The sequence below is a fragment of the Stenotrophomonas sp. 109824_Sma genome (assembly GCF_056480025.1).
This window is the reverse complement of the sequence record NZ_CM151078.1, coordinates 575,829-633,499: the sequence shown is the minus strand read 5'-3', so window position 1 is coordinate 633,499 and position 57,671 is coordinate 575,829. Positions and strand designations below refer to the sequence as shown.

At 65.8% G+C, this 57,671-nt stretch carries 48 protein-coding genes (1 of these 48 only partly in view); 29 read left to right on the top strand and 19 right to left on the bottom strand.

From position 1 onward, the window contains the following. The 13 genes from ACZK1G_RS02925 to ACZK1G_RS02865 all read left to right on the top strand — a co-directional run. Positions 1 to 239, top strand: the 3' portion of a protein-coding gene (locus tag ACZK1G_RS02925) for a lysylphosphatidylglycerol synthase transmembrane domain-containing protein (RefSeq protein ID WP_101764915.1). It extends 742 nt beyond the left edge of the window; 239 of the gene's 981 nt are visible here — the last part of the coding sequence; its start codon lies beyond the left edge, outside the window; it ends in the stop codon at positions 237 to 239. Between the two features lie 112 nt (positions 240 to 351). Then, positions 352 to 1,767, top strand: a complete 1,416-nt coding sequence (locus ACZK1G_RS02920) for a UbiA family prenyltransferase (RefSeq protein WP_049443072.1) — start codon at positions 352 to 354, stop codon at positions 1,765 to 1,767. Beyond that, a complete protein-coding gene (locus ACZK1G_RS02915) occupies positions 1,764 to 3,077 on the top strand; it encodes an FAD-binding oxidoreductase (RefSeq protein ID WP_049443071.1) in 1,314 nt (437 codons plus the stop codon). The genes ACZK1G_RS02920 and ACZK1G_RS02915 overlap by 4 nt, the downstream gene beginning before the upstream one ends. 2 nt (positions 3,078 to 3,079) lie before the next feature. Then, entirely contained in the window at positions 3,080 to 3,811 is a 732-nt protein-coding gene (locus tag ACZK1G_RS02910; protein WP_049443070.1) for an SDR family oxidoreductase, read from the top strand. 1 nt (position 3,812) lies between these two features. After that, positions 3,813 to 4,757, top strand: coding sequence for an NAD-dependent epimerase/dehydratase family protein (locus ACZK1G_RS02905; protein WP_101764914.1), 945 nt, complete (start codon positions 3,813 to 3,815; stop codon positions 4,755 to 4,757). Positions 4,758 to 4,760: 3 nt separating this feature from the next. Continuing rightward, positions 4,761 to 6,917, top strand: coding sequence for a hypothetical protein (locus ACZK1G_RS02900; protein WP_158297979.1), 2,157 nt, complete (start codon positions 4,761 to 4,763; stop codon positions 6,915 to 6,917). Between the two features lie 10 nt (positions 6,918 to 6,927). Beyond that, positions 6,928 to 8,229 (top strand): NAD(P)/FAD-dependent oxidoreductase, encoded by a 1,302-nt coding sequence (locus ACZK1G_RS02895; protein WP_101764912.1) that lies wholly within the window; start codon positions 6,928 to 6,930, stop codon positions 8,227 to 8,229. A 17-nt stretch (positions 8,230 to 8,246) separates the two neighbouring features. Next, positions 8,247 to 10,112, top strand: a complete 1,866-nt coding sequence (locus ACZK1G_RS02890) for a hypothetical protein (RefSeq protein WP_158297978.1) — start codon at positions 8,247 to 8,249, stop codon at positions 10,110 to 10,112. Continuing rightward, positions 10,109 to 10,510 carry a GtrA family protein gene (locus tag ACZK1G_RS02885; protein WP_101764910.1) on the top strand — a complete coding sequence of 134 codons (402 nt, stop codon included), beginning with the start codon at positions 10,109 to 10,111 and terminating at the stop codon, positions 10,508 to 10,510. The genes ACZK1G_RS02890 and ACZK1G_RS02885 overlap by 4 nt, the downstream gene beginning before the upstream one ends. A 72-nt stretch (positions 10,511 to 10,582) precedes the next feature. Next, positions 10,583 to 11,401: an ABC transporter permease gene (locus tag ACZK1G_RS02880; RefSeq protein WP_101764909.1), complete on the top strand. Its 819-nt coding sequence runs from the start codon at positions 10,583 to 10,585 to the stop codon at positions 11,399 to 11,401. Next, positions 11,391 to 12,707 carry an ABC transporter ATP-binding protein gene (locus ACZK1G_RS02875; protein WP_101764908.1) on the top strand — a complete coding sequence of 439 codons (1,317 nt, stop codon included), beginning with the start codon at positions 11,391 to 11,393 and terminating at the stop codon, positions 12,705 to 12,707. The genes ACZK1G_RS02880 and ACZK1G_RS02875 overlap by 11 nt, the downstream gene beginning before the upstream one ends. Next, positions 12,704 to 15,649, top strand: coding sequence for an FkbM family methyltransferase (locus tag ACZK1G_RS02870; RefSeq protein WP_101764907.1), 2,946 nt, complete (start codon positions 12,704 to 12,706; stop codon positions 15,647 to 15,649). Before ACZK1G_RS02875 ends, ACZK1G_RS02870 begins: the two co-directional genes overlap by 4 nt. A gap of 142 nt (positions 15,650 to 15,791) precedes the next feature. Continuing rightward, positions 15,792 to 17,084 carry an acyltransferase family protein gene (locus tag ACZK1G_RS02865; RefSeq protein ID WP_101764906.1) on the top strand — a complete coding sequence of 431 codons (1,293 nt, stop codon included), beginning with the start codon at positions 15,792 to 15,794 and terminating at the stop codon, positions 17,082 to 17,084. A 26-nt stretch (positions 17,085 to 17,110) separates the two neighbouring features. Here the strand turns inward: ACZK1G_RS02865 and ACZK1G_RS02860 are convergent, their stop codons facing one another. The 10 genes from ACZK1G_RS02860 to ACZK1G_RS02815 form a co-directional block, all read right to left on the bottom strand. Beyond that, positions 17,111 to 18,265: a glycosyltransferase family 2 protein gene (locus tag ACZK1G_RS02860; RefSeq protein ID WP_197621927.1), complete on the bottom strand. Its 1,155-nt coding sequence runs from the start codon at positions 18,263 to 18,265 to the stop codon at positions 17,111 to 17,113. Continuing rightward, a complete protein-coding gene (locus ACZK1G_RS02855; protein WP_101764904.1) occupies positions 18,265 to 18,567 on the bottom strand; it encodes a hypothetical protein in 303 nt (100 codons plus the stop codon). The genes ACZK1G_RS02860 and ACZK1G_RS02855 overlap by 1 nt, the downstream gene beginning before the upstream one ends. 15 nt (positions 18,568 to 18,582) lie before the next feature. After that, positions 18,583 to 20,538: a glycosyltransferase gene (locus tag ACZK1G_RS02850; protein ID WP_233490830.1), complete on the bottom strand. Its 1,956-nt coding sequence runs from the start codon at positions 20,536 to 20,538 to the stop codon at positions 18,583 to 18,585. Continuing rightward, positions 20,535 to 21,650, bottom strand: a complete 1,116-nt coding sequence (locus ACZK1G_RS02845; RefSeq protein ID WP_478448037.1) for an SDR family oxidoreductase — start codon at positions 21,648 to 21,650, stop codon at positions 20,535 to 20,537. Before ACZK1G_RS02845 ends, ACZK1G_RS02850 begins: the two co-directional genes overlap by 4 nt. Positions 21,651 to 21,660: 10 nt before the next feature. Then, on the bottom strand, positions 21,661 to 22,341 hold the full coding sequence (locus ACZK1G_RS02840; RefSeq protein ID WP_236251837.1) for an FkbM family methyltransferase: 681 nt from the start codon (positions 22,339 to 22,341) through the stop codon (positions 21,661 to 21,663). 177 nt (positions 22,342 to 22,518) lie between these two features. Next, the gene (locus ACZK1G_RS02835) at positions 22,519 to 23,694 is read right to left on the bottom strand and encodes a cystathionine gamma-synthase (RefSeq protein WP_101764900.1); all 1,176 of its coding nucleotides are present in this window, start codon (positions 23,692 to 23,694) and stop codon (positions 22,519 to 22,521) included. A gap of 123 nt (positions 23,695 to 23,817) precedes the next feature. Further along, positions 23,818 to 25,188, bottom strand: coding sequence for a pyridoxal-phosphate dependent enzyme (locus ACZK1G_RS02830; protein ID WP_101764899.1), 1,371 nt, complete (start codon positions 25,186 to 25,188; stop codon positions 23,818 to 23,820). 301 nt (positions 25,189 to 25,489) lie between these two features. Then, positions 25,490 to 25,726, bottom strand: a complete 237-nt coding sequence (locus tag ACZK1G_RS02825; RefSeq protein WP_005407964.1) for an HP1242/YdcH family protein — start codon at positions 25,724 to 25,726, stop codon at positions 25,490 to 25,492. 324 nt (positions 25,727 to 26,050) lie between these two features. After that, a complete protein-coding gene (locus tag ACZK1G_RS02820) occupies positions 26,051 to 26,935 on the bottom strand; it encodes an OmpA family protein (RefSeq protein ID WP_101764898.1) in 885 nt (294 codons plus the stop codon). Next, positions 26,932 to 27,297 (bottom strand): DUF4398 domain-containing protein, encoded by a 366-nt coding sequence (locus ACZK1G_RS02815; protein WP_053497944.1) that lies wholly within the window; start codon positions 27,295 to 27,297, stop codon positions 26,932 to 26,934. Before ACZK1G_RS02815 ends, ACZK1G_RS02820 begins: the two co-directional genes overlap by 4 nt. A gap of 121 nt (positions 27,298 to 27,418) precedes the next feature. On the opposite strand from ACZK1G_RS02815, the gene ACZK1G_RS02810 reads away from it, so the two are divergent. From ACZK1G_RS02810 to ACZK1G_RS02800, 3 genes are all read left to right on the top strand, one after another. Then, positions 27,419 to 28,546 carry a PilT/PilU family type 4a pilus ATPase gene (locus ACZK1G_RS02810; protein ID WP_014645840.1) on the top strand — a complete coding sequence of 376 codons (1,128 nt, stop codon included), beginning with the start codon at positions 27,419 to 27,421 and terminating at the stop codon, positions 28,544 to 28,546. 129 nt (positions 28,547 to 28,675) lie between these two features. After that, complete coding sequence (locus ACZK1G_RS02805) at positions 28,676 to 29,959, top strand: putative DNA modification/repair radical SAM protein (RefSeq protein WP_101764897.1); 1,284 nt, start codon at positions 28,676 to 28,678, stop codon at positions 29,957 to 29,959. Then, on the top strand, positions 29,940 to 31,400 hold the full coding sequence (locus ACZK1G_RS02800) for a UdgX family uracil-DNA binding protein (RefSeq protein ID WP_101764896.1): 1,461 nt from the start codon (positions 29,940 to 29,942) through the stop codon (positions 31,398 to 31,400). The genes ACZK1G_RS02805 and ACZK1G_RS02800 overlap by 20 nt, the downstream gene beginning before the upstream one ends. A 45-nt stretch (positions 31,401 to 31,445) precedes the next feature. Here ACZK1G_RS02800 and maiA read toward each other — a convergent pair whose 3' ends face one another. Together maiA and ACZK1G_RS02790 are read right to left on the bottom strand one after the other, a co-directional pair. Further along, a complete protein-coding gene (maiA, locus tag ACZK1G_RS02795; protein ID WP_101764895.1) occupies positions 31,446 to 32,114 on the bottom strand; it encodes a maleylacetoacetate isomerase in 669 nt (222 codons plus the stop codon). A gap of 14 nt (positions 32,115 to 32,128) precedes the next feature. After that, the gene (locus ACZK1G_RS02790; protein WP_101764894.1) at positions 32,129 to 33,118 is read right to left on the bottom strand and encodes a fumarylacetoacetate hydrolase family protein; all 990 of its coding nucleotides are present in this window, start codon (positions 33,116 to 33,118) and stop codon (positions 32,129 to 32,131) included. 906 nt (positions 33,119 to 34,024) lie between these two features. On the opposite strand from ACZK1G_RS02790, the gene ACZK1G_RS02785 reads away from it, so the two are divergent. The 3 genes from ACZK1G_RS02785 (at position 34,025) to ACZK1G_RS02775 (ending at position 37,017) form a co-directional block, all read left to right on the top strand. Further along, the gene (locus tag ACZK1G_RS02785) at positions 34,025 to 35,446 is read left to right on the top strand and encodes a DEAD/DEAH box helicase (RefSeq protein WP_101764893.1); all 1,422 of its coding nucleotides are present in this window, start codon (positions 34,025 to 34,027) and stop codon (positions 35,444 to 35,446) included. Between the two features lie 229 nt (positions 35,447 to 35,675). Continuing rightward, positions 35,676 to 36,299: a hypothetical protein gene (locus ACZK1G_RS02780; RefSeq protein WP_101764892.1), complete on the top strand. Its 624-nt coding sequence runs from the start codon at positions 35,676 to 35,678 to the stop codon at positions 36,297 to 36,299. 94 nt (positions 36,300 to 36,393) lie between these two features. Beyond that, positions 36,394 to 37,017 (top strand): outer membrane beta-barrel protein, encoded by a 624-nt coding sequence (locus ACZK1G_RS02775; protein WP_101764891.1) that lies wholly within the window; start codon positions 36,394 to 36,396, stop codon positions 37,015 to 37,017. A gap of 137 nt (positions 37,018 to 37,154) precedes the next feature. Here ACZK1G_RS02775 and ACZK1G_RS02770 read toward each other — a convergent pair whose 3' ends face one another. Together ACZK1G_RS02770 and ACZK1G_RS02765 are read right to left on the bottom strand one after the other, a co-directional pair. Beyond that, positions 37,155 to 39,749, bottom strand: coding sequence for a M14 family zinc carboxypeptidase (locus tag ACZK1G_RS02770; protein WP_101764890.1), 2,595 nt, complete (start codon positions 39,747 to 39,749; stop codon positions 37,155 to 37,157). Between the two features lie 74 nt (positions 39,750 to 39,823). Then, positions 39,824 to 42,463, bottom strand: a complete 2,640-nt coding sequence (locus ACZK1G_RS02765) for a TonB-dependent receptor plug domain-containing protein (protein WP_478448036.1) — start codon at positions 42,461 to 42,463, stop codon at positions 39,824 to 39,826. Between the two features lie 192 nt (positions 42,464 to 42,655). Here ACZK1G_RS02765 and queD point away from each other — a divergent pair, with 192 nt between their 5' ends. Together queD and ACZK1G_RS02755 are read left to right on the top strand one after the other, a co-directional pair. Then, positions 42,656 to 43,018, top strand: a complete 363-nt coding sequence (queD, locus tag ACZK1G_RS02760; protein WP_049444904.1) for a 6-carboxytetrahydropterin synthase QueD — start codon at positions 42,656 to 42,658, stop codon at positions 43,016 to 43,018. Between the two features lie 116 nt (positions 43,019 to 43,134). Next, a complete protein-coding gene (locus ACZK1G_RS02755) occupies positions 43,135 to 43,482 on the top strand; it encodes a phasin family protein (protein WP_014035870.1) in 348 nt (115 codons plus the stop codon). A gap of 448 nt (positions 43,483 to 43,930) precedes the next feature. On the opposite strand, the gene asnB is transcribed toward ACZK1G_RS02755, so the two are convergent. Continuing rightward, the gene (gene asnB, locus ACZK1G_RS02750) at positions 43,931 to 45,832 is read right to left on the bottom strand and encodes an asparagine synthase (glutamine-hydrolyzing) (RefSeq protein WP_101764888.1); all 1,902 of its coding nucleotides are present in this window, start codon (positions 45,830 to 45,832) and stop codon (positions 43,931 to 43,933) included. A 349-nt stretch (positions 45,833 to 46,181) separates the two neighbouring features. Here asnB and ACZK1G_RS02745 point away from each other — a divergent pair, with 349 nt between their 5' ends. Together ACZK1G_RS02745 and ACZK1G_RS02740 are read left to right on the top strand one after the other, a co-directional pair. Beyond that, entirely contained in the window at positions 46,182 to 46,871 is a 690-nt protein-coding gene (locus ACZK1G_RS02745) for a winged helix-turn-helix domain-containing protein (protein ID WP_010484092.1), read from the top strand. Continuing rightward, a complete protein-coding gene (locus ACZK1G_RS02740; RefSeq protein WP_101764887.1) occupies positions 46,868 to 48,214 on the top strand; it encodes an ATP-binding protein in 1,347 nt (448 codons plus the stop codon). The genes ACZK1G_RS02745 and ACZK1G_RS02740 overlap by 4 nt, the downstream gene beginning before the upstream one ends. On the opposite strand, the gene ACZK1G_RS02735 is transcribed toward ACZK1G_RS02740, so the two are convergent. Both ACZK1G_RS02735 and ACZK1G_RS02730 read right to left on the bottom strand, forming a co-directional pair. Continuing rightward, positions 48,211 to 49,680, bottom strand: coding sequence for a sensor histidine kinase (locus ACZK1G_RS02735; RefSeq protein WP_101764886.1), 1,470 nt, complete (start codon positions 49,678 to 49,680; stop codon positions 48,211 to 48,213). The genes ACZK1G_RS02740 and ACZK1G_RS02735 overlap by 4 nt on opposite strands. After that, complete coding sequence (locus tag ACZK1G_RS02730; protein ID WP_014035866.1) at positions 49,677 to 50,396, bottom strand: response regulator transcription factor; 720 nt, start codon at positions 50,394 to 50,396, stop codon at positions 49,677 to 49,679. The genes ACZK1G_RS02735 and ACZK1G_RS02730 overlap by 4 nt, the downstream gene beginning before the upstream one ends. A gap of 144 nt (positions 50,397 to 50,540) precedes the next feature. Here ACZK1G_RS02730 and msrB point away from each other — a divergent pair, with 144 nt between their 5' ends. From msrB to ACZK1G_RS02710, 4 genes are all read left to right on the top strand, one after another. After that, positions 50,541 to 51,113: a peptide-methionine (R)-S-oxide reductase MsrB gene (gene msrB, locus ACZK1G_RS02725; RefSeq protein WP_014035865.1), complete on the top strand. Its 573-nt coding sequence runs from the start codon at positions 50,541 to 50,543 to the stop codon at positions 51,111 to 51,113. A 2-nt stretch (positions 51,114 to 51,115) separates the two neighbouring features. Continuing rightward, on the top strand, positions 51,116 to 52,885 hold the full coding sequence (locus ACZK1G_RS02720; protein WP_101764885.1) for a cytochrome c biogenesis protein DipZ: 1,770 nt from the start codon (positions 51,116 to 51,118) through the stop codon (positions 52,883 to 52,885). A gap of 14 nt (positions 52,886 to 52,899) precedes the next feature. Beyond that, positions 52,900 to 53,637: a peptide-methionine (S)-S-oxide reductase MsrA gene (gene msrA / locus ACZK1G_RS02715; protein WP_101766372.1), complete on the top strand. Its 738-nt coding sequence runs from the start codon at positions 52,900 to 52,902 to the stop codon at positions 53,635 to 53,637. A gap of 210 nt (positions 53,638 to 53,847) precedes the next feature. After that, positions 53,848 to 55,296: an aminotransferase-like domain-containing protein gene (locus tag ACZK1G_RS02710; protein ID WP_101764884.1), complete on the top strand. Its 1,449-nt coding sequence runs from the start codon at positions 53,848 to 53,850 to the stop codon at positions 55,294 to 55,296. Positions 55,297 to 55,371: 75 nt separating this feature from the next. Here ACZK1G_RS02710 and bioD read toward each other — a convergent pair whose 3' ends face one another. Then, positions 55,372 to 56,055, bottom strand: coding sequence for a dethiobiotin synthase (gene bioD / locus ACZK1G_RS02705; RefSeq protein ID WP_101764883.1), 684 nt, complete (start codon positions 56,053 to 56,055; stop codon positions 55,372 to 55,374). A gap of 68 nt (positions 56,056 to 56,123) precedes the next feature. Between bioD and ACZK1G_RS02700 the strand changes: the two genes are divergently transcribed. Beyond that, on the top strand, positions 56,124 to 56,606 hold the full coding sequence (locus ACZK1G_RS02700) for a GAF domain-containing protein (protein ID WP_004140850.1): 483 nt from the start codon (positions 56,124 to 56,126) through the stop codon (positions 56,604 to 56,606). Continuing rightward, complete coding sequence (locus ACZK1G_RS02695) at positions 56,603 to 56,965, top strand: TfoX/Sxy family protein (RefSeq protein WP_101764882.1); 363 nt, start codon at positions 56,603 to 56,605, stop codon at positions 56,963 to 56,965. The genes ACZK1G_RS02700 and ACZK1G_RS02695 overlap by 4 nt, the downstream gene beginning before the upstream one ends. Before the next feature lie 50 nt (positions 56,966 to 57,015). Here ACZK1G_RS02695 and ACZK1G_RS02690 read toward each other — a convergent pair whose 3' ends face one another. Next, entirely contained in the window at positions 57,016 to 57,594 is a 579-nt protein-coding gene (locus ACZK1G_RS02690) for a histidine phosphatase family protein (protein ID WP_032128728.1), read from the bottom strand. Between the last annotated feature and the right edge of the window lie 77 nt (positions 57,595 to 57,671).

The window sequence follows — 57,671 nt, the reverse complement described above, 5'->3', positions numbered from 1 at the left end:
TGATGCTGAGCATCTATCCGCTGGCCATGCTGATCGGCGCACTGTCCCTCGTCCCCGGTGGCGTAGGGACCACCGAGGCGGCCATCGTGCTGATGCTCGGTGCTTCCGGGGTCGAGGTGGATGCTGCATTGACCGTGGCCATCGGCATCCGACTGGTCAGCCTGTGGCTGGCGGTCATTGTCGGCATGCTGGCCATGGCACGCCTGGAGCTGGCGGCCAGACCACGTCCCGCGCCCTGATCCATGGCTGCGCGCTCAACATGGTTCCCTTATCATTCAGGATGATTTCATCCGTGCGAAAAAGTACCTACATGCAGAACCATGCCGCCTTCTGCGACGAGGCACCTCGGCTGTGACCTCTTCTCGTGCCCTATGCGTCGATCTGGATGGCACCCTGCTCCGCTCGGACATCCTGTACGAATCGTTGCTGGCCCTGCTGGCCCACAACCCGCTGTACCTGTTCCTGGTGCCGTTCTGGCTGCTGCGGGGCAAAGCCTACGTAAAGCGCCAGCTGGCCTCGCGCGTGCAACTGCCCGCCGAGACCCTGCCCTATGACGAGCGGGTGCTGGACATACTGCGCACCACCACCCAACGCCCCCGCGTGCTGTGCACCGCCTCCGACCGCCTGCTGGTCCAGCCCATCGCCGACCATCTGGGACTGTTCGAGGAAGTGATGGCCAGCGATGGCCAGACCAACCTGTCCGGCAGCAACAAGGGGCAGGCACTGGCAGCGCGCTTTGGCGAACGAGGCTTCGACTACATGGGCAACGGCACGGTCGACCTGAAGGTCTGGGCCCATGCTGGCGGCGCGATCGTGGTCAACAACGGGGCCGGGCTGGCCAGTGCTGCGGCAAAGCAGACCGAAGTGCTTGCCCACCTGCCCTCTCAGAATGGCGGTCTGATCACCTGGATCAAGGCGTTACGCGTCTACCAGTGGCTGAAGAACCTGCTGGTGCTGGTACCGCTGCTGACTGCCCACCGCTTCTTCGATCTCACCTCGATCATCGATGCAGGCACGGCCTTCCTGGCCTTCGGTCTGTGCGCGTCAGGCGTCTATCTGCTCAACGATCTGCTGGACCTGACTCCAGACCGGATGCATCCGCGCAAGCGCAAGCGCCCATTTGCCGCGGGCACGCTGCCGCTGCTGCATGGCCTGCTGGTGGCGCCGTTGATCACCCTGGCCGGCTTCGCCCTGGCGCTGGCCTGCAGCCCGGCCTTCGCGGGCGTGCTGCTGTGCTACTACGTGATGACCCTGAGCTACTCGCTCAAGCTCAAGCGCATTGTAATGATCGACGTGGTGATGCTGGCAGCGCTGTACACGGTGCGCATCATCGGCGGCGCGGTGGCGATCAACTCTGAACTGTCGTTCTGGCTGCTGGCGTTCTCGATGTTCGTGTTCCTCAGCCTGGCCATGCTCAAGCGCTACACCGAACTGGCCTCGGCACTGGCCAGCGGCAAGGAAATGGCGATCGGCCGCGGCTACTCGGTGTCCGACCTGCCGCTGGTGCAGTCGCTGGGCGCGGCCGCCGGCTACATTGGCGTCGCGGTTTTCGCGCTGTACATCAACAGCCCGGAAAGCCTGGAGCTGTATACCAGTCCCAAGCTGCTGTGGCTGCTGTGCCCGATCCTGCTGTACTGGATCAGCCGCATGTGGATCGTCTCGCACCGGGGCGACATGCATGACGACCCGATCGTGTTCGCGGCGATGGACCGCGGCAGCCAGATCGTCATCGCACTGTGCGTGCTGATCGTCCTGATCGCCATATGAGTGCAGCGGTTGGCCAGTCCTGGGGGCGCTACCCGCGGGTAGAGCAGCGGATCCTTCCGGTGCTCGACCGCGCTGCTGCCCTGCCGCTGCCCGCAGAGGGCGGCACGGTGCTGCCCCACGGCAATGGGCGCAGTTACGGCGACAGCTGCCTGAACCCAGGCGCGACCCTGCTGACCAGCCGCGCTCTTGACCGTTTCATCGATTTCGATCCGGCCACGGGCATCGTGCGCTGCGAGGCAGGGGTAACCCTGGCCGACATCCTGGACATCGCGCTGCCGCGCGGCTGGTTCCTGCCGGTCACCCCCGGCACCCGTTACGCCACCGTGGGCGGCGCAATCGGCAACGACGTGCACGGCAAGAACCACCATCGCGCAGGTACGTTCTGCCACCACGTGCTGCGCCTTGAACTGCTGCGCAGCGATGGTTCGCGCCAGCAACTCACGCCGGACGACAGCAGCGGCCTGTTCGCCGCCACCGCAGGTGGGCTGGGCCTGACCGGCTTCATCACCTGGGCCGAGCTGCAGCTTCGTCGGGTACCAGGCCCATGGATCGAAACCGAGTCGATCCGTTTCGACAACCTGGACGAGTTCTTCGCGCTGTCGCGCGAGTCGGCCAATGATTTCGAATACACCGTTGCCTGGATCGACTGCCTGGCCAAGGGCCGCGCGCTTGGTCGTGGGCATTTCCTGCGCGGCGACCATGCACCCGGCGACGCCCACGCGGCCACGCCCAGTTCGGCCCCTCGCCGCAGCATGCCCATCGTGCCGCCGGTTTCGCTGGTCAATCCGCTGACCCTGCGTCCGTTCAACACGCTGTACTACTGGCGCCAGCCGGCTCGCCGGGCCCGCCACGTATCGCACTACCAGAGCTATTTCTATCCGCTGGACGGCATCAACCACTGGAACCGCATGTACGGCCCGCGCGGCTTCCTGCAGCACCAGTGCGTGCTGCCGCCGGCCACCGCGCGCGACGCCACCGCGGCACTGCTGGGCGAAATTGCCCGCAGCGGGCGCGGTTCGTTCCTGGCGGTGCTGAAGGAATTCGGCGACCGGCCCTCGCCGGGCCTGCTCTCCTTCCCGCGCCCGGGCACCACTCTGGCGCTGGATTTCCCCAACGACGGTCCCGAGCTGTTGAAGATGCTCGACCGCCTGGACCACATCGTCAGCGAAGCGGGCGGTGCCGTATACGCGGCCAAGGACGCGCGCATGTCCGGCGCGTTGTTCCGCCAGGCCAACCCGGCCTGGGAAGCCTTCTCCCGCTTCATCGACCCTCGATTCTCATCCGGCTTCTGGCGCCGGGTGATGGAGTAACCATGCAGAAGATCCTGATCATCGGCGCGACCTCGGCCATCGCCGAATCGGTTGCGCGCCTATACGCCGCACGTGGCGCCGCGCTCTACCTGGTGGGTCGCAGCGCCGGCAAACTGGACGCCATTGCCGCCGACCTGCGCGTGCGCGGTGCCCCGCACGTGCACAGCGGCGTGCTGGACGTGAACGATGTGGCCGCCCATGGCGCCCTCCTGGACAACGCATGGGCCGCGCTGGGCGGCGTCGATACCGTCCTGATCGCCCACGGCACCCTGCCCGACCAGGCTGCCTGCGATGCCTCCGTGGAGCTGTCGCTGCGCGAGTTTGCCACCAACGGTACGTCCACCATCGCCCTTGCAGCGGCCCTGGCACAGCGCCTGCAGTCCGGTGCGAGCCTGGCCGTCATTTCTTCGGTAGCCGGTGATCGTGGCCGCGCCAGCAATTATCTGTACGGCAGCGCCAAGGCAGCGGTCACCGCCTACCTGAGCGGCCTGGGCCAGCGCCTGCGTCCGGCTGGCATCAACGTGCTGGTCATCAAGCCCGGCTTCGTCGATACGCCGATGACCGCCGCGTTCAAGAAGGGCGCCCTGTGGGCGACACCGGACAAGGTCGCCGCCGGCATCCTCAAGGCGATCGGCAAGCACAAGGCCGTTGCCTACCTGCCCGGCTTCTGGTGGGCCATCATGATGATCATCAAGAACATCCCCGAATTCGTCTTCCGCAGGATCAAGCTCTGACATGACCGACAAGCACGCCAAGATCGTCATCACCGGTGCTGCCGGCCTGGTGGGGCAGAACCTGATCGTCGAGTTGAAGCAGCAGGGTTACACCCAGCTGGTCGCCATCGACAAGCATGCCCACAACCTGGATATCCTGCACGGCCTGCACCCGGATGTCCGCGTGGTGAAAGCCGACCTGGCTGAACCTGGCGCGTGGGCCGGTGAATTCAACGGTGCCGCCTGCGTGGTGCAGCTGCACGCGCAGATCACCGGCAAGACCACCGACCTGTTCGTGCGCAACAACATCACCGCCACCGGCCACGTACTGAAGGCCACCCAGGACGCCTCAGTGCCCTACATGGTGCACATCAGCTCCTCGGTGGTGAACTCGGTGGCCAAGGATGACTACACCAACACCAAGCGCGAGCAGGAAGAGATGGTGGTCGCCAGCGGCCAGCGCCACTGCGTGCTGCGCCCGACGCTGATGTTCGGCTGGTTCGACCCCAAACACCTGGGTTGGTTGTCGCGTTTCATGGCACGCACGCCAGTATTCCCGATCCCGGGCGATGGCAGGTTCATGCGCCAGCCCCTGTACGAACGCGACTTCTGCCGCTGCATCGCCAAGTGCATCGAAACCGAACCGGACGGCGAGGTCTTCGACATCGTCGGCGATACCCGCGTGGATTACGTGGACATCATCCGCACCATCAAACGGGTCAAGAAGCTGCATACGGTGATCGTGCACATCCCGATCGGCTTCTTTGGCTTCCTGCTGAAGGTCTACAGCCTGTTCAGCAGCAAACCGCCCTTCACCGCCGACCAGCTGAAGGCACTCAGTGCCGGCGATGACTTCAAGGGCATCGACACCGAGGCCGTGTTCGGGGTGAAGCAGACGCCGTTTGAAGAAGCGATTCGCGAGAGCTATACCGATCCGCGCTACGCGAAGATCGTACTGGAGCGTTGACGCGTGCGGGAAGGACGCTGGTATCTGGGCCAGGGACTGGCTGCGGCATGCCTGCTTGTGGCGTTGCTGCTGTGGATCCGACCGCCGGTATCGGAGCTCCCAATGGGCGCTACAGCCCCCAAGGGTGGCTGCCCGTCGTCGGCATCGTCGTTCCTGCGTGCCGATCCGGACATCCACCATGCCGCCATCACCTACTGCGCAAACGGCGACGAAGCGCGTGGCACGATCGAACTGCGACTGCCTGCCAACCACGCCATGCGCCCACGACTGGCGGTGGCCGGCTACATCGATGGACACGCAGTACGCCTGCGCATCGCCTTGGAGGATGATGAGGAATCACTGTATGTGATCCAGCGTGCGGGCGAGCAATGGCAGCCGTTGAACATCCGGGTGCCGCAGAGTTGGGCGGGACGGCCCCTGCGCGTGGTCCTGGATGACCAAGGGACTGGATTCCAGCAGTGGGCGGGCATTGGCATGCTGCCCGAGCCTGGGCGTCTGGGCATTCCGATCATGTCACTGCTGTTGGCCAGCATCCTGCTGAGTGCGCTCGCTCTGCCGCCCCCACGGAGCGAAGGCGTGCCTACACCTCCCAGGAAAACACCTGTCCGCCGCACCGTTTCACTGGTTCTTCTGGCTGCATCGGTAGCACTGCTGGCCGCGAAGCTCTACCAGGGCGACGTCGCTGGTGTCTGGCATCATCCTGACCAATCCATTCCGGTGAAAGTCATGGTCGCCATGCATGAACATGGCGATCTGAATACCGATTGGGCTCGCGCTGACCTTCCTGAGTTCCATGCATTCCGCTACAACTTCTCCGGGTACATTCAAGCGGTCTACCTGACCATCAAGGCGATTGCACCAGCGGCATTCAAAAGCGAATTCGACCTGCTGCACTACCTGCTCGAATTCTCGCGCTGGTCCGCCGCCCTCACCTTGGCAGTCTGCCTCCTGCTGCTCGTACGTACGTTGGGTGTTGGTTATGCGCTGGTCGGGGTGCTTCTGGTCGCGACCACCCCCCAATTCCTGCAGGACGCGCATTACGCCCGGCCAGAGGCATGGAGCACGCTGCTCTCAACGCTGGCGTTCGCGCTCGCATGCCTGAAGCCTCAGCAACGCTGGGCCCAGTTCGGCCTCCTGGCCCTTCTGGGCATGTTGGCTGGCGTGCTGACGACCATAAAGTTCACCTATGCCGTTTTCAGCCTGTACTGCGTCGCTGCCGCATGGCAGCCTGTACGCCAGTTACCGGGATTGACGCGGAAGCTCCAGCATCTTGGCATGTTCGGCGGCGCATCGCTGGCAGGTGTTGTCTTCGGCATCTGCGTCGGTTCACCGGCCATCGTGGCTGACCTTCCCGGATTCCTGGCGGGCATCCAGGCGCTGGACCACCAGTACGGCGGGGGCCATCCCCCGTTTGGGCCGATGACGCACGGGCTGGTTCCGCAATGGCATTGGATCACCGGTTACTACCTGGCCACCCTCGGCTTGCCCTTGGTGGTGCTGCATGTGATGGGCTACTTCCGCACCTCGCTGGCACCAGCCAAGGCCGGCTTCCTGGCGGTCTTCGCCATTACGTTTGGCGCCTTCCTGGTCCAGTCGGTGTTCTTCGAACGCAATCTGACCGCATTGATACCAGCCTTCATGATGGTTGCCGTGGCTGGCGCTGCCAACATCGAGCGGTTCGCCGCGGCCCGCCTCGCGCTGCAGCGCCCCTTGGCCCGCAGGCTGCTGCACCTGGCCTGCATGGGGCTGCTGGTACTGGCAGGCGCTTGGGGCATGTCGGTCAGCGCCCGACTGGCCCCCTATTTCGACCGCATCCACCTGCAGCAGATACTGGATGAACGCACCGACCGACTGCAGGGCATCGCCGCGGAAGTGGGCGCCGTACGCACCGAGGTCATCACTTACCCCCAGGTATTGGGCATGGACCTCCCGCCACCATCGACGGACTGTGTGCTGTTCATCGGCACCTCGTTCAACGACGACTGGTCAAGGCGCTATTATTCCCAGATGGATCAGTCATTTATCCGCATTGGCAGAATCGCCTCGGATTTCAACGACGTCCCGACCGGTACCCTGCACATCTACCACAGCCCGGCGTACGAATTGTTCGCCACGCGCCCGGGGTGCCGTCTCACGGCGCTCCCCACTTCCTTCCATTGATACGATTGCCATGACCCAGAAGCGATTTGCCATCATCGGCGCAGGCCCCATGGGCCTGATGGCCGCCGTGAAACTCCTCGACCAGGGCCACTCGGTCACGATCTACGAGCGTGACGATCGCATTGGCGGCATGTCGGCCAACTTCGATTTCGACGGCCTGTCGATCGAGCGCTATTACCACTTCATCTGCAAGACCGACTATCCGCTCTTCGCGCTGCTGGAGCGCTACGGCCTGTCCAAGGCGCTGCGCTGGACCGACACCAAGATGGGCTATTTCTACAAGGGAAAGCTCTACAAGTGGGGCAACCCGTTTGCACTGCTCGCCTTCCCCCACCTTGGGCCGATCAGCAAGTTCCGCTATGCGCTGCACGTGATGTACACCAAGGGCATCAAGGACTGGACGGCGCTGGACAAGGAAGAGGCCGGCGCATGGATCCGGCGCTGGGTCGGCCAGAAGGCCTATGACGTGATGTGGAAGGATGCCTTCCGCCTGAAGTTCTTCGAGTTCAAGGACAACCTGTCGGCCAGCTGGATCGGCACGCGCATCAAGCGCGTGGCACTGTCCCGCCGCAACCTGATGAACGAGAGCATGGGCTACCTGGAAGGGGGCTCGATGACGCTGCTGGAACGCATGGTGCAGGACATCCAGGCGCGCGGCGGCCGTATCGAGCTGTCGCAGGGCATCGATGAAGTAGTGTCCGAGAACGGCAAGGTCACCGGTGTATCGGTGGGCGGCGAATTCACCGCTTACGACGGCGTGATCTCCACCGCACCCATCCAGTACGTGCCGGCGCTGGTGCCGGGGCTGCCGGAGGACTTCCGCGCCAAGGTCGCGGCGGTGCAGAACATTCCCGTCGCCTGCGTGATCCTCAAGCTCAAGCACGCGGTGAGCGAAAACTTCTGGATGAACATCAGCGATCCGGGCATCGAGATCCCGGGCGTGATCGAGTACAGCAACCTCAACCCGGGCCACGACCCGGGCCAGAAGATCCTGTACGCACCGTACTACATGCCCAAGACCCACCCGAAGTGGCAGCAGTCCAACGCCGAGCTGATCGAGGAAGTGCTGGGCTACCTGGCACGGATCAACCCGGCCTTCAAGCGTGACTGGGTGCTGGCCTCGCACTGCCATCGCTATGAGTTCGCGCAGACGATCTGCCCGCCGGGCTTCCAGGACATGCTGCCGTCGATGCGCACGCCGGTGCAGGGCTTCTTCATGGCCGACACTGCGTATTACTACCCTGAAGATCGCTCGATCAACGAGAGCATCAACACGGCCGAGGCCCTGGTGAACGAGGCGCTGCGCGCATGACCCCCAGATCAGGTGCCGTGCGTACCCGATTGTTGCAGTGGTTCCATCCGCAGCACCCGGTGTTCCTACTGGCCATCCTGCTGGTCCCGATGATGGCCGTGCGCGCCTATCTGGTGCTCCGTTTCGGCAGCAGCAGTCCGTTCTGGGACCAATGGGATGCCGAGCTCGACAACCTGTTGTTGCCTTATCTGCGGGGCGAGCTCCACTTCAGCCAGTTGTTCGCGGCACACAATGAACACCGCATTCTTTTCACACGGCTTGTTTCACTCGGCTTGTTTGCAGCCAATGGGAACCAGTTCGATGCCAAGGTGGAAATGCTGTTCAACATCGTCCCGTACGCGGCCGCGTTGGGCACTATGGCTTGGGTCGGCATGCGTACGCTGGTGCCCGCTGCCCGTCCGTTCCTCATCCTGGGCATTTTTGCGTTGGCCTCTGCGCCTTTCGGCTGGGAAAATCTGATCGCTGGGTTCCAGAACCAGTTCTTCATCCTGGCACTTCTGTCATTGATCACCATCTGGCTGGCATCGGCTGAGGTACTGGATCGCAGGCGCCTGCTGGCCATTCTGATCTGCTCGGTACTCGCCCTGTTCACCATGGCCAGCGGTATCTTTGCCGCTGCGGCAGCGGCGGGTCTGCTCGTTTATCGCCTGCTCGCCGCTGATGTTGACCGCCGTAGGGGCGGTCTTGCCCTGTTGCTGATGCTGGCGGTCACCGTCGTGGGTCTTGTGACCCTTCCCGCACCACCACATGGCGACACCTTCCATGCTCGTTCCATCGGCCAGTTCCTGGAGGCCTTGCGCAATACCCTTGCCTGGCCGTTGCGACCGCGCTGGATCAGCGTAGCGGTGCTTTGGCTGCCGACGGTCGCTCTTACCCTCGCAATGCTGCGCCGCACGCTGACCCGACAGAGCATTTCGCGGGGAGAGCGTTTCGCTTTCGCAGTCGCAGGTTGGGTGCTGGTGCAGGCCGTAGCCATGGCCTACTCGCGGGGCACAGAGGTGCACAACGTGGTGACCTCGCGCTACACCGACCTGCTGGCCATCGGTGTGATCAACAACCTGTGGCTGGTACTGCACGCTTGCTTCGGCAATGGATCGCGGCTCCCTTCATGGGGTCGCACCACAGTACCTGCGGTATTCATCGGCTGGATCGCGCTTTCCTCGTTCCCGACCTTCGTCGCCGCCAAGGGCAGCATGCAGGAGCGCTCGATTGCTGGCGCCATGCAGGAAAAGTTACTGGCGACCTACCTGCGCGATGGTGATCTCGACGCGCTGCGCGACACCCCCGGTCGCTTCCCCTATCCAGACGCCGAACGCATCGATCACGTCCTGAGCCGCTCAGACGCAGCTTCCATCATGCCCATCGAGATTCGCCGGCCATTGGCGTTCCCGACGGACCACTGCAGCGGACTGGAGCACCCCGGCGCCTTCGCGGGGTTGCCCAACCGTCCACAGGCCATCGGTACTTATCTTGTCGATGGCGGCGACGCCAACATCATCGACTGCAGCAGTGCGCCGGTGCTGGTGAAGGGCGGCAGGATGCTGTACTTCCAGGGTGGCTACGGGCCACCAGGGGTGGCCGCCACCCTGGTCGGCAAGCAACACACCATAGAATTGGTGACCCAAGGCGTAGCCGGCGATCGTTGGAGGCCGCGTCTGCTGGATCTGCCTGCGGATGAGTACCAATTGCATATCGTGGACAACGATCCCCACGGCTGGGTCGCGGTAACACCGCCGATCGAAGCGGGCCGTCTTACCCAGTTTCGCGTCGTAGCAGAAGAACGTTGCGGCCCCGGCCTGTACATCGCCCTGGTGCTGACCCTCATGATGCTGATCGCCGCCGTATCCGGCGCAGCCAATCGCCACCGAGAGACGCAGGCATGAGTCGCCAGTTCCTCCTGTTTGTTATTTGTGGTGGCACTGCGGCGGCGGTCAATGTCGGTAGCCGCGTCCTGTTCAGCCTTGCTTTCCCTTTCGAGGTGGCGGTCTGCCTTGCCTATGGGCTGGGCATGCTGACGGCTTTCATCCTCAATCGAGTCCTGGTGTTCAAGGGTTCGAACCGGCCTATCGCACAGCAGGTCGCCTGGTTCGTCGGCATCAACGCAATCAGCCTGCTGCAGACCTTGGGCATCAGCATCGTTCTCAAGCGCTGGGCCCTGCCTGCACTGTCGTGGCCATTGGATATCCCACTGAGCGCCCATCTGGTCGGCGTAGCCGTCCCGATCGTAACGGCTTATCTCGGTCACAAACACTTCACATTCGCACGCCGCGGGGTCGATTGAACCTGAACGATAACGCTGCACCCCCCTCCGGCGCGAAGTAAACTAGGGGGTCGTCCCCTTTGTCACCGATGAATGGAAGCCTACCCCAGTTCCCCGCTGCATCTACTGCGCAGCCTGCGCCATAATCGCGGCTTGGTCGTAGCCTTGGCCGCCCGAGAAATTGCAGCCCGCTACCGGGGGTCCCTGCTGGGACTGGCTTGGGCGCTGGTGCAGCCAATTTTCATGCTGGCCATCTACACCTTCGTGTTCAGCGAGGTCTTCAAGGCGCGTTGGCCCGGTGGCAGCGGCTCGCGCACCGAGTTCGCCCTGGTCCTGTTCAGTGGCCTGCTGGTGTTCAACCTGTTCTCGGAAGTATTCAACCGCGCTCCCACCCTCATCGTGGGCAACGCGAACTACGTGAAAAAGGTCGTCTTCCCGCTCGAAGTGCTGCCATGGGTGAGCGTGCTCACGGCCATGTTCAGCCTGGCCGTGAACCTGGTGGTGTGGCTGCTGTTCTATCTGGTCTCGACGGGCCTGCCGCCGGTGACCGCCCTGCTCGCCCCGGTGGTCATGCTGCCGATGGTCCTGTTCATGACCGGCGTCGCCTGGCTGCTGTCGGCACTGGGCGTGTTCCTGCGCGACACCGCACAGATCACGGCGATCATCACCACCGCGGTGATGTTCCTGACCCCCATCTTCTATCCGATCGACGCGATCCCGGCCTCGCTGCGGCCGTTCCTCAACATCAATCCACTGGCGCCGATCGTCGCTCAGATGCGAGATGTCCTGATCTGGGGCAAGGGCCTGGACCCGGTGCTGTACCCCGTCTGCCTACTGGTTTCAGCATTGGTTTTCATCGCCGGCTTCGCCTTCTTCCAACGCACGCGCAGGGGGTTTGCCGATGTGCTCTGACATCGCGATCCAGGTGCGTGACCTGGGAAAGTGCTTCAACATCTACGAAAAACCCGCTCACCGCTTGATGCAGATGCTCTGGCGTGGCCATCGGCAGTACTACCGCGAGTTCTGGGCACTCCGCGAAGTGGGCTTCACGATCCGTCGCGGCGAGACGGTCGGCATCATTGGCCGCAACGGCGCCGGCAAGTCCACGTTGCTACAGATGATCTGCGGCACCCTCACCCCGACCGAGGGCGAGATCACCGTCAATGGCCGGGTCGCGGCGCTGCTGGAACTCGGGGCCGGCTTCAATCCGGAGTTTTCCGGCCGCGAGAACGTCTACCTGGCCGCTTCGCTGTATGGCGTCGATCGCGAGACGGTGTCCAAGCGCTTCGACGCCATCGCGGCGTTTGCCGATATTGGCGCCTTCATCGAACAGCCAGTAAAAACCTACTCCAGCGGCATGTACGTTCGGCTGGCGTTCGCGGTAATCGCGCACGTGGACGCCGACATCCTCATCATCGATGAGGCGTTGAGCGTGGGTGATGCCTACTTCCAGCAGAAGTGCATGCGTTTCCTGGCCGGCTTCCAGCGCCAGGGCGGCACCCTGCTGTTCGTCAGCCATGACATGGGTGCGGTCAACGCGCTGTGCGCGTCCGCCGTGCTGCTTCGCCGTCAGGCAGGGCACTACCTCTGCGATGTAGGCAGCGCCCGTGAAATCTCCGCTATCTACCTCCGGGACCTTTACGCTGACCGCATGGAGGCTCCTGAAGCCGTGGGCCCGCAATCAGCGCGACCGGGCAACTATCAAGCAGCCAACGTGCAGGCCACCCGCTTCCATGCTGGCAGCTTCCGCACCGAGGCCGATGGATTCGGAGCAGGCGGCGCGGTGATCGAGCACGCTGTGTTCACCGATGTGGATGGAAATGCGCTGACCGAGTTCACCTCCAACGATGACGTTCACCTCTCCATCACTGCACGCGCAGGCAAGACGCTTGCCTATCCGGCAATCGGCTTCATGCTGAAGGATCGCAAAGGGCAGTTCGTCGTTGCGGAGAGCTCGGACAGCTACCTGCGGGAGGAGGCCATCTCAGTCGAGGCCGGCAGCACATTCACGGTCGCCTTCCAGATGCGCCTGCCGCGGCTCGTCCGTGGCGAGTACAGCCTGGATGTAGCCTTAGCCGAAGGCCCCGGCGATGATCACGTCCAGCATCATTGGCTGCACGACGTAATCGTGCTGACGGCCCTCAATTCCCAGCTTGTTCACGGCATTTCCGGTGCGCAGCCGCTGGATGTCTCGTTCCGAACGTCGCACAGCACATGACCACGATCAACGGGCGCCATGGCGTCTTCGAAACCCTTCCGGGCGACTCTGTCGTCGCTGATTCGCTCCGCTGGTATGGCGAATGGGCTGAAACAGAGCTGGACCTTCTGCGTCGTTTTGTCCCGACGGGCGGCGTGGTGGCCGATGTGGGCTCCTTTATCGGCACCCACGCCGTCGCACTGGCGCGCGCAACTGGCACGTTGGGGCAGGTGCTGGCGTTCGAACCCCGCCGCAATACGTTCGCGGTGCTTGGCCGCAACATCCATCGCAATGCCCTGGATGCTGTCATCAAGGCCCGGAATGTGGGGGTATCCGACCAGCCGGGCACGATTCACCTCCTTGATCCGGAGGAAGGCAGTCAGAACCTGGGCAGCTTGGCTCTGGTAGATCAGGGTGGCGGCTACGAGGTTGAACTGATAACCCTCGACATGCTTGAACTGCCGCGACTGGACCTGATCAAGATCGACGTCGAAGGCATGGAGGCAAATGTCATCCGCGGCGCGCGACAAACACTCGAGCGCTGCCGGCCAGTGGTGTTCGCCGAATGCAACTCGGTCAGCGGCGCTGCGTCAACGCTGGCTGCATCGGAAAACTTGGGCTATCGCGCATTCGGATCGATCTATCCCGCGTACAACCCTGACAATATCAACGGCTGCCCGGATAACTTCTTTGGTAGCAACGCCGAATGCGCGCTGTTCCTGGTGCCAAAGGAGCGCGTGGATGACCTGCCCCTGCAGGACATGCGCGTGATCAACACTCTGGAGGACGTGGTGGCTCTGCTGCTCGAAAAGCCGCAGTACCTGCCAGAGATGCTCCCGGATGCCCCGGAGGTGGAAGCCGTGCACCGGCAGGCACCGCACGCCGTCGACGCAGAGGCGCAGGTTCACCCGCCACTGCACGTGGTGGTCCCCTTCTATCGCAACGAACAGCTCGTCGCACCGCTGATGCGTGGACTGCGCAGTGTCTCCGGAGAGCTGATCGCCGCACGCGCATCAGTCTGGTTCTACAACGACAGCCCTGGCCACGAGGGCCTGGCGCTTGCCCTGGATGAAGCACTGCAGGCCGGCCTGGAGGGCGTACCGCTCGAGGGCATCGCCAACGAGGACAACCTTGGCTTCATCGGTACCTGCAACCGCGCGTTTGCCCGCGCGATCGAAGAGGGGGCCGACGTACTTCTGCTCAATTCCGATACCGAAGTGATGCCCGGTGCAATCGCCGAAATGCTGGCCGTCGCCGGGTTAGATCCCATGTTCGGTTTCGTCTGCCCTCGCAGCAACAATGCCACCCTGGCCAGCCTGCCCCACTCGTTCGAGCACAAGGATGTCACCGCCGACGAAGCCTTCGCCCGCTTTGCGCCGCTGGCACGAAGGCTGCCACGCTGCACCCTGGCACCGACTGCCATCGGCTTCGCGCTCTGGATCCGTGGCACGTTGCTCTCCGAGTTCGGCGTATTCGACACAGCGTATGGCAAGGGCTACAACGAAGAGAACGACCTGATCATGCGCGCCAATCGCGCAGGCTATCGGGCGGTGCTGGCCAACCATGCCTTCGTATGGCACCAAGGCGAGCAGTCCTTCGCCACCACCCAGCAGCAGCGAAGCGAGCGTGACGCACACAACGGAGCGTTGCTGCGCGCGCGTTATCCGGAATACCCGAAGCTGGTCGAACGCTACTATCATTCACCCGAGTACCGTGCCGAGACGCTGCTTGAGGCGCTCGAACCAACGGATTCGCCGCGAACGATCGCGTTCGATTTTTCCTCGTTCGGCGCCTTCCACAACGGCACGTTCGAGTCGGGGGTGAAGCTCGTCGCTGCGGCACTACGCTCCTGGCCCGACGAAGTGCGCATCGGCGTGATCATGACTCTGGAGGCATGGGACTTCCACGGCATGCCGCGTCTAACTGGCCTGACCCGGCTTGAGCCCGGACAGAGCAATGGGCAGGCGGCAGCCGTCGTGCGCATCGGCCAGCCCTACCAGGTGGACGTACTCACCCGGCTGTTCAGCACGGCTCCAGTAGTGGGCATTTTCATGCTCGACACCATCTCCAGCGACTGCGGATATCTTGCGCTGGACATGGATGAAGACATCTGGCGCTTCGCGCTGGAGAACATGAGCGTGCTGTTCACCAACTCTGCGTTCACGCTGGATCGCATCCGCCAGCGCTACTCGATCGCCCCCCACGTGATGCAGAGCGTGTCGCGCCATTCACTGGATCCGGCTGATTATGCCGAGCACGAGCCGGGTGCGGCAGCTGGCAACCATATCCTGGTGATCGGTAACCACTACGCACACAAGTTCGTGAAGGAAACGGCAGACGCATTGGCCGATGCCCTACCGGGCCGCAGGATCATCGCCATCGGTTACCCGCAGGATGTGGAGCGATCAAAGGACATCGAAGCATTCCAAGCCGGCCATATCGATGACCAGACGTTCCGTGCGTTCTATCGCGATGCCGAGCTGGTGGTGTTCCCGAGCCACTATGAGGGCTTCGGTTTCCCGGTCCTGCACGCACTGGCGCACCACCGCCCGGTGTTCGTGCGCGATACCGGGCTGAACCGGGAGCTGGCCGGGCAGATAGCCACGTCAGCCAACATCCACCGCTATGAAACCACCCGCGAACTGGTCACACGCCTCAGCGCCGGCATCCCGGCCTGGAGCAACCAACGACGGCCAGGCGAAGCGGATGGATGGCGGCGTTCAGCTCTCGAGGTCTACGCCACTCTCAACGAGGCAATGCGTCGCGTCGATGCGAAGCAGGTCGCCACAGCCCTGCGCCGACTGGATGGACTGGCCGCGACATTGCCTCCTCCGTCGCTACGTACCACCGGCCAGCGTACCGGCGTCCGCTTGGGTCGCATGATTGACAGGCTGTTGCGTGTTCCGGGAATGTCCAAGCTGGCGCGCGGACTTGCTCGGGTGTATCGCGGCACACGTGGCTGATGATGGATCGTGCCAGCACCCATGCTGGCACGATTACTGGCAGATGAAAGCATCGCCGCCGACAGGCGGAGGCGGATGTGGTAGCTTTCGCTAGCCTGTCCCACAGCTACCACCCCTTCCATGTCCCGGATAGACCTGATCCATGGCCCTTGCTGAAAAGCTGCTACCTAATCCGGACAAGAACATTCCCTTCCTCGACGCGGTGCGCGGAATCGCCGTGCTCTTCGTTCTGGTGCGTCATGCATGGGGCCTTTCATGGTCGCCATCGGCAAGCATCGCAGGCGTCGAGCTGTCACGCATCATCGTAATGATGTCCTCGGGTGTGGACCTGTTCTTCGTCCTCAGCGGCGTCCTGCTCTCCACCCGCTTCCTTCGCGCTGATGCAAATGGCAAGCCGGCGCCCGAATACCTACCCTACATCAAAGCACGCATCCTTCGGATCGGCCCGCCCTACTGGCTGGTGCTGTTCCTCGTGGTCCTGTTCTACACCCCGGTGTTCATTCCACAGGAGAAGGTCTGGAGCACGGCCGGCGCAGCCATATTCATCAGCCACCTGGCATTCGGCCAATCGCTGTTCCTGTTCTCCTTCGGCGCTTACAGCGTAGGGACGCCCTTCTGGACGCTGACCATTGAGATGCTCTTCTATCTCGTGCTGCCACTGGTGGTCCGTGCCTTCTACCGCGGCCGATGGTGGCAGGGCATTCTTGCTGCCTTCCTGCTCAGCAGCGTGTGGCTATACCTGTGCCGCTACCACCTCGATGGCTTGGTTGATTTCCTCCAGCGGCATACCTTTGGCCTCGGTTGGTCGAGCGAGGGCGTCCGCTTCTTCCTCAGCCACCAGATCCTGGGCTATCTACCTCACTTCGCGATCGGCATCGGCATCAGTGCGCTGCTGCTGAAGCCACGCACGCATCCCTTGCTGACCGAAACCGCCGGCCTGCTTTATGCACTGCTTGGGGCTGCGCTGCTGCTTGCGCTCATGTTCAAGCTTGGTGGCCTGTCTCTGGCCTACGGATTCCAGGATCCCACGGCCTACTTCCGAGCAGACGATCGGGCTGCACGGCTGTTCTACTACTTTGAATCAATGCCATTTGCCGTCGCGTACGGCCTCATCATCCTGGGCCTTTCGCTTGGCAGCAGCATGCTCAAGCGCAGCTTCGCCAGTATTCCAGGACTGGCATTGTTCGGCGTGCTGGGGTACTCGATCTACCTGATTCACATGCCGCTGCTGTACACCATGAACAACCACTACTGGATCGCTGCGGAAACGCATCCCTGGTGGCATTTGGCGAAGTTCCTGACCGCGGGAACCGGCGTGATCCTGCTGCTTTCGCTGATCCTGTTCCTGACCGTCGAAAAGCCTTCGATGATATGGTCCGCACGCGCCAGCCAACGCGTGCGGACGCCCCCACGGCCCAGTGCCACAGGGCATTGAGCCGCAAAGACCGCGATCCGGCGATGTCAGATCGTCGCCGGATAGTTTCCAAAGCCGGGGCGAGCCACCGAAGCGAATTCGGCCGACAGGGACTCCGCCACGCTCCCGCGGTCGAACAGGTTCAATACAGAGGGCTCCGCGCCAAACACGGAGCGGATCTGCGCCCCCAAGCCTCCGGATGCCAGCTTCATGGGCAGACGGAAGCCGCGGAACGATGCCACTACCTCGCCCTGCACTGCGTCGGGTGAGAACTGAACAATGACCTGGCTCTCGTCACTGCGATCGCGCGCCACCCAGCCTACATCAATGCCGTAGCCGAACTGCCGGCCCGCGCTGATCACCAACTTGCGAATCGCATCCTCGTGCGCCCTGGAAAGGACACCGGACTGTACGAACGCGTCCACCTGCTGGCGGAACAACGGATAGCGCAGATCGATGATCGCCTCATTCCCGGGTACCGTGGTCGCATTGAGCGACACGATGCCCGCGTCCAGATTGGAACCACGTCCGTGGTGGAACACGTAGGTCCCCGGCGCCAGTGCAATGCGGTACCCAGCCGCCAGGCTTCGCAGGCTCCAGTCCGTTTCTTCGCAGTAACCACGACCAAAACAAGGATCCATGATCCCGACCTCGCGCACGACATCGGTTGAGATCAGGATGCAGAAGGAAATACCTGCCGGAATATCCATCGCTGCGTTGCCGAAATGACCCGCCAGACCCGCATGCACCCAATCCACCACACCCTGGTCATGCAGGAAGCGGTTGGGATCTTCATTCGGCAACGAATAGATCGAAACGTTGTTGGACCAGGCAGTGACCGAACCGACGCCTGGCTGCCGGGAAACCTCCAGCATCTGCCCCATCAGGTCGCGCGGATACAGCACGTCCGAATTGCTGATCACCACGTAGTCATAGCCACGCTTGACCGCAGTCAGCATGCCAAGGCTCACGTTGCGCGGAATGCCCAGGTTGCGCGGCGTCCGGTAGTACATAACGTCGCGCTCACGACAGAACTCAGCCAGTTCCTCGCTCCAGCCCGGCTCAGGGCTGGCATCGTCCAGCACCAGTACGTCGATCTGTGCGTGCGTCTGGTCCATGCGAATCGCACTTTCGATGGCTGCGGGCACAAAGGCCCGTCCGTTGTAGACGGTGATGCAATGGAGAATGCGTGGCCGCGCCATCAGAGGAACCGCCGCAGCTTGCCACTGAAGATCGCCGCAATCTGCACCGCGCGCGACGACCGCACGCGCTCGAACCGCTCCTGCAGTTCAGCATGCTCGGCAACGAGAGCTGGCGGAACCACCGGTGCAACCCGATGTGTGGCCTGCTCCACCTTGATGCGCTCCAGTTCGGAACGTGCGCTGATCAGTTCACGGCTCATTGACGTCAAGCGCGAGGTCAGGTCCATTACACGGGCGTTGGCGACTTCGAAGTCGATCAGCGCCTGCTCCAGGGAAATTCCATCTAGGTCAGTGGTATTCATGCGTTCAATCTTCCATTAATGGCGCGGTGCGCCAGCCAGGATCTGGCGGTAGGCGTGGACCAGGTCAGTGGCGGTTGCGTCCCAGGTCAGCGGGGCACCACTTGCAAGGATGTGACGGATGTTGCGTGTGCCCTGCTGCGGATCTTCCAGCAACTGCTGGCAGTAGTCGGCCATGTGCTCCGGGTCCCAGTCGCGCGGCAGTTCCGGTGAGTCAATCAGCTCACGCAACGGCCCGAAGTTCACATGGGCCGTGGGCGTGCCCATGGCTGCGGCCTCAAAGGGCACCAGGCCGAATCCCTCGGCGGATGTTGGATACAGCACGATGGCCGCATGGCGCAGCAGCCAGTTACGCGTGGCACTGCTGACGTCCGGCAGTACCAGCAGCGCATCTTCGTCCGACGTCCGCCTTGCCAGAGCCTCTTCCTGTCGGGACGATCCCTTGGCAACGACGGCACCTGCCAATACCAGCCCGATGGCATGCCCACGCTTGCGCAGGGTGTTCCAGGTACGGATGGCCAGGTCACGATTCTTGTGCGAGTAGCTGGCGCCAAGCACGAGCAGGAAGGGCATCGCGGCCATGCCACGAGCCACCAGCTCCGCCGGAATCTGTTCCACATCGGTATCCGCCAGGTGATCGCCGCCATTCTTCGCAATGTGGATACGCTGGAGGTCGATCGGCAGCCGCTCTTCAACGAGGGAATCGCGGGTGTCGGCAGAAATGGCGATGATCGCATCAGCGTTGCGCGAAGCAGTCTCGATGTTGCCTCGGTACTGCAGCCAACGCTCGCCGCTGTCGTGGTAACTGCCGATGCGATAGGCAATCAGGTCCTGCAGGGTCACCACCGTGCGCTTGGCGAGTTGGCGCCAACGATCCCACGGGATCAGGCTGTCGGGCTGGAAGGGGCGATGCAGTATGTCCACTTCGTCAGCACCCTCGAAGCGAAGGTTCGCCGCATTGCAGAGGTTGACCTTCGGCTGCAGCATCAGGTCGGCGGCATATACTGGGAGATGACCGTGCGGCACGGCCAGGATCACCCGACTGACATCTTCGCGGCGCAGCAAAGCGCGCACCAGCGCCAACGTTTGCACCTGGGTTCCCATCTCCATCGGCCCCAGACAGGAGCCATCGATCAGAATGCGCAGCCCCTGCACCTTCGACCTGGCAACATCCAGGGCGATTGCCAACGGCGATTTCGCCGATGCACGAAGCTCGTCATGCAAGGCTGGGAAACTGGCATCCGCAGCATGCAACGACGCGCGCGACGCCGGATCTTCGGTCGCTTCCACGGGAGCACCCGTACCCGTCCACTGCGCGGTCACATAGCTGCCAGCGTCAAGCACATGGCGGAAGCCGCGGCGCGCACTGCGCAGACCGAACTCAGCCAGTGACAGCGAAACCAGATTGTCGCGCTGGTCGTCCAATCCCCCCAACGCACGCAGAACAGACGCGTTGACCAGCACGACCGGCCCCACCGGAACCTGCAGCGACACCGGCCCACTGTCCGGCAAGGTCTGCCGGAGGCGCTCGCACACTGCCGCTTCATCCATACCACCGATTCCATAGGGCGTGGGCGAGTTACGGTAGGGGAAGCTCAGCGTTCCAGCAGCATTGGACAGGAACGATACCGATGCGATACGCGGATCGTCGCGCATCCAGGCAAGCGCCCGCTGCAGCAATGCGGGCGGCACCGCCACCGGAGAGCCGGCCACGAGCACCGCTTCGAGGCCAGGATGCTGTTCGAGCACAACGGCCATGCCCGCCGACAACGTCCACGTCGGCATGAGCTGTGCCTTGGCACCCTTGAAGCAGCGCTCTGCGTTTACGTTGTCCCAGGCAGCAATGAAGCAGCCGTTGCTGTCATGCAAGTTCTCCAGCGAACGTACCGAATCCAGCCAGTCCCTCGGTGAGCCCGTGATCGCCGCCAGGGTGACGACAGCGCAGGGCTCGTCCATGGACGCAGACTGGCTCATGCGTACCCCCGCTCGATCAGCCACTGGCCAACGCGGCGCGCACCTTCGTCGAAGGACACCTGGGCATGCACATCCAGAGAGGCTGCCAGCGGCGCCGCATCGGCAACCGCCCAGCGCACGTCGCCATCGCGGAACTTTCCGCAGACCACCGGGGCCGGAGCGTCGTGCATGGCTGCGATCGCCCGGGCGGCATCGGCAATGGTGGTGACCACGCCGCTGCCAACGTCAAGAGTACGTACACTCGACGGCGGACTGCGCAGGCCTGCGATCAAGGCAGCCACCACGTCGTCGATGTAGACGAAATCACGCCCGATCAATCCATCTTCATAGATATCCAGCGCCTGCCCCTTGCGCGCCAGACGGTGGAACAGCGTGATGATGCCGGTATAGGCATTGAAGGGTGACTGGCCCGGCCCATACACGTTCTGCAGGCGGAAGACCGACAGCGGCACCTGCATCGCACCACACCAGGCTGCAAGGATGTGCTCCTGCGCCAGCTTCGTGCCGCCATACACGCTGGTCGGGGCCGGGAACACAGCGTCTGCGCGATGCGGCAGGGGCTGCGCCGGACCGGTGGCCGAAGGGGAGACCGCGTCCCACTGTGCCCGTGCCAACACGGCATGCGAACGCGGCGGCGGATAGAACGTCGTGCCATCGGCATCCAGCCATGCGCCTTCGCCATACACCGCGCGACTGGAGGCCAGCAGCACATGGTCAGGCACCAGATTGCGGGCCGAGAACGCATCGATCATTGCCGTGGTTCCCACGACATTGACGTGCGCGTGACGCGACGCCTCGGTCAATGACTGCCCAGTGCCGGTTTCTGCCGCAAGGTGAACCACGATGGACGGATGCCAACGGTCCAACACCTGCTCCCACGTCTGCATTTCTGTCACATCGCCAATGTAAAGTTCGGCGCTGGGGTCAAGAGCATCCGGGCGACGGGATTCTGCGTGAATCTGCGGATGCAGGTTGTCCACCGCAACGATCGGCAATCCAAACTGCTTGAGGTGCGCGGAGAGTGCGCACCCGATGAAACCTGCGCCGCCTGTGACGATTACTGCTTTCTGCATTGTCATCAATTCCTTGTTCGTTCTAGTGGCCGTTGCCACGCAACATCTTTCAGTCGCGGGATAGCAACAGATCTACCTGGCCCGACGGGCCGGCAGTTGCGCAGTGGCGAAGAATCTCGCCGTTGTTCAATTCCTGCAGCGAGCCATCCCCTATCACCAGCAGGCGCAGGCCGAACGCGCGATAGGCATCCAGCGCCTGCAGGGGGTCGATGTGCTCGGCACGCAGCAGCGCCGGGCTGAATTCCACGACGATGCGTATGCCCGGCGATCGCGCGATCACGCCGGTCATGCCACGCAGCACCTGCAGCTCGTACCCCTGCACGTCGATCTTGACGACGTCGGCCTGCAACTCCGGATACAGGGCATCCAGGCTGATGCAGGGCACCAGCATGTCCACGGCATCGTCATCCACGCCACGGGTATCGCCCAGGTTGTTGGGCGAGCTGCGCAGCCCGATGACACCACGTGCCTCACCCAGCGCACAGGCATGCACGCGGACGCGATCACCGTGCGGCCAGACGTTGAGCCGAAGCAGATCACTCATCCTCGGCTGCGGCTCGAACGCCAGGGTGCGCAAGGCGGGATACCGCTTCGACAGCAGGCAGGAGAAATAGCCCACATTTGCGCCGACATCGATGAACACGCCCTCGGCGCGGTTCCTTGCTGCGTCAAGCAGCACCTTGCCAACCTCGGCGTCCCAGTGCCCGCTGTTGCGGGCATGCTCGCGCATCACCTGATCTTCCACTGGAAACCAAAGGTCGCCAGCATCGGTGGCAACGCGCTCCACGCGCCAACCCTGGATACCTTTCGGCACGCGCGACGCTATGCTGTCCCCGTCTCCACGGTCAAATGCGCTCATTGCTGCTCCAGGTTGCAGTTGCACCATGTCACGCCCACAGGTGGGGGCCTATACCGCCAGCGCCCTCTCCAGATCCACCTGCAGGTCCCCCAATTCTTCAACACCCACGCTCAGCCTTACCAGCGCATCGCTGATCCCCAGCTGCTCCCGGCGCGCCACCGGAATCGAAGCATGGGTCATCACCGCCGGGTGGTTGACCAGGCTTTCCACGCCGCCCAGCGACTCGGCCAGGGTGAACAGCTCGGTCTTCTCGCAGAAGCGCTTGGCGGCCTCGAAACCGCCCTTGAGCACGATCGAGACGATGCCGCCGTAGCCGGCCATCTGCTTGCCGGCCAGCTCATGCTGCGGGTGCGAGGCCAGGCCCGGGTAGATCACCTTCTCCACCGCCGGGTGCTTTTCCAGCCACTGGGCCAGCGCCAGCGCGTTGGCGCAATGCGCCTTCATGCGCAGCGGCAGGGTCTTCAGCCCACGCAGGGCCAGGAAGCTGTCGAACGGGCCCTGCACGCCACCCACCGAGTTCTGCAGGAAGGCCATCTGCTCGGCCAGTTCGGCGTTGTCGCCGACCACGACCATGCCACCGACCATGTCCGAGTGGCCATTGAGGTACTTGGTGGCCGAATGCAGGACCAGGTCCGCGCCCAGTTCCAGCGGGCGCTGCAACATCGGCGATGCGAAGGTGTTGTCGACCACCACGATCAGGCCATGGCGCTTGGCGATGGCGGCGACCGCGGCGATGTCGACGATCTTCAACATCGGGTTGGTCGGGGTCTCGATCCAGACCATCTTCGTCTTCGACGTGATGGATGCCTCGAACGCGGCCAGATCGGTCAGGTCGACGAAGCTGAAATCCAGCCCGGCGGTGCGGCGACGCACGCGCTCGAACAGGCGGAAGCTGCCGCCGTAGATGTCATCCATCGCCACCACATGGCTGCCGGCGTCCAGCAGCTCGATCACGGTCGAGCTGGCCGCCATGCCCGAGGCGAAGGCGAAGCCGCGGGTGCCGCCTTCCAGCGAGGCCACGCAGCGCTCATAGGCGAAGCGGGTCGGGTTGTGGGTACGCGAGTACTCGAAGCCCTGGTGCTCGCCCGGGCTGGACTGCGCATAGGTCGAGGTGGCGTAGATCGGCGGCATCACCGCGCCGGTGCTGGGGTCGGGCGACTGGCCGCCGTGGATGGCCAGCGTGGCCAGGGCCAGCGCGCGGTCCGGGGAAGAAGCGTTGGACATGTCGTTTCCTGATTGGCGCCGATGACCGGCGCCGTCGAAGGAGCGGGAGTCTATCAGCGCGGCCTTAACGAGCTTTGACGCGGATAAACCGGGATTCAGCAGCGATCTGCGGCGATAAACGCCTTACTGAACGCGCCGACGCAGGTAATTCAGCAGGTCGATGCGGGTGATCAGGCCGAGGAAAGCGTCGCCGTCCATCACGATCGCCACCTGGCCGCGGTCGAACACCGGCAGCAGGGCCTCGATCGGCGACTTCACGTCCAGCCGGTCCAGCTTGCTGACCATCGCGGTGGCGACGGTGTCGCGGAAGCGCGCTTCATCGCCATAGACATGCAGCAGCACGTCGCTTTCGTCGACGATGCCGACCAGCTGCTCACCGTCCATCACCGGCAGCTGCGAGACGTCGTACAGCTTCATGCGCTGGTAGGCGGTGGTCAGCAGGTCGTTCGGGCCGATCACCACGGTGTCGCGCTGGCCATACGGGCGCAGGATCAGGTCACGCAGGTCGCCGTGCTGCGGGCGCTGCAGGAAGCCGTTGTCCAGCATCCAGTAGTCGTTGTACATCTTCGACAGGTATTTGTTGCCGGTGTCGGGCACCAGCACCAGCACCTTCTTCGGCGTGGTCTGCTCGCGGCAGTACTTCAGGCCGGCGGCCAGCAGGGTGCCGGTGGACGAACCGCCCAGGATGCCTTCCTTGCCCAGCAGTTCGCGCGCGGTGTGGAAGCTCTCGGCATCGCTGATGGCATACGCCTTCTTGACGCGGCTGAAATCGGAGATCGACGGCAGGAAGTCTTCGCCGATGCCTTCCACCAGCCAGCTGCCCGACTTGTCGTTGAGCACGCCGTCATTGATGTACTCGGCCAGGATCGAGCCGACCGGGTCGGCCAGCACCAGCTCGGTCTTCGGCGACAGCTTGGCGAACGCGCGCGACAGGCCGGTCATGGTGCCGGAGCTGCCGCAGCCGAACACGATGGCGTCGAGGTCACCGCCCATCTGCTCGAGGATTTCCGGGCCGGTACCGAACTCATGCGCGGCCGGGTTGTCCGGGTTGCCGAACTGGTTGATGAAGTAGGCGCCCGGGGTCTGCTCGGCAATGGTCTTGGCCAGGTCCTGGTAGTACTCGGGGTGGCCCTTGGCGACGTCCGAACGGGTCAGGCGCACTTCGGCGCCCATCGCCTTCAGGTTGAAGATCTTTTCCCGGCTCATCTTGTCGGGAACGACGAGGATCAGCTTGTAGCCCTTCTGTTGGGCCACCAGGGCCAGGCCGAGGCCGGTGTTGCCGGCCGTGCCCTCGACCAGGGTCGCGCCCGGCTTCAGGTCACCCCGCTGCTCCGCCGCCTCGATCATCGACAGGCCGATGCGATCCTTGATCGATCCGCCCGGGTTGGCGCTCTCCAGCTTCAGGTAGAGCTCGCAGACGCCGGTGTCCAGGCGCTGGGCCTTGACGATCGGGGTCTGGCCGATGAGTTCGAGGACGGAAGAATGAATGGGCATTCGGAGGACTTTCGATTCGCGCCACGCAGGGCCGGACCGATGATTATCCGACGGATGGCGCTGATTGTCAGGTCGGTGCAGGCATGCCGCCCGCCTGCCCCATGAAGGGATGCGGGCGGCCCCGGATCGACGAGGAGACCGGTACCGCCCGCATCGGTGAGTTGTGCCTGCAGGCCAAGGCACCACCGCCTGTGGTGCCTTGGCGCGGCCGCCTCATCGGCGGTGCCGCGATGCCGGGGCAGGAACGCCCGGCGGGGCCATCGATGGCCGGGTCACGCCGTTCCGGGCGCGACGGGGTGCGTCAAAGCGTGGGGGACGTCGTTGGGAGCGGTGTTTCGTACATTCGCAGAAGTCGTTGCTTGGCCAGCAGCTTCTCACGCTTCATGCGACCCAGGGTGACATCATCGATCGGGAGTACACCCAACTCCGCGTCCATGCACTTCTTGTTCAACTTGCGGTGCTGGTCATGGAGTGCCCTGAACTCCGGATCACGCGCGCGACGGGCGTCGATCTCGCTCTGGGGCTGATCTTCAAACATGATGGACCTCCTTCGACAGATACACGAACGCCCCGGCCGCAGGGCACGGGGCGTTGTTCATGGAGGAGCGCCGGTCGATGGCCACCTGGACGCCTGCAACGACCTGCGGCACTGGCCTGCGCACGTCGATCTGCTGCGGTTCGCGCCCTGCTTGCATCGGCCCGGCTCTCCCATCGTCCGGTCCGCGGCATTGCGTCCCGGACGATTGACCCTACGCCTGCTCAAGGCGGGGTACAAGACCCCTGCGTCAAAAAGACCGAACCCCGCCGGGGCGGGGTTCAGGCTGAATGCTCATCGCAACGAAAAACAAACAATATCAATGCATTACGGGGCGATGATGACCTCGGCCGAGCGCGCCCGGGTGGAGGCGGCCTTCTTGCCACTGACCTGGATCCGGTTGCTGGCGACACCGGCCGAGACCAGGGCATCGCGCAGCGCTTCGGCACGCTTCTGGCCCACGCCATTGGCGTTGTCGTAGGCCTCGATGCGCAGGCGGCCCTTCTTGCCGATGTTCAGGTACTCGGCCAGCGCCTTGGCCTGGTTGCGGGCGCCACCGGACAAGCTGGAGGCGCCTGCGGCGAACGCGTCGCCATTGAAGGTGAAGACTTCGCCACGGCCATCGAACTTCGAACCCGGCAGCTTCTGCCCGGACACCAGCTCGGCTTCCTCGCGGGCCAGCTTGGCGGCGTTCTGCTGGGCGGCGCTGAGGCGCTGCTGCTGCTTGCCGGCCACGCTGGTCAGGGCGTTCTCGGCGTCCTGGCGGGCCAGGGTTTCGGCTTCGGCCGCCTGGCGCAGGCGTTCGGCCTCCTCCGCCTGCATCTGCGCCTGCATGCGCAGCTGCTCGGCTTCCTGGCGGGCACGGGCGGCGTCGCGGCGGCTGGCTTCGATCAGCAGGTCGCTGCGGGTACGTTCCAGGCGGTCGACCTCGCGCGCGGCCATCGCGGTGCGCACGGCGGTCTCGGCAATCTCCACCCGGCGCTCGGCCAGGTAGGTGGCCAGCTCCTGGTCGCGGCGCTTGGCCTTGTCCAGGGTTGCGATCGCCTGCTGCGCCTGCATGCGCTCGAAGGCGCCCAGCTCAGCGGTGTCGGGGTTGGCCTGGATGGCCATCAGGCGCTGGCTCAGCTGCGCCACCATCGGGTTCTCGGCGGCCATGGCCAGGGTCGGCAGCGCCAACAGCGCGGCCAGGGTTGCGGCGGTCATCGGCTTCACCGGCGATCCTCCCCGGTCGACAGCTGGCGTTGCAGCTGGTTGACCTCGTTGCGGCGCAGCTGCAGCTGCGCGGTGACGGTGGCTTCCTCGCTGCGGACGCGGGCCAGGTCGGCATCGGCGGCGGCGCGCAGGGCTATCGCCGGGGCGTTCTTGCGCTCGCGGCGGTCGCCGGCGGCGCGCTGGGCCTGCTCCAGCCCCTGCCGGGCCAGCCCGATCAGGTCCGGGGCGTACTGGTCGGCATCGGCCTGGGTGGCCTTGTCGACCGCCTGCCGGGCCTGCGCCAGCTCCAGGGCGGCGTCCTGCGCCCAGGCGGGGGCAGACAGTGCGAATGCAAACGCCATCACATACAGGCCATGGCGCATTCGTGCGAAGCTAAGTCGTTTCATTGGGGAGGCCGTACCGGTTGTCGGTTCACGGCCATTGTCGTCAAGCCGACACCGTGCTGGCAACGGGCGTCGGCCGTTTCGTTGGGGAAAATTCGCAATGGATATCGGCTACTTCCTGAAGCTGATGACCGAAAAGAACGCTTCGGACATGTTTCTGACCACCGGGGCACCGGTCTACATCAAGATCGAGGGGAAGCTTTATCCGCTGGGCAACACCGGCCTGCCGCCGGGCATGGTCAAGAAGATCGCCTACTCGCTGATGGACGAAGGCCAGGTGCCGCAGTTCGAGCGCGAGCTGGAGCTCAACATGGCCATCGCCCTGCCCGATGCCGGGCGCTTCCGCGTCAACGTGTTCAAGCAGCGGGGCGAGGTCGGCATGGTCATCCGTGCCATCCGCAGCCGCATCCCGAGCATCGAGGAGCTGAACCTGCCGCAGGTGCTGAAGGACGTCATCATGACCCCACGCGGGCTGGTGCTGGTGGTGGGGTCCACCGGTTCCGGCAAGTCCACCTCGCTGGCGTCGATGATCGACCACCGCAACAGCACCACCACCGGTCACATCCTCACCATCGAGGACCCGATCGAGTACCTGCACAAGCACAAGATGTCGATCGTCAACCAGCGCGAGGTCGGGCTGGACACCCATGCCTTCCACAACGCGCTGAAGAACGCGATGCGTGAAGCGCCGGACGTGATCCTGATCGGCGAAATCCTGGATGCGGAAACGATGGAGGCGGCGATCGCCTTCGCCGAAACCGGCCACCTGTGCCTGGCCACACTGCACTCCAACAACGCCGACCAGACCATCGAGCGCATCCTCAACTTCTTCCCGGAAAGCGCGCACAAGAACGTGCTGATGAACCTGGCGCTGAACCTGCGCGCGGTGATCAGCCAACGCCTGGTGAAGAACAAGGAGGGCCGCCGCCTGCCAGCCACCGAGGTGCTGATCAACACGCCAATGATCCGCGACCTGCTGCGTCGCGGCCAGGTGCACGAGATCAAGGCCGCGATGGAAGGCTCGTTGGAAGAAGGCATGGAGAGCTTCGACCAGTGCCTGTTCCGGCTGGCCAAGGCGGGCATCATCGAGCAGGAGGAAGCGCTGCGCGCGGCCGACTCGCGCGATGGCCTGGCCCTGAAGTTCCGCCTGTCCGAAGGCAGCAGCGGCGAGCACGACCCGTACGCCGACTTCTCGGCGGGCGCACCCAGCATCACCCACGGCTTCTGACCGCACGAAAAAGGGGACGGAGGGGATTAAGTCGTATATGCACTTGCGACGCCCCTCCCTCCGCCCCCTCTTCTGAAGCGTTCAGGGGCGGTCTCATCCAATGAGACCCCTCATCCGTAGGTTTCCTCAATGGAAACCATCCGCAAGCTGGCCATTCTGGCCGACGCCGCCAAATACGACGCCTCCTGCGCCTCCAGCGGTTCGGGCAAGCGCGATTCTCGCGCCAGTGGCGGTATCGGCAGCACCGAGGGCATGGGCATCTGCCACAGCTACACACCCGATGGCCGCTGCGTTTCGTTGCTGAAGATCCTGCTGACCAACTTCTGCATCTACGACTGCGCTTATTGCGTGAACCGGGTTTCCAGCAACGTGCCCCGAGCACGTTTCAGCGTGGACGAGGTGGTCGCGCTCACCCTGGACTTCTACAAGCGCAACTACATTGAGGGCCTGTTCCTGTCCAGCGGGATCATCCGCAATGCGGACTACACCATGGAACAGATGGTGGAGGTTGCCCGGCAGCTGCGCGAAGAACACCGTTACGCCGGCTACATCCACCTCAAGACCATTCCCGAGGCCTCGCCGGAACTGCTGGCCAGTGCCGGGCGCTATGCCGACCGCCTGTCCATCAACGTGGAACTGCCGACCGAAGCCGGCCTGAGCGCCTTGGCGCCCGAGAAGACGGTGCATTCGATCCGCGGCGCGATGGGCGAACTGCGCTGGCGCATCGAGGAAGCCAAGGAGGCACGCAAGGCCCCCGCCGCGGTGGCGCCGACGGCAAGCCGCAGCGCACGCCCGCGCCCTCCCCGTTTCGCACCGGCCGGACAGAGCACCCAGATGATCGTCGGCGCGGACGGGGCAAACGACCAGCAGATCCTGGCAAGCGCCGAGAGTCTGTACGGCAACTACCGCATGCGCCGGGTGTATTACTCCGCGTTCAGCCCGATTCCGGACGCCAGCCGGCAGCTGCCACTGCAGCCACCGCCGTTGCAGCGCGAACACCGCCTTTACCAGGCTGACTGGCTGCTGCGCTTCTACGGGTACGGTGTGGATGAGATTACCGATACCACCCAGGACGGCATGCTCGATCTGGACATCGACCCGAAGATGGCCTGGGCGATCCGCCATCCCGAGCGCTTTCCCGTGGACCTCAACCGCGCACCGAAGGAAATGCTGCTTCGCGTACCCGGGCTGGGCGTGCGCAATGTCAAACGCGTGCTGATGGCGCGCCGCCACGCGCGGCTGCGCGTGGCCGACATCGCCCGCCTGAAGGCACCGATGAGCAAGCTGCTGCCGTTCGTGCAGCTGGCCGACCACCATCCGCGCAGGGCGCTGGACGATCCGGCGGCGCTGCGCGCGCAACTGGCCCCGCCTCCGCGACAGGGTTCGCTGTTCGATGCACCGTCTGCGGCCTGACACGCAGCGCTGGTCGCTGCGGGTGGATCCGCCATGGTCGCTGGAGGCCTGGCGCAACGGTGCGCGTGAAGCCCTGCTGCGCGACGTCGCGCCGGAGCAGCTGGACTGGCTGGAGGGCAGCGACGCATCACTGCTGGATGCGCCCGCGGTCACCTCGGCGCCTGTGCAGGCCGATGCTGGCGCACCGAACGTACCGCGCGACTTCCTGGAGCTGGCGGCCACCTGCCTGTGTCATCGCGACGGGCAGCGCATGGCCCTCCTGTACCGGTTGCTGTGGCGCATCACCCATGGCGAACGCTCGGTGCTGTCAAACCCCGCCGATGCCGACGTACTGCGGGCGATGGCCATGGCCCAGGCGGTCCGCCGTGACACGCACAAGATGAAGGCATTCGTCCGCTTCCGCGAGGTGCCTGGCCAGCCTGATGCGTTCATCGCCTGGTTCGAGCCACAGCACCACATTGTCGATCGGGTCGCGCCGTTCTTCGCGCGCCGCTTCACCGGCATGCGCTGGGCCATTCTCACGCCTTCGCGCAGCGTCGCCTGGGATGGGCAGGCGCTTGCTTTCGGCCCCGGCGCACGGCGCGAGAATGCCCCGGCCGAGGACGCACGCGAGTCGCTGTGGCAGACCTACTACGCGAGCATCTTCAATCCGGCACGGCTCAACACACGGATGATGATGCAGGAGATGCCGGCAAAGTACTGGCGCCACCTGCCTGAAGCACAGTTGCTGCCACGCCTGGTGAGGGACGCGTCCGACCGCGTGCAGGAAATGCATGACCGTCCCGCGCAGGCACCGCAACGCCGGATTCCCCTGCGAGCGAACGCTGCGACATCGGCGACCGATGCCAGCAGCCTGGAGAATCTGCGCGGACAGGCCAGCGCCTGCCGCCAGTGCCCGCTCTGGGAGCAGGCCACGCAGACCGTGTTCGGGCATGGGCCAGCAGGCGCCGCGGTGATGCTGATCGGAGAACAGCCTGGCGACACCGAGGATCTACGTGGACAGCCGTTCGCAGGACCTGCCGGCCAGGTGCTGGACCGCGCACTGGCGGAACTGGGAATCGATCGCGCCCAGCTGTACCTCACCAACGCGGTGAAGCACTTCCACCATGAACGGCGCGGCAAGGTGCGGCTGCACAAGCGGCCGGAGAGCCACCACGTCCAGGCCTGCCGCCCTTGGCTGATGGGTGAGATCGCACGCGTGCGGCCGCAGGTGATCGTGTGCCTCGGCGCGACTGCGGCAGCCTCGGTATTTGGTCGTGATTTCGACCTCTCACGCGACCGCGGACGCTGGCACACCTTCGAGGATGGCACGCGCGGCTACGCCACGGTGCACCCGGCATGGGTGTTGCGGCAGACCGACGATGCGCGCCGCGAGGATGCCTACCGGTTGTTCCGCGATGACCTGGCCCGATTGCAGCAAAAAGGAGACGGAGGGAATTAAGTCGTAAGTGCATTTACGACTTAATTCCCTCCGTCCCTTTTTCTTTCAGGCGGCGTCGGGCTGGTTTTCCGGGCGGGCGCGATCGAAGGCGTCCACTGCCTGGCACGCCGCTTCAATGCGGCGCAGGGTCGGGTACGGCGTCAGGTCCAGGCCGAAGCGATGCGCGTTGTACAGCTGTGGCAGCAGGCAGATGTCGGCCAGGCCGGGACGGTCGCCGTGGCAGAAGGTGCCGGTGTCACTGCTGTTGGCCAGCAGTGCTTCCATTGCCTGGAAGCCCTCGGCGATCCAGTGCAGGGTCCACTGCGTGCGGGCATCGGCCGGCAGCTGCAGGGTGCGCTCCAGGTACTGCATCACCCGCAGGTTGTTGATCGGGTGGATGTCGCAGGCCACCAGCTGGGCCAGCGCGCGCACCCGCGCGCGGCCAGCGGCGTCGGCCGGCAACAGCGGCACCTGCGGGAAGCGCTCATCCAGATACTCAAGGATCGCCAGCGACTGGGTGAGCGCATGCCCATCATGCAGCAGGGTGGGCACCAGCTGCTGCGGATTGAGCGCGCGATAGGCGTCCAGGTGCTGTTCGCCGCCCTCGCGCACCAGGTGCACCGGCCGCGCGTCCCAGGCCAGGCCCTTCAGCTCCAGGCCGATGCGCACGCGGTAGGCGGCGCTGGATCGCCAGTAGGTGTACAGCACGATGCCGTCGTCGACCGGGATCTCCATCGCCGCCTCCCTGCTCAGGGCTTGGCCGCCTGTTCGATGCGCTGCTCGATCGCACCGAAGATGCTGTTGCCTGCGGCATCGAGCATCTCGATGCGGACCACATCGCCGAAGGACATGAACGGCGTGCTCGGCTTGCCGTCACGCAGGGTTTCGACCACGCGCTGCTCGGCGAAGCACGATGCGCCCTTGCTGGTGTCCTCGTTGGCGATGGTGCCCGAGCCGACGATGGTGCCGGCGCCCAGCGGACGGGTCTTGGCCGCATGTGCGACCAGCTGGGCGAAGTTGAACTGCATGTCCACGCCCGCTTCCGGTGCACCGAACCACTGGCCGTTGATGTGGGTCAGCAGCGGCAGGTGCACCTTGCTGTCCTGCCATGCAACGCCCAGTTCGTCGGGAGTGACGAACACCGGCGACAGCGCCGAGCGCGGCTTGGACTGCAGGAAGCCGAAGCCCTTGGCCAGCTCGCCCGGAATCAGGTTGCGCAGCGAGACATCGTTGACCAGGCCGACCAGCTGGATGTGGCCCGCCGCCTGTTCCGGGGTGGCGGCCATCGGCACGTCGTCGGTGATCACCACGATCTCCGCTTCCAGGTCGATGCCGTAGTCCTCGCTGACCACCTTGACCGCATCGCGCGGGCCGTAGAAGCCTGCGCTGGTGGCCTGGTACATCAGCGGGTCGGTGTAGAAGCTCTCCGGCACCTCGGCGCCACGGGCACGGCGCACGCGCTCGACATGCGGCAGGTAGGCGCTGCCATCGACGAACTCATAGGCACGCGGCAGCGGTGCGGCCAGCGCCTGCGGATCGAGGTCGAACACGCCATCGGCGTCGCCGGCATTGAGCGATTCGTACAGAGCGTTCAGGCGCGGCGCGATGTGGCTCCAGTCCTCCAGGGCCTGCTGCAGGGTGGCGGCAATGCCGGTGGCGCGCACGCCGTGGCGCAGGTCACGCGAGACGACGATCAGGGTGCCGTCGCGGCCGCCTTCCTTCAAAGAACCAAGCTTCATGGGTGGGTGTCCGGAGTCGTGGGCAAACAAGTTTCAAGTGTAATCAAATCTGCGGCGGCGCCAAGCTGCAGCGCGGCATCGGCCCACCCTACCGCAGGAGGGGGTTCGGCAGGGCTTGCAGCCCTGCACCTGCTTCAAGCCAAGGCAACAGCCGACGCAACAGCAACAGCGGACATTCCGTGGGATGGCGGGGTACTGTGGGTTTGCGGGGACGCCGTAAACCCATCCATGGGGGCTTGGTCGCGGCATCCATGCCGCTCACACCCCGCAAACCCACAGGACCCCGCCTTCGACAGTAGGCCGGTGGCCAGTAGATCCACGCCATGCGTGGATGAATCTGTCAGATATCGAATGAAACTCCGGGGTCAGATCCGTTTCGGGAGGAAAACGGATCTGACCCCAAGCCGTTCCGACAGATCGCGGAAAACTGTCGAAGGCGGGGTGGGTCCGGTGGCAGGGGCGTGAGCGGCATGGATGCCGCGACCGAGCCTACATGGACGTATTCACGGCGTCCCCTACCACCGGACCCACCCCGCCTACCCACAGGAACCCGGCTTTTGACGTTGCTCTGGCCTTGGCTCCGGCCTCTGCAGGTGCAGGGCGCAGCCCTGCAGAGAGACCCCCTACCTGAACAGGCCTTTTTGCGTGAAGTCTCAAATATCGTTTAGACTTGCGGGGTCTGCAGCGGCCGTCCGTTTCCCTCCGGGATCGCCGGCGACCTGGGTCCGCCCTCTTCGCCCGCCCCCACTCCGACGCCGTTCGTCACGCATTCCAGCCTGCGCTTCGTGCCGGCTGCACCCAATTCTCGCAGCGCGGTTCACGGGAACGCTCCGAGTCAGCCGATCAGTTTGATCTGCCCCCGTCTGTCCGTTCGGACAGGCGTTTCTTGTACTTGGAGCAAACTCAATGTCTTTTGAATCGCTGGGCCTGGCGCCCTTCCTGCTGCGCGCGCTCGCCGAGCAGGGCTACGAAAACCCGACCCCGATCCAGCAGCAGGCGATCCCGCTGGCGCTGGCCGGTCGCGACCTGCTGGCCGGCGCACAGACCGGCACCGGCAAGACCGCTGCGTTCGGCCTGCCGCTGCTGCAGCACCTGGGCACCGCCTCGCAGGAAGTGCGCGCCGGCCCGCGCAAGCCGCGCGCGCTGATCCTGGCCCCGACCCGCGAGCTGGCCACCCAGGTGCATGACAGCCTGCGTGGCTACAGCAAGTACCTGCGCATCCCCAGCGCCTGCATCTACGGCGGCGTCGGCATGGGCAACCAGCTGGACATCCTGCGCCGTGGCGTGGACCTGCTGGTGGCCTGCCCGGGCCGCCTGATCGACCACCTTGAGCGTCGCAGCGTCGACCTGTCCGGCATCGAAGTGCTGATCCTGGACGAAGCCGACCGCATGCTCGACATGGGCTTCCTGCCGTCGATCAAGCGCATCCTGGCCAAGCTGCCGAAGCAGAACCGCCAGACCCTGCTGTTCTCGGCCACCTTCGAGGACAACATCCGCCAGCTGGCGCTGGAGTTCATGCGCAACCCGGAACAGATCCAGGTGACGCCGAAGAACACCGTGGCCGAGACCATCACCCACCGCGTGCACCCGGTCGATGGCAGCCGCAAGCGCGACCTGCTGCTGCACCTGCTGGCGCAGGACAGCCGCGAGCAGACCCTGGTCTTCGCCCGTACCAAGCACGGCAGCGACAAGCTGGCCACGTTCCTGGAAAAGTCCGGCATCAAGACCGCGGCGATCCACGGCAACAAGAGCCAGGGCCAGCGCCTGCGTGCACTGGGTGACTTCAAGGCCGGCCGCGTGACCGTGCTGGTGGCCACCGACATCGCCGCGCGTGGCATCGACATCAATGAGCTGCCGAAGGTCATCAACTTCGACCTGCCGATGGTGGCCGAGGACTACGTGCACCGCATCGGCCGTACCGGCCGTAACGGTGCCACCGGCCAGGCGATTTCGCTGGTGGCGCAGGATGAAGTGAAGCTGCTGCGCGCGATCGTGCGCCTGCTGGGCCGCGACATGGACATCCGCGATGTGCCGGGCTTCGAGCCGCAGACGCCGATCCGCTGGGGCAACAGTGCGCCGGGCAAGGCCGAGCACGATACCGGCGAGCGCGCACCGCGCAAGAGCCACGCGCGCCGTCCGCACGGTGATGCGCCGCGCCACGCGCATGCCGGCCCGAAGAAGGCCGGTGGTGGCCGTCGCGAGGGCGGTGGCAATGGCCAGCAGCGTGCAGGTGCAGGCGCCGGTCAGGGCCAGCGTCGTGGCGGTGGTGGTAATGGTGGCGGCCGCGGCCGCGGCCAGGGCGGTAACGGCGGCGGTCGCGCCGGCTGATCCTCCGCACCTGCAACGCACGAAGGGGCGCAGCGCAAGCTGCGCCTTTTTTTTGCGCGTCAGGAATCAGGCACTTCCTGAATGTAGCGATACCCGCTGTCAACGTCGTCACGGGCGGCGTATACGTCGCGTGAAATTTCGCTAGACTCGGCCGGCGACATGACGTCGCAGCCGGGCCACGTCCCTGCACGTCCCGGTCTGGATGGCTATCTGATTAAGGACAAGCATGATGCGCAAGATTTTGCTGGTATCCACGCTGCTGCTCAGCGCTCCACTGACTGCCATGGCCAGCGACGGCATGAGCTACACGTACGTGGAAGGCGGCTGGAACCAGCTCCAGATCAGCTCCAATGCCCTCAACGATCCAAAGGCCGATGGTGGCTATGTACGTGGCTCCTTCGCCATCGCCGAACAGGTCAACGTGTTCGGTGGCTGGTCGCGCGTGACCGATACCACCCGCTACGCCTACTCCAGCGTCAAGACCACGTTCGACCAACCCCACCTGGGCATTGGCTACCACATGCCAATCAGCGAACGGCTGGACTTCACCGCCGACCTGGCATGGAACCGCCGCAGCGGCAAGGACGAAGTCAGCTTCGATGGCGTGACCTACACCAACAAGGCATCCGTCAATACCGCCGTCGGTAACGTCGGTCTTCGCGGCAAGCCTTCGGCAAAGACCGAAGCGTGGATCAAAGCAGGCTACATCGACGGAAACAACAACTTCGACGGCACCTGGACGGGCACCATCGGTGGCCAGGTCAGCTTCAACCGCACCTGGGGCGTGGTTGCCGAAGGCCAGTTCTACGACGACTTCGCCGAGTACCGTCTGGGCGTTCGCGCAAGCTTCTGATCGGAGCCTTTGTTCACCCGGTGACTGCACGGACTGGCGCTGCGGCATGGGCCGGCAATTCACCGCGCTCCCGCTTCACACAAGGACTTGAACGATGCGCAAGATGCTCCTGCCAACCTGCCTGCTGCTGGCGACACCGCTGCTGGCGTCGGCCAGCGATGAGCTCAGCTACACCTATGTAGAGGGTGGCTGGAACCGACTGGAGCTCGATGCCGGTAGCACCGCTGACTTCACCACAGATGGCGGCTATGCCCGCGGTTCGTTCGCGGTCACGCCACAGTTCCATGTAATCGCCGGCGCGTCACGCGTCAGCGGAAGTGACCGCCGGGGCGCTGCGCGGGTGAAAACCACGCTCGACGTTCCGTACCTGGGCTTGGGATATCACGCACCGATCAGCGACCGTCTGGACTTCACCAGCGAGTTTGCCTGGAATCACCGTTCGGCGACGTCGGACTACCGCCTCGGCGATGCACGTTCCCGCCAGACCTCTCGATTCAACGAGGTAGTGGGCATGGTGGGTGTGCGCAGCAGGTTCACCGAGCAGATCGAAGGCTGGCTGAAGGGCGGCTACGCCAATGGCGGTGACGGGCAGGATGCCCGCTGGTACGGCGTGGTGGGCGGACAGCTGAACTTCACCGATAGGTGGGGGGTGGTACTGGAAGGCCAGTTCGACAAGGACACATCCGAGTACAGGGCGGGCGTACGCGCCAGCTTCTAGTTGCTGCCCGCTGTGCGGGGGCGTGGCCTAGGAACGTTGTCTACGCCTCGCCCCTCTTTTGCCAGTTTTCCGCATGGTCCTGGAGTGAACGGTTGACGCGGCGCAGGCGCAGGGGTGTGGAGCCTGCGCCAAACGCCTCACCCCCGCGCCTTACTCGGATTCACCAGATTCCCGAAGAAGATCGCGTTGATCAGCAACCGATCCGTCCCGTGCCAGTACTTGCGATGCGCCGGGTCATCGGCAAACAGCACCACGTTGCCCTGCCCCTGCGCCGACACCAGCAGCCACGCGCTGCCCGCCACCCGCGTGCGATTGCGCTCGGACAGATAGCCATTCACCCGCGGTGGCGTGTCGATGCGTACCACGGTCGAGAACGGGTTCGCGCTTGGCTGCAGCGTCACCGTGTTCTCCTTGTTGATCGCCAGCTGCCGGCGTGGCACGCCAAATGCCAGCGGATGGCTGGTATCCACGTCGGCACTGAGGATGTTGCCGCTGACCCGCTCGATCGCGGCGATGTCGCGCTGGTCGCCGAATGCACGGCGGCTCTCGTCAGCTGCATCTTCTTCCTTGCCGAGCTTCTCGCCGTCGGCCAGCTTCTGTTCGATCGCCCACTTCGAGGCACTGCCGTAGGTCACCAGTGAACCACCGGCCTGCACCCAGCGCTTCAGTGCAGCCACCGCCGTGGCATCGACGCCGGTGTAGGTGCCACCGGACAGCACGATCGTGGTGTAGCGGTCCAGCGGCGCCTTGCCCAGCTGCAAGGGATCCAGCTTGCTGGCCGGCAACCGCAGCTGCTGGTCCAACAGGAACCAGGCCGAGCCGATCTCGGTGGCGGCCACGCCCTCACCCATCACCAGCGCAACCGCGGGTTTGCGCAGCGCTTTGACGCCATCACTGCCGAGGTCGATGCCCTCGCGGCTGCGGCCGCTGGACAGCGCGTGCACCTGCACGCCGGCAGCACGCGCGGCGGACGTCACTGCTTCAAGCAACGCCGTGCCCTGCAGTGGTTGCCCGGCCACCGGAATCACCAGGCTGCCGGCGGCGAAGCTGACCTCGCCCTGCGTGGTCGCGGTGGTGAACGGCTGGAATGCCGCGCGTGCAATCACGCCCTTGCCTTGCAGCGCGGCCAGCGCGCGCCCGGCGTTGTAGTCGCGCCAGTCGATCGCGTACGCGAATCCAGCCTGGCCACCCAGCACCGCGCCCTGTTCCGCCGGCAGCGCGGCCACGCGTGCGCCGCCATCGATACGGCTGCGGCTACCGGCGAAGGCCACGCCGTAGGCCGGTGCGATCGCGTAGCTGGTGCTGCCGTAGAACACATCGCCCTTGATCGGCGGCGTCTCGGCAAAGATCGAATGCACCAGGCGGAACTGCGCCTGCTGCACCGGCACCACGTAGGCACTGCCGGCATCGAAACGCTGGCCATCGACAGTGACGGCACGATCCAGCGCGCGCACCTCGATGCGATGCAGCAGCAACAGTTCCAGCAGGCGGCGGGTCAGTGCCGGATCATGCGCATCGCCAAACACGAAGCTCTTCACCGGCTGCTGTGCGGCCTGCTTCAGCGCGCTCTGGAAGAACTGCTTCTGCAGATCGAACAGGCCGCTGCGCTCGGTCACTGCACCACGCACCGTGCCCAGCCCGGTTGCGACCTGGTTGCGGATGGTGAACGGGAAGGTCAGCAGGCCATTCACCGATTCCTGCACGCGGCCGCGCGAGCTGGCCTGCTCGACGGTAACGCCGACAGCGCCATGGAAGTCCGGGTAGGTGGAGCCGTAGACCGGCGAGAAGTTGTCGAAGTTCTCGCCGGTGTAGTACAGCGAGCCCAGCGCATCCAATGCCTGCGCGTGGTACTTGGCCAGGGTCTTGTTGAATTCATACGACGCCGCCGGAATCAGCGGGCTGTGCATGCTCTTCGGCGACGGTTCGAAGTAATAGGTGCTGTCCTTGCCCATCTCGTGGAAATCGATCTGCACGTTCGGGTACCACTGGTGGAACACCTCCACCTTCGGCCGCGAGTCCTGCTGGGTCAGGGCCAGCCAGTCGCGGTTGAGATCGGTGAAGTAGTGGTTGGTGCGGCCCTGCGGGAACGGTTCGACGTGTTCCTTGTCGGCCGGGTCGGCCGAGGCCGGATCGGAGGCCCACGCGTTGTGCCAGTTGGCGGCACGATCGCGGCCGTCCGGGTTCTGCGCCGGGTCGAACAGCACCACCGCCTGCTGCAGCCACTGCTGGGTTTCGGCGCTGCGGTTGGCTACCAGATAGTACGCCGTCAGCATCGCCGCCTCGGCACTGGAGGTCTCGTTGCCGTGCACGCTGTAGCCCAGCCACACCACCACCGGGCTGTCGCCCGCCGCGCTGCGCGGCTGTGCCGGATCGGCCAGGGTCGCGTGCTGCTGGCGGATCTGCTCCAGCCGCGCATGATTGCCCGCAGCAGTGACGGTGGCGATCAGCAGCGGACGGCCTTCATAGCTGCGGCCGATCTCGCGCACGCTGATCTTGTCCGAGCGTTTCGCCAGTTCCTGGAAGTACGCCACCAGCTGGTCGTGCCGGGTGTAACGGCTGCCGATCGGATAGCCGAGGAACTGTTCCGGCGTGGGCACGGCGGTATCGAACGCCGCTGCGTCGGCCACCTGCGGAAAGAAGTAGGCGCTCTGTGCCTGCACCGGCTGCGATGGGAACAGTGCGGTGGCGGCGGCGATCAGCAGCGGAAGAACGGCACGACGATGCAAGGACACGGTGACTCCCCTGGAGCACAACGGCAGGCGGTCGCGCGGCCGGCCCCCTGGGGAGGCCGGCCGCAGCGGGTGGATCAGAAGCGGTAGTCGAAGCCGAGCGTGAAGTAGCGGCCACGCAGGTCGTACTGGCTGAAGTCGTACGGCGCGCGGATGCCCGGGAACGAGGCGTCGTACGGCGGCGTCTTGTCGGCCAGGTTCTGCACCTTGGCATACACGGTCAGCTTGTCGATGCCGGTGTAGGCCAGGTACAGGTCGTACTGGCTGTAGCTGCCGACGCGCTGCTGCACGGCCTTGGCGGCGGTGCTGGCTTCCTGGCGGTAGCCGCTGGTGTAGTACCAGGTCACCGCTGCGTTGAAGTCGCCGTACTTCCAGTCCAGCGTGGTGGTGGCCTTGTCCTTGGGCAGGGTCGCACCGAGGTTGCTGCCGGCGTAGTCGACCAGCGGGCCGCCGACCACGGTCGGGCGACGGTAGTCGCGCACGTGGGTGTAGGCCGAGGACACGGTGAAGTCGCCCAGCGCAGCGGTCGGGATGCGCTGGCGCAGCTCGACGTCGATGCCCGAGGTCTTCAGCTCGCTCAGGTTCTGGTAGCGGTTGTAGACCGCCTGCAGCTTGCCGCGCTCGTCGCGCTGCACGGCGCCGGCCACGTTGTCGTTGACCAGGGTCTGGGTGTTGTTGGTGCCGACCAGGTTGTCCAGCTGGATGCGGTAGTAGTCCACGCTCAGGTTGGTGTTGGCCCACGGCGACAGCACCACGCCGAAGTTCACGCTCCTGGTGCGCTCGGGCTTCAGTTCGTTGTTGCCAACGGTGAAGAAGGTCGGGTTCTGGCGCGAGCCCGGCACATCCGGATCACGCGGATCGACCACGCTGCCGTAGGCGATGCTGGTGCTGTTGGAGTTTTCCGACAGCGACGGTGCGCGGAAGCCCTTCGACGCCGAGGCACGCACCAGCAGGAAGTCGAGCGGCTGCCAGCGAAGGCCGATCTTCGGCGAGAACGCATCGCCGAAATCATCGTAGTGATCGGCACGCGCGGCGGCGGACAGCTCCAGGGTCGACGCCAGCGGCACGTTCACTTCGGCGTAGGCGGCGCTGACCTGGCGCTGGCCATGTACTTCGGCGATGGCCGGGCGCACCTGCAGGCCGGCATCGATCTGCCACGGGTTGTTGGAATCGAGCTTCTCGCGGCGCCACTCGGCACCAGCGGCGAAACCAATTTCGCCGGCCCAGGTGTGGCCGAGGCTTCCGGAAATCTTCGCGTCGACGCCCTGCAGCTTGGACTCGGCCGGGCGCAGCGTGGCGATGTTGATCGAATCACGTACCGACTGCGGCGTGGCCGCCGGGTTCAGCAGGTTGTAGCTGCCGGTGGCCAGTGCGTTGGCCAGCGCCCAGCGGTTGGCGAAGCCGCCGGACACACTCTCGCGCTCGCTGCTGCGCGCACCGAATGCGGCCACTTCCCAGTCCCAGTTGGCAGTGGTGCCGCGCAGGCCGAACGCGCCGCGATAGGCGGTGGAGCGGTTGGTCTTGATCGTGCCGCCGAGGTCGAAGAAGGTGTATTCGATCGGGATCGCGCGACCGTACGGGTTGTACGGATTGTTGGCCGGCAGCAGCGATGACACCGGCTCGGCCAGGCCGCTGTCTGCGTTCAAGGCGAAGCGGCCACTTTCCAGGGTGAAGAACGGGCTGCTGCCGAACCACGCGGCGCTCTTGATCTGGCTGTACAGCACTTCGCCGAAGGCTTCGACATTGTCGTTCAGGCGGAAGGTGCCGTTGGCATAGGCCTGGTAGCGCTTGGTCGAGGGGATCAGCGTGGTGAACGGTGCCTGGTTGAAACCACAGGTGTCGCCGGCCAGGCCGTCGATCGGCGCGCTGGCGACGCGGGTGGTACCGGTCGGGCAGTTGCCGTTGGCGTCGAGCATCGGCACCGACACGCCGTTGACCAGATAGCGCGCGCCCTTGGCCGACCAGCCGTTCCAGCGGCCACCCGGCGCATCGGTGTAGATGCCGCTCTTGGTCAGGTTGCGCTCGTCCTGGTCCAGGCGCTCGCGGTTGTAGCCCTGCAGGCTGAAGAGGATGTTGTAGCCATCGGTATCGAGATCACCGAGGCCGCCGACGAACTTCAGGTTCTGCTCGTGCAGGCCGCCCTGGTCGGCACCGCCGAAGCTGCCGCCGATCTCGGCGCCTTCGAAGTTCTGCCGGGTGATGATGTTGACCACGCCGGCCACGGCGTCGGAGCCGTACACCGCGGAGGCGCCGTCCTTGAGCACTTCGATGCGCTCGACCGCAACCAGCGGCAGCGCGTTGAGATCGACGAAGGTGTCGGACAGGCCACCGGCCGGGAAGCCGTAGTTGGCCAGGCGGCGGCCGTTGAGCAGCACCAGCGTGTTCTTCTGCGACAGGCCACGCAGGCCGATGCCGGCCGAGCCGGAGGCCCAACCGTTGTTGGTGGTTTCGTTGCTTGCGTTGCCGGTGTTGGCCGAGATCGAACGCAGCACATCGGCCACGGTGGCCTTGCCGGTCTGTTCCAGCTGCTGGCGACCGATCACCTGCACCGGGTTGGAGGCCTCGGTATCGGTGCGCTTGATGTTGGAACCGGTGACGCGCACGGCGGCCAGGGTGCTGGCTTCGCCACTGGCGTCGGCGGAGGTTTCGGCGGCGGCGGACAAAGGCGCGGCCAGAGCGACGGCCAGGGCCGCCACGAGCAGGGTGTGCTTGGGCATGACGATGTGGGGGAGGTGGTAAGGGCGACGAAGTTCCGCAGTAGTCCATGCCTGGCCGTGGTCCGGCCAATAACATCTCTTCATACGGATATAAGAGAAGCTATCATCTCTTCATCCGGATGAAAAGACTTTCTTCACGAAAGCCCAACCTCCGCTCAGGCTGCCCGGCGGCCTGCGGCGTACAATCGCGGCATGGAAATCTTCAAAGTCTTCATGCTCGAGGCGGCGCACCGCCTCCCCAACGTGCCGCCGGGGCACAAGTGCGCGCGCCTGCACGGCCACTCGTTCCGGGTGGAACTGAAGGTCGAGGGCGAACCCGGCGCGCAGACCGGCTGGATCATGGACTTCGGTGACGTGAAGGCGGCCTTCCAGCCGATCTACGACCGCCTGGACCATCACTACCTCAATGACATCCCCGGCCTGGAGAACCCGACCAGCGAGAACCTGGCGGTGTGGATCTGGAACGAGCTCAAGCCGAGCCTGCCGGCGCTGAGCGAGATCACCGTGCACGAAACCTGCACGTCGGGGTGCCGTTACCGCGGCCCGGCGGCCTGATCAACCCATTGATCTGAAAGGTTTTTCAGAGGCGTCTTGGGCGCCTTTGTTATTTTTGTTGCATTGCCGCATCAAGGGCGTATGCTGCATTGCATCAAGCCACTCCCTGATGCCCCATGGCCGCCGCCTTCAGCGATCGCTTCAGTGATGCCACCCGCCAGCTCGCCGCCGCGGCAACGCGTGCGAACCGGTTGGCGTTGGAGAACGCGGAAAGCATGTTCGGCGTGCAGCTGAAGGTGATGGAGCGCAACCTGACCGCGACCGGCGGTTGGCTGGGTGAACTGGCCCGCGGCGAGGATGCGGCCGGGACGCTCTCCAAGGGTGCGCAGCTGTGGCAGGACAACCTGCAGCGGCTGGGCCAGGCCCAGCAGGACGTGGTCGGTCTCGGCCTGCAGGCCAGCAAGGCCTGGTCCGAACTGGTGCAGGGCTACAACGAATCAACGGCGGACGCGAACAACCACTGACGCGACGCAACGCTCATTGCGTGGGTCCCTCCCCCCACGCAATCCGGACCCGGCAGATCCCTCCCTCTGCCGGGTCTTTTTTTGCCTGGCGTCTGGATTGAGGAGCGCTTCTTCGTCTGGACTCTCTGCGAACTGATGGGCCCCGCCGGGGTGGGCAGGGGTCTGGGCAAATGTCCCCCGGCGCCGGCCGTTGGCCGTCACCTCCTCCTTTACTTTGCCCAGACCCCTGCCCACCCCGACGAGGCTCGGCGTGCGGTGAGGAGAGCGCAACGCGCGCGGGCGACTTTCAAGGAGGCGCCGACGAACTCCGAACGCAGGGCGGAGGCCCTTGCGTACGAAGTAAAGGGGGAGGTGACGGCCAACGGCCGGCGCCGGAGGACATTCGTACGCAAGGGCATCCGCCCTGCGCCACGCAGAATGAACCCGCCGCACGCGATGCAGGAACGGCTCAGCGCCCGCGACCACCGTGCCAATGCTGGTGCCACGCCTGGAACATCAGCACGTTCCACAGGTGCGTGTGCCACTTGCGCTCGCCACGCAGGAACGCCTCCCAGATGCCACGCACGCGCGCCACATCGAAGCAGCCCTGGTTGCGCAGCAGCTGCGGGTCCAGCAGCGCCTCCGCCCAGTCGCGCAGCGGACCGGCCAGCCAGCGCGCCATCGGCGGACCGAAACCGCGCTTGGGGCGATACACCAGCGGTTCCGGCAGGTAGCGCGCCAGCAGGTGCTTCAGAATCCGCTTGTGCTCGCCATCGTGGTACTTCAGGTGCTGCGGCAGCCGCCAGGCCAGGCGCACCACCTCCATGTCCAGCAGCGGCGCACGGGTTTCAACGCCCGCCGCCATGCCCGCGCGATCAACCTTGGCCAGGATGCCCTCGGCCAGGTCCATGCGGAAATCCAACAGCTGGATGCGCGCCTCGGCCGGCAGCGCCGTGTCCTGCTGCTGGAAGATCGTCACCGGCTCACGCGCGCCCAGCACCACCTGCGCCGGTTGCCGCCAGCGGGTCACGCGCTGCAGGTAATGACCTTCCACATCGTTGGCAGCCACCTCGGCCACCAGTGCGCGCCAGCCACCGAGGCGGCCGCGTTCGACATTCATGCGGTTGCCGCTGCGCCGCGCCAGGTCGCGTACCCAGTCCGGCAGGCCACCACACAGGCGCGCATTGCGCAGCGCGCGGCCATAGCTGGGGTGGCCGAAGAACAGTTCATCGCCACCGTCACCGGTCAGTGCAACCGGCTTGCGCGCCCCCAGCAGTTCACTGGCCAGCAGCGTCGGCAGCTGCGAGGCGTCGGCGAAGGGCTCGCACCAGACTTGCGGCAGGCGCTGCAGCAGGTCCAGGCCCTGGCGCGCGTCCATCCGGTGCAGGTGGTGCTGCACACCAAGGTGGCGCGCGACCTGCGACGCCCAGTCGCTCTCGTCATGCCCCGGATCGTCGAAGCCGACCGTCCACGCCTCGATCGGCAGGGTCGATTGTGCCTGCATCATCGCCGTCACCAGCGAGGAGTCGGTGCCGCCGGACAGGAACGCGCCGCACGCCAGGGGCGAGTGCATGCGTGAAGCGATGGCCTTCTGCAGTACCGCTTCGAGCTGGTCGGTGGCCTGTTCCAGGCTCGGCGCCGGTTGCAGCGGCTCCTGCAGTGCACTCTGCATCGCGTCGCGTGCGCACCAGTAGCGCGTTCCCCCCTGCGCGGCCTGGCTGGAGCAACCCGCGGCATGGTCGCTGAGATCGATGCGCAGCATCGCGCCCGCCACCAGCTTGTGGATGCCACGGTAGATGGTGTGCGGCGCCGGCACATAGTCATGGCGCAGCAGCAGGCTCAGCGCATCCTGGTCGATGCTCGGCGCGAAACCGGCGAAGGCCTGCAGCGCCTTCAACTCGGAGGCGAACAGGAACTGGCCCTGGTACCAGCCGTAATACAGTGGACGCTCGCCCACCGGATCACGGGCCAGCCACAGCACGCGCGACTCGCGGTCCCAGACACTGAAGCCGAACGCACCTTCGATACGGGACAGTGCCCGCTGCACGCCCCATTCGACGATCGCCTGCAGCAGCAGCCGCGCATCGCTGCAGCTGCGCGGCAGATCACGCAGCTGCGCCTGCAGGTCGCTGCGGTTGTACAGGCGACCGTCCAGGCACAGCACGTAACGGCCACAGTCCGAGCTCAGCGGCTGCAGCGGCGTATCGGTCGGCGCCCGGCAATGGCCCAGCGCGAGGCCGGCCTCGGCGTCGGTCCAGTAGCCGATGCGGCCACGCCCACGCTGCTGCAGGGCGCGCAGCATCGGGGCCAGCTGCTGCAGCAGCTGCTCGTCTTCGGCGGGCGGCAGCCAGGCCCCGACCACGCCGCTCATCGGAAGCCTCCGCACTGGCAGTGGCGGGACGGGTTCGGCAGACAGGGGGCGGCGGGCGACATGGGGACGGCACGCGGAGCGGAGGAGACTCCATGCTCGGCCCCGGGCTGCGCGGCGTCAGTCGCTTTGCTGTCAGCGATCGTCACCAGCCGTATCACGAAGGTAACGTTTTGTAACAGCAACAGGCTATGCTGGACGCCAAGTTGTTGCCGGGACTGAGACCCGGCCCGTGCGCCAGCAACCCCGGCTGAATGGCGCCCGCCCCCGGGACCCGGGCGGCCCGAAGGCTGGGATAGCATCGCCGCGCTCGTGCCGTGGCGGTACGTTTGCGCCCACGGAGGCCTTGGAAATGCTGGATATCGTACTGGTCGAAGACGATGCCCGCCTGGGAACGATGGTCAGCGACTACCTGCAACGGCATGGCTACCAGGTGGCCCACGAGCGCAGCGGCGAGCGCGCAGTGGCCCGGATCCTGGCCGAAAAGCCGGCCCTGGTGCTGCTCGATGTCGGCCTGCCCGACCAGGATGGTTTCGAAGTGTGTCGGCAGATCCGGCCCCACTATGACGGCATCATCTGCGTGCTGACCGCCCGCACCGACAACATCGACCAGGTGCTGGGCCTGGAACTGGGGGCCGACGATTACATCGGCAAACCCATCGAACCGCGGGTGCTGCTGGCCCGGCTGCGTGCCCACCTGCGCCGCCATCGCCGGGTCGAGCCGCGTGACGGCAGCCTGCGCTTCGGCGAGCTGAACATCGACCCGTCCACCCGTAACGTGCACCTGCAGGGCGGCCTGCTGGAGCTGACCACCGCCGAGTTCGACCTGCTGTTCCTGCTGGCCAGCAACGCCGGCCAGATCCTGGACCGCGACGCGCTGCTGCGCGGCCTGCGTGGCATCGCCTTCGACGGCCTGGACCGTTCGATCGACGCCCGCATCTCGCGCCTGCGCCGCAAGCTGGGCGACAACCCCGAGCAGCCGGAACGGATCAAGACCGTCCGTGGCCGCGGCTACCTGTTCAGCCGCTCGGCATGGGGATGAAGCGCACGCCTTCGGCGATGCGCGGCCACGCCTTCCACTTCCTGCGCTACGGCATCGGTTTCCTGGTCGCCCACCTGTTGTTGATCGTGCTGGGCCTGTGGGCCTGGGACGCCTTGCTGGAAGACCGCACGGAAGCCGGTCTGCAGGCCGAGATGCGCGGCACCCATGCGCTGCTGCAGCACCGCTTCGCCGAAACTCCGCGCGAGCAGTGGCCGGCACTGGCGCGCGAACTCGACGCCGATTTCGCCTACGCGCTGCGCATGGTGCCGCTGGCCGAGGCGGTGAAGGAGCTGCCGGCCAGCCAGCGCCCGCCGTTCAACAACGGCCGCGTGCAGATCGACCTGGAGCACATGCGCAGCCTGCAGCGGATCGGCGACAGCGACTACGCCGTGATGCTGGGCCCGTTGGACGAAGCGCTGCCGGATGAAGGCTGGCAGGACAGCGAAGTGTCCGGCGTGGCGATCCTGCTGCTGATCCTGATGGTGGCGGTGGCACTGCCGATGTACGTGATGGTCTACCGGCTGTGGCGCGACGTCTCGCAGCTGGCCCAGGCGGCGCGGCAGATGCGCGACGGCCAGCTGGATACCCGCGCGCCGCGCGCCGGTACCGCGCTGGTGCGGCCGTTGGCCAACGCCTTCAACCACATGGCCGAGCAGCTGCAGCAGCTGCTGGAAAGCCAGCGCGTGCTGGCCCAGGCGGTGGCGCACGAGGTGCGCACGCCGTTGGCACGGATGCGTTTCGGCCTGGCCGACCTGGAAGACACCGCGCTCGACGATGTGCAGCGCGATGCGCTGGGCGGGCTGCGCACCGATGTCGATCGGCTGCAGCACCTGACCGATGCCGGCGTCGAATACGCCGCACTGGGCCGCTGCCATCAGCTGACCCGCCAGCGCCTGCAGCTGGCGGCGCTGGTGCGCGGCGTGGTGGCCCAGTTCGCACCGTTGCCGATGCCGGTGCAACAGGTGCTGTCGCCGGTGGGCCTGGTCAACGTCAACCGGCACATGCTGGAGCTGGCGCTGCGCAACCTGCTCGGCAATGCACTGCGTTACGCACGCCGGCAGATCCGTATTGCCAGCACGGTCAATGACGGCTGGCTGTGCGTGCAGGTGGAGGACGACGGCCCCGGCATCGCGCCGGAACTGCGCGGCCAGGTACTGCAGCCCTATGTCCGGCTGGACCCGGGCAGCCCCGGTTTCGGCCTTGGCCTGGCGCTGGTGCAGGTGGTCGCCGACAAGCATGGTGGCCACGTCGAGGTGACCGATTCGGAGTTGGGCGGTGCCTGTATCCGCCTGCACCTGCCGCTGGAAACCGGTGGTGTCGTGGAGGGCGAGGCGGCCTGCTAGACCGCCGGTTCCGCGCGCGGCAGGGCAAATACGAACAGCGCGCCTCGTTCGCTGTCGCGCAGTTCGATACGGCGGCCATGCAACTGCACGATGCGTTGCACGATCAACAGGCCCAATCCGCCGTTGTCGCCACGCCGCGCGCCGAGCGCGGCCGGTGCCTGGAACAGCTGGGTACGCAGCCCCGGGGCCACCCCGGGGCCATCATCGGCAACGCTGACCTCCACGCTGTCGGGGGTCGCGCGCAGGCGCACCTCGATCTGGCCACCCTCGGGCGCATGCCGCAGCGCGTTGTCGAGCAGATTGGTCAGTACCCGCTCGACCAAGCCCAGGTCGGCGCGGACCAGCGGCAGGCCGGGCGGAAACGCCGCGTGCAGCTGCTGGCCGCGCGCCTGTGCCGCCAGTTCGAACTTCTGCAGCACGTCCTGCAGCAGCTCCGGCAGCGCGAACACCTCCCACTCCAGCCGCACTTCGCCGTGTTCCAGCCGCGCCAGCTCGAACAGCGCGCGCGCCAGCCGGCCGACCTTGGCGCTCTGCGCCAGCGCAATGCCGAGATAGCGTCGGCGCTCGTCCGGTGACAGCGTAGCGTCCTTCAACGCCAGCGTTTCCAGGTAGCCGTGCAGCGACGACAACGGCGTGCGCAGGTCGTGCGAGATGTTGGCGACCAGCTCGCGGCGCTGCAGGTCCTGCTGGCGCAGCTGCTGCCACTGCTCGCCCAGCCGCTGCGCCATCTGCGCGTGCGCATGTTCGAGGATCACCAGTTCGTCGCGCTCACCGGGGCGTAGCGGCTCGGGTGGCGGCAACGGTGTCGGCGCATCGATGTCGAAGGCCTGGATCCGCCGGGTCAGCCGCCGCAGCGGGCGCGTCACCCAGTAGAACGCCACCAGCCCGGCAAACAGGCCGAGGCCGCCGACCAGCACCACCGACCACAGCGTGGTGTTCCACTGGCTGCCGGCGGCAAGATCATCGGCGAGCATCTGCCGGTGCTCGCCGACCAGCACCACGTATACATAGCCGGCCGGCCGGCCCTGCACGATCAATGGTGCGGCGCTGAACACCTTGCGGCCGTCCGCGCTGCGCGGGTCATCGCCGAGGATCGGCAGTGGCGCACCCGACAGCAGGCGGCGCAGCGGTGCTACGTCCACCTTGTTGCGCACCAGATGGCCACTGGGCGCATCGTGACCGAGGATGCGGCCCTGGTCGTCCAGCAGGTAGACCTCGACGCTGGGGTTGACCGCCATCAGCTGGCCGAACAAAGCGCGCACCGCGGCATCGCGCATGCCGCTGGTGTCCATCAGTTCGCTGCGCTGGGCGATGTGCTCGGCCAGGCCCAGCGACAGCCGCTGCACCACTTCCTGCTCATGGCGGGTATTGGCGCGCATCTGCAGCGCCAGCAGCGCCATGCAGCACATCAGCATCAGCGCGGCGGTCACCACCGCCAGCTTCTGCCACAGGTTGGGCTTGATCATGCCGCCGCCCCGGCCGGGTCGACCAGCTTGTAGCCGCGGCCCCACACCGTCAGCAGCCGCCGTGGGTTGGCCGGGTCGGGTTCGATCTTGCTGCGCAGGCGGTTGATGTGGGTGTTGACCGTGTGCTCGTAGCCATCGTGCTGGTAGCCCCAGACCTGGTTGAGCAGTTCCATGCGCGCGAACACCTGGTCCGGATGACGGGCGAAGAACAACAGCAGATCGAACTCGCGCGGGGTCAGCTCCAGCGCGTTGCCATCCACCGAGGCCGTGCGCGCGACCGGATCGAGCTGCAGCCCACCCAGCTCGATCGCGCCGGCATCGATGCGTGCGCTCTGCGCCATCGCCTCGGCGCGTCGCAGCAGCGCGCGCACCCGTGCCACCAGTTCCGGCATCGAGAAGGGTTTTGCCAGGTAATCGTCCGCGCCCAGTTCCAGGCCGACGATGCGCTGCGTTTCGCTGCCGCGCGCGCTGATGATGATGATCGGTACATAGCGCGCCATCGCGCGTGCACGCTGGCACACCTGCAGCCCATCCACGCCGGGCAGCATCACGTCCAGCACCAGCGCATCCCACGGGCCGTCCTGCTCGAGCAGGCGCAGGCCGGCATCGCCGCTGGCGGCATGGGCGACGTCGTAACCCTCATCGCCCAGATGCATGCGCAGCAGGTCGGCGATGTGGGCATCGTCTTCAACGATCAGCACGCGTTTGGTGGACATCGGCAGCTCGGGGCCAGTGGGGAGGCTGGCTGCATTGTGGCGCGGGACGGCCGCCGATACCTCACGAAAAATTGAATCCTGCGTGAGGATTCGTTGACCCGGGCGGGCGCAGCATGGCCCCGTCGCCCCTTCCCGGAGTCCGCCATGTCCCTCTCCCGCCGCCATCTGCTGGGCCTGGGCGGTGTTGCCACCGCCGCCGGGCTGCTCGGCCTGGGGGCGTGCAGCCGCGCCGCCCCGGCCGCCGCCGAAGCGCGTCCGTCGCGACAGTTCGAGGTCATGCACAGTGATGCCGAGTGGCGCCAGCGCCTGACCCCGGCGCAGTACGCGGTGCTGCGCCAGCAGGCCACCGAACGGCCGTGGAGCAGCCCGCTCAACAAGGAACACCGGCAGGGCACCTTTGCCTGCGCCGGCTGTGCACTGCCGCTGTTCTCCTCCTCCACCAAGTTCGAGAGCGGCACCGGCTGGCCCAGCTTCTGGGCGCCGCTGCACAACGCCATCGGCGAAGACCGCGACGTCACCTTCGGGATGCTGCGGGTGGAGGTGCATTGCCGCCGCTGCGGCGGCCATCTCGGCCATGTGTTCAACGATGGGCCACGCCCGACCGGGCTGCGCTACTGCATGAACGGTGCGGCGATGGTGTTCGTTCCCGGTGCCACTGATGGCACTGCCGACGGCTGGCGGGTACCGGTCGGTTCTTCCACTGCTTCCGGAGCCTGACCATGCTGCTGTTGCTGCTTGCCTACCTCGGGGGCGCACTGACCCTGCTCAGCCCCTGCATCCTGCCGGTGCTGCCGTTCGTGTTCGCGCGTGCCGACCGTCCGTTCCTGCGCAGCACGCTGCCGCTGCTGCTGGGCATGGCGCTCACCTTCACCGTGGTCGCCAGCCTGGCCGCGGTGGGCAGCCAATGGGTGGCGCAGGCCAACCAGGTGGGACGCTGGATCGCCCTGCTGCTGATGGCGCTGTTCGCGATCGCCCTGCTCTGGCCACGGCTGGCCGACCACCTGCTGGCACCGTTCCAGCGCGTGGGTGCCCGCCTGAGCGCACGCGCCGATGCGGCGGATGCCGCGGGGCACGGCGGCGCGTGGACCTCGCTGCTGATCGGCATCGCCACGGGTCTGCTGTGGGCACCGTGCGCCGGGCCGATCCTTGGCCTGGTGCTGACCGGCGCCGCCCTGCATGGCGCCAGCGTCGGCACCACTGCGCTGCTGCTGGCCTATGCGCTGGGTGCGATCACCGCACTGGCGCTGGCGGTATGGATCGGCGGCCGCGTGTTCCGCGCGATGCAGGCGCGGCTCGGCCTCGGCGATGTCCTGCGCAAGGTACTGGGTGTGGCCGCGCTGCTGGCCGTGGTGGCGATCGGCCTCGGCTGGGATACCGGCCTGCTGACCCGCTTGTCCACGGTCAGCACCGCGCGAATCGAGCAAAGCCTGCTGGATGCGGTACCCGGCGCGCAGCCGGCGGCACCGCCGATGATGATGATGGCTGGCGCCAATGCCGGTGCCGATGGACCGCTGCCGGTGGAGGGCACCCTGCCCGCGCTGGACGGCGCCACTGGCTGGCTCAACAGCCCGCCGCTGAGTGCACAGCAGCTGCGCGGCAAGGTGGTGCTGGTCGATTTCTGGACTTATTCCTGCATCAACTGCCTGCGCGCGATGCCGTTCGTGCACGAATGGGAGCGACGCTACCGCGACCACGGCCTGGTGGTGGTCGGCGTGCACACGCCGGAGTTCGCCTTCGAGCGCGACCCACGCAACGTGATGAAGGCGGTGCAGCAGCTGAAGGTCGAGTACCCGGTGGCGCTCGACAACCAGTACACGATCTGGCGCGCCTTCAACAACCGCTACTGGCCGGCACAATACTTCGTCGACGCGCAGGGCAACATCCGCGGCCACCAGTTCGGCGAGGGCAACTATGCGCGCTCGGAACAGATGATCCGTCGCCTGCTGGCCGAAGCCGGGCAGACGAATCTGCCGCCACCGGCCGATCCCGCTGCCGCCGACCTGAAGGGCGTGGCCGTGCAGGCCGACATGGGCAACCTGCGTTCGCCGGAAACCTACCTGGGCCACGCCCGCGCCGAGCAGTTCGCCTCGCCCGGCGGGCAGCGCAGCGACGCCGCGTTCGACTACACGCTGCCGGCCACCCTGGCGTTGAACCAATGGGGACTGTCCGGGCGCTGGACCGTCACCGACGAGGCCGCACAGCTGCACCAGGCCGGTGGCCGCATCGCCTTCCAGTTCCACGCACGCGACCTGCACCTGGTGCTGGCACCGAGCGAGGACGGCAAGCCAGTGCGCTTCCGCGTCTGGCTTGACGGCAAGCCGCTGCCCGCCGCCGATGCCGGCAGTGATGTCGGCACCGATGGCAGCGGCGTGGTCGACGAGCACCGCCTGTACCAGCTGGTCCGCCAGCGCGGCACGGTCGGCCCGCACCGCTTCGAGATCGAATTCCTCGACGCGGGCGTGCAGGCCTATGCCTTCACCTTCGGTTGAACCGGGAGGACATGATGAAACTCTCCTTTGAACAGGGCATCGCCGCCGGGGTCGCCGGATTGGTGGCTGCCGCATTGATCACCGGCGTGCTGCTGGTCGACCACAGCGCGGTCGCGGCACCGGTCGAGGCCAGCGCGCAGGCCAAGGCACTACCGGCGCCCAGCGGCGACGCCGCGTTCCGCGATGACGCCACCCATGCCAGCGTGGTGTTCGCCGGCGGTTGCTTCTGGGGCGTGCAGGGCGTGTTCCAGCACGTCAAGGGCGTGAGCAATGCGGTATCCGGCTACATCGGCGGCAGCGCGGCCAACGCGCGCTATGAGCGCGTCAGCAGTGGCCAGACCGGTCATGCCGAAGCCGTGAAGGTCGACTATGACCCGCGCCAGGTCAGCTATGGCCAGCTGATGCAGGTGTTCTTCTCGGTGGTGCACGACCCGACCCAGCTCGATCGACAGGGCCCGGACCACGGCAGCCAGTACCGCTCGGCGATCTTCAGTGACGACGCACGCCAGCAGGCTGCCAGCCGCGCCTACATCGCCCAGCTCGGCCAGGCCGGCAGCTACCGCGCGCCGATCGTCACCCAGCTGGTCAGCGGCCAGCGCTTCTACCCGGCCGAGAGCTACCACCAGAACTACATGACCAATTACCCGCAGGCGGCCTACATCCGCTACTACGACGCACCGAAGCTGACCGCACTGGGCAAGCAGTTCCCGGCACTGTACCGGCGCGACGCGGCGCTGGTGCCGATGCGCTGACGCCCGGGTGGTGCCGGCCGTTGGCCGGCAACCGCGCCGTTCCGGATCTGGGGATTGCCGGCCAGCGGCCGGCACTACCTGGAAAAAAGACGCACGGCCATCCAGCCGTGCGCTTGGGAAGTATCGGCCGTGCCCCGATCAGGCCCGGCCGACAACGACATGCTAGGCTCGCCATCATCATGGGTACAGCACCAGATGGCGGGAAATTCGATGGATACAGATGACCAGAGCGCGATGATCCCACCCCGCTACCAACGGCTGTCCGACGAACTGGCCGAGGCCATCCACGGCGGACGCCTTCCGGTCGGCAGCCGCCTGCCTTCGCTGCGGCAGATGGCCCTGCAGCGCAGGCTCAGCCTGAACACGGTGATTGCCGCCTATCGCCAGCTGGAGGACGCCGGCCTGGTCATTCCGCGGCCCAAGGCCGGCTTCGAGGTGGCGCCGCGATTGTCGGTGCCGGAGCGTTCGCTGCGTGATACCCCGTCCGCACCCACCGCACCACTGCAGCAGGTGCTGATGGCGCGCGTGCTGGAAGCACAGCGCCGCCCCGGTGTGATCGACCTGGCCTTTGCCGGTCCGCGCGGGCGCCAGTTCTATCCGGGCGCGCAGCTGGCCCGGCATACCGCGCAGGTGCTGCGCCACGGCCAGCAGACGGTGGAGACCTACGCGCGCCCCAACGGCTCGCCACGGCTGCTGGCGCAGATCGTGCGGCGCGGGCCACGCATGGGCCTGCATACCCACAGCGAACGCCTGCTGCTGACCCATGGTGCGATGGAGGCCCTGCAGCTGGCGCTGCGCGCGGTCACCCAGCCCGGTGATGCGGTAGGCATCGAGGCGCCATCCTACTTCAACCTGTACCCCCTGCTGGCCAACCTCGGCCTGCAGGCCATCGAGCTGCCCACCCATCCGCAGCACGGGCTGGATGTGGATGCGCTGGATGCGCTGCTGGAACACACGCCGCTGGCCGCACTGGTGGTGATGCCGACCGTGCACAACCCGCTGGGCTGCACCATGCCGACCGCCGCCAAGCAGCGCCTGGCCGAGCTGGTCAACGCACGGCAACTGCCGCTGATCGAGGATGCGGTGTACGCCGAGCTGCAGTTCTGCGAACCGCCGGCGCCGTTGCTGAAAGCCTTCGATCGCGACGGCTGGGTGATGGTGGTCGGAGGTTTCTCGAAGACACTGGCACCGGACTACCGCATCGGCTGGCTGGATGGCGGCCGCTTCGCCGAGCGCATCGCGCTGCTGAAATTCCAGTCCACCGGTGGCGAGCCTCAACTGCTCGGCGATGCAGTGGCGGCGTATCTGGAAGCCGGCAGCTACGAGCACCACCTGCACCGCATGCGCCGGCTGTATCGCGAACAGGTGGGACGGCTGCGCCAGCTGGTGGCCGAACACTTCCCGATAGGCACCCGCGCCACCGAACCGCAGGGCGGCTTCCTGCTGTGGCTGGAACTGCCCGGCGTGGATACACGCGAGCTGTTCGAGCGTGCATTGCAGGAGGACATCGTGTTCATGCCCGGCCAGGTGTATTCACGTGGCGCGCGCTACCGCCACTGCCTGCGGCTGTCGTGCTGCCAGACGCTGGATGCGCGCTTCATCGGCGCGGTGGAGCGGCTGGGTGCGATCGCGCGGGAGCTGGCGGCTGCAGCACGGTAGTGCCGGCCGCTGGCCGGCAATCCTGGGAGCGCCGGGTGGATGCAGTTGCCGGCCAGCGGCCGGCACTACCCAGGATCAATCGAGCAGATGCGCCGACAGCGCTTCGCCTTTCGCACCCGGCAGATGCGGCAGCCGTCCCCAGCACGGCATCGGCAGGCGCTGCTGCAACGTGGCGATGTTCTCGTCCTGGCGCTGCATCGCCGGGTCGATGTGGTTGCCGATCCAGCCCAGGCACTCCACGCCACTGGCCTGCAGCGACTGCGCAGTCAGCCGTGCGTGGTTGACGCAGCCCAGCCGCATGCCCACCACCAGCAGCACCGGCAGCCGCAGTGCACGTACCAGGTCCAGCTGGTCCAGCGTGGCCGAGACCGGCGCCAACCAGCCGCCAACGCCCTCCACCACCACGACATCGGCCTGCGCGCGCAGCCGCGCGAACGCGGCCACGATCGGTGCCAGCTCCACCTGCACGCCGTCCTCGGCAGCGGCCAGTTCCGGTGCCAGCGGCTGCCGCAACGCGTACGGATTCAGATCGGCATAGTCCGGCACCGGCCAGCTGGCCGCCTGCAGCGCCAGTGCGTCCTCGTTGCGAAGGCCCTGTCCCAGATCCTCACTGCCGCTGGCCACCGGCTTCATGCCCACCGCGCGCAGGCCACGCCGGCGCAGCGCATGCAGCAGCGCGGTGCTGGCCGCGGTCTTGCCGATCTCGGTATCGGTGCCGGTGACGAACAGGGCGGGCGGCAGCGTAGCGGGCAATGGCATCGATGGGCTCCAACGGGACGACAGAGCGTGCATTATCGCCGGCCCGGCGTGCTTGCTAGACTGCGGGCATGTTCGCCAATGCCTCGCTCACCGGCAGCAAGCCGGAACAATACGCCCAGCTGCTGGAACAGGCCCGTGGCCTGGTCTACGCCGAGTCCGACCGCATCGCCAACGCGGCCAACCTCTCCGCACTGGTCTACCACGCCCTGCCCGACCTGAACTGGGTGGGCTTCTACCTGTATGACGGCAAGGAGCTGGTGGTCGGCCCGTTCCAGGGCCTGCCGGCCTGCGTGCGCATCCCGCTGGACAAGGGCGTGTGCGGTGCCGCCGCCAGCCAGCGCGTGACCCAGCGCGTGGACGACGTCGATGCCTTCCCCGGCCATATCGCTTGCGATTCGGCCTCGCGTTCGGAACTGGTGGTGCCGCTGCTGCGCGGCGATGAACTGATCGGCGTATTCGACATCGACAGCCCGAAGGTCGGCCGCTTCGACGCCGACGACCAGGCCGGCCTGGAAGCCATCGCCCGCGTGTTCGTCGAGGCACTTGGATGAGCGCGCCGAAGCTGCGCAACATCGGCCCCAAGAGTGCAGCCTGGCTGCGCCAGGTCGGCCTGCGCAGCCGCGAGGACCTGGTTGCGATCGGCGCGGTCGGCGCCTTCGTCAAGGTCAAGCGCGCGGGCTTCAAGCCCAGCCTGAACCTGTTGTACTCGCTGGAAGGCGCGCTGCTGGACTGCCACTGGCAGGAACTGAGCGAGCCGCAGCGTGAGGCTCTGGTGCAGGATTACGAAGCACGCATCGCCGCGCACCCTCTGAAGGCGGCCGGCCCCGCTTCGGGCCCGGTGCATGAGCAGCGTTTCGATGCCGACGATGACGCGGAAGACAGCGTGGCCGAGCACACCGACGAGGATTGAGGCCCCCGCGTTCCTGGGCATGCCGGCCAGCGGCCGGCACTACCGTCGGGTCAGGGCTGCTGCAGCTCCAGCAGCTCGCCCACCAGCCCGACCTCGCCGCGCTCCAGCCACACCCGCAGACGGGTGCCGTGGTCGATGCGCAATGCCCAGCACAGCGACATCGGCAGGCCACAGACCTGCGACAGCACCATGCGCAGCGGGCCGCCATGACTGACCACCAGCGTCGGCACCGGATCATCATCATCGAGCAGGCGATCCAGCGCGCGCGCGATGCGCCGCTCGAAGTGGCCCCAGCTTTCACCGTTCGGCGGCGGGAATGCATGCGGATCGGCATGGAAGGCCGCCAGTGCGTCCTCCGGCAGGTCGAACAGCGACTGCCCGTCCCAATCGCCGAAATCCAGCTCTTCCCATTCCTCGTCCGCTTCCACGTCCAGCCCACGCGGGGTAGCCAGGGCCATCGCCGTGTGCAGCGAGCGGAGCCGTGGCGAACTGATCACCCGCTCCCACGGCTGCGCGGCGTAGGCATCGACCAGTTCCTGCGGCAGGCGGGCCAGCTGCGGTGGATCGCTGCGGCCATCGAGGAACTCATCGCGACCGTTGCCGGCGTGGCGGACCAGGTCGAGGATCATGCGTGCGTCCTGTACAGGCAACGCGGGAACAGCGGAAAACGGGCGGACATCGGCAACGGCACCACGGGATCGAGGGA

Bases quoted from the DNA above. Each gene is read 5' to 3' on its own strand.
- ACZK1G_RS02915 (WP_049443071.1), top strand. From the start codon at position 1,764: ATGAGTGCAGCGGTTGGCCAGTCCTGGGGGCGCTACCCGCGGGTAGAG.
- ACZK1G_RS02910 (WP_049443070.1), top strand. From the start codon at position 3,080: ATGCAGAAGATCCTGATCATCGGCGCGACCTCGGCCATCGCCGAATCG.
- ACZK1G_RS02905 (WP_101764914.1), top strand. From the start codon at position 3,813: ATGACCGACAAGCACGCCAAGATCGTCATCACCGGTGCTGCCGGCCTG.
- ACZK1G_RS02895 (WP_101764912.1), top strand. From the start codon at position 6,928: ATGACCCAGAAGCGATTTGCCATCATCGGCGCAGGCCCCATGGGCCTG.
- ACZK1G_RS02885 (WP_101764910.1), top strand. From the start codon at position 10,109: ATGAGTCGCCAGTTCCTCCTGTTTGTTATTTGTGGTGGCACTGCGGCG.
- ACZK1G_RS02880 (WP_101764909.1), top strand. From the start codon at position 10,583: ATGGAAGCCTACCCCAGTTCCCCGCTGCATCTACTGCGCAGCCTGCGC.
- ACZK1G_RS02875 (WP_101764908.1), top strand. From the start codon at position 11,391: ATGTGCTCTGACATCGCGATCCAGGTGCGTGACCTGGGAAAGTGCTTC.
- ACZK1G_RS02870 (WP_101764907.1), top strand. From the start codon at position 12,704: ATGACCACGATCAACGGGCGCCATGGCGTCTTCGAAACCCTTCCGGGC.
- ACZK1G_RS02865 (WP_101764906.1), top strand. From the start codon at position 15,792: ATGGCCCTTGCTGAAAAGCTGCTACCTAATCCGGACAAGAACATTCCC.
- ACZK1G_RS02860 (WP_197621927.1), bottom strand. From the start codon at position 18,265: ATGGCGCGGCCACGCATTCTCCATTGCATCACCGTCTACAACGGACGG.
- ACZK1G_RS02855 (WP_101764904.1), bottom strand. From the start codon at position 18,567: ATGAATACCACTGACCTAGATGGAATTTCCCTGGAGCAGGCGCTGATC.
- ACZK1G_RS02850 (WP_233490830.1), bottom strand. From the start codon at position 20,538: ATGAGCCAGTCTGCGTCCATGGACGAGCCCTGCGCTGTCGTCACCCTG.
- ACZK1G_RS02840 (WP_236251837.1), bottom strand. From the start codon at position 22,341: ATGCGCGAGCATGCCCGCAACAGCGGGCACTGGGACGCCGAGGTTGGC.
- ACZK1G_RS02835 (WP_101764900.1), bottom strand. From the start codon at position 23,694: ATGTCCAACGCTTCTTCCCCGGACCGCGCGCTGGCCCTGGCCACGCTG.
- ACZK1G_RS02830 (WP_101764899.1), bottom strand. From the start codon at position 25,188: ATGCCCATTCATTCTTCCGTCCTCGAACTCATCGGCCAGACCCCGATC.
- ACZK1G_RS02825 (WP_005407964.1), bottom strand. From the start codon at position 25,726: ATGTTTGAAGATCAGCCCCAGAGCGAGATCGACGCCCGTCGCGCGCGT.
- ACZK1G_RS02815 (WP_053497944.1), bottom strand. From the start codon at position 27,297: ATGCGCCATGGCCTGTATGTGATGGCGTTTGCATTCGCACTGTCTGCC.
- ACZK1G_RS02810 (WP_014645840.1), top strand. From the start codon at position 27,419: ATGGATATCGGCTACTTCCTGAAGCTGATGACCGAAAAGAACGCTTCG.
- ACZK1G_RS02805 (WP_101764897.1), top strand. From the start codon at position 28,676: ATGGAAACCATCCGCAAGCTGGCCATTCTGGCCGACGCCGCCAAATAC.
- ACZK1G_RS02800 (WP_101764896.1), top strand. From the start codon at position 29,940: ATGCACCGTCTGCGGCCTGACACGCAGCGCTGGTCGCTGCGGGTGGAT.
- maiA (WP_101764895.1), bottom strand. From the start codon at position 32,114: ATGGAGATCCCGGTCGACGACGGCATCGTGCTGTACACCTACTGGCGA.
- ACZK1G_RS02790 (WP_101764894.1), bottom strand. From the start codon at position 33,118: ATGAAGCTTGGTTCTTTGAAGGAAGGCGGCCGCGACGGCACCCTGATC.
- ACZK1G_RS02785 (WP_101764893.1), top strand. From the start codon at position 34,025: ATGTCTTTTGAATCGCTGGGCCTGGCGCCCTTCCTGCTGCGCGCGCTC.
- ACZK1G_RS02780 (WP_101764892.1), top strand. From the start codon at position 35,676: ATGCGCAAGATTTTGCTGGTATCCACGCTGCTGCTCAGCGCTCCACTG.
- ACZK1G_RS02775 (WP_101764891.1), top strand. From the start codon at position 36,394: ATGCGCAAGATGCTCCTGCCAACCTGCCTGCTGCTGGCGACACCGCTG.
- ACZK1G_RS02765 (WP_478448036.1), bottom strand. From the start codon at position 42,463: ATGCCCAAGCACACCCTGCTCGTGGCGGCCCTGGCCGTCGCTCTGGCC.
- queD (WP_049444904.1), top strand. From the start codon at position 42,656: ATGGAAATCTTCAAAGTCTTCATGCTCGAGGCGGCGCACCGCCTCCCC.
- ACZK1G_RS02755 (WP_014035870.1), top strand. From the start codon at position 43,135: ATGGCCGCCGCCTTCAGCGATCGCTTCAGTGATGCCACCCGCCAGCTC.
- asnB (WP_101764888.1), bottom strand. From the start codon at position 45,832: ATGAGCGGCGTGGTCGGGGCCTGGCTGCCGCCCGCCGAAGACGAGCAG.
- ACZK1G_RS02745 (WP_010484092.1), top strand. From the start codon at position 46,182: ATGCTGGATATCGTACTGGTCGAAGACGATGCCCGCCTGGGAACGATG.
- ACZK1G_RS02740 (WP_101764887.1), top strand. From the start codon at position 46,868: ATGAAGCGCACGCCTTCGGCGATGCGCGGCCACGCCTTCCACTTCCTG.
- ACZK1G_RS02735 (WP_101764886.1), bottom strand. From the start codon at position 49,680: ATGATCAAGCCCAACCTGTGGCAGAAGCTGGCGGTGGTGACCGCCGCG.
- ACZK1G_RS02730 (WP_014035866.1), bottom strand. From the start codon at position 50,396: ATGTCCACCAAACGCGTGCTGATCGTTGAAGACGATGCCCACATCGCC.
- msrB (WP_014035865.1), top strand. From the start codon at position 50,541: ATGTCCCTCTCCCGCCGCCATCTGCTGGGCCTGGGCGGTGTTGCCACC.
- ACZK1G_RS02720 (WP_101764885.1), top strand. From the start codon at position 51,116: ATGCTGCTGTTGCTGCTTGCCTACCTCGGGGGCGCACTGACCCTGCTC.
- msrA (WP_101766372.1), top strand. From the start codon at position 52,900: ATGAAACTCTCCTTTGAACAGGGCATCGCCGCCGGGGTCGCCGGATTG.
- ACZK1G_RS02710 (WP_101764884.1), top strand. From the start codon at position 53,848: ATGGATACAGATGACCAGAGCGCGATGATCCCACCCCGCTACCAACGG.
- bioD (WP_101764883.1), bottom strand. From the start codon at position 56,055: ATGCCATTGCCCGCTACGCTGCCGCCCGCCCTGTTCGTCACCGGCACC.
- ACZK1G_RS02700 (WP_004140850.1), top strand. From the start codon at position 56,124: ATGTTCGCCAATGCCTCGCTCACCGGCAGCAAGCCGGAACAATACGCC.
- ACZK1G_RS02695 (WP_101764882.1), top strand. From the start codon at position 56,603: ATGAGCGCGCCGAAGCTGCGCAACATCGGCCCCAAGAGTGCAGCCTGG.
- ACZK1G_RS02690 (WP_032128728.1), bottom strand. From the start codon at position 57,594: ATGATCCTCGACCTGGTCCGCCACGCCGGCAACGGTCGCGATGAGTTC.